The following is a 57,671-nucleotide window of genomic DNA, read 5'->3' on the forward strand; positions in this document are numbered from 1 at the left end:
GATCAATGAATCCGTTAGATTGGGACTTCATAGTTTGATCCACAATCACATTGCCCGCAGTGTCCTCGACATATACATCAAACGTTTGTTCTGTTAATTCCCCTTGGCATCCAGTCAAGCTATGTGTTGCACACGGGTGTGTATTCTTAACATATGGTGCGATGGAAACAAAAAACTCATCTTTGGGTAAGTCATATTTGGTTGATTGATTGTTGCTGTCGGTCACAATAAGCTGCTCTGAAGTGATGGAAGCAGAGAGGTCTTTCATGCTGCTTGAACTATATTCCTGTACTAATTGTTTAACGTTAGATGTATCGGTTGCTGCGGGTGATTTTTTATCATTTCCCCCCACAAATAAAACTGCCCCTAAAGCAACAACAACTACTGCACCAGAAGCCATCCAAATTTTTGTCCTCATTGATATTCATCCCCTTCTCTTCGATTCAATCATTTTCATTACACCAATAGTTCACATATGTTTCCTATTATATCATTATTATTACTTCACGAAACCTTTATCAATGATGTTAAAGATGCATAAAAAAAGGCCCCTTCTGGTTATTCACCGAGAAGAAGCCTTGAATCTTGCTATATTATTTAAGCTTGCAGACTATTTACAAGATCACTGATAACATCCGCTAACGGAGTGACTGGACGATTCAGTACTTTCTCTAGATCGTCACTTTCAATATCCAGCCATCCTTCGCGAATACCACGTTGAATCGCAACAACGAATGGCAGAGCAGCTTCTGGTACACCAACCTCAGCCATGATTTTCGCATAAGCTTCGTCGTCAACTTGCAGCACTTTAATTTCTTTACCTATTACGCCACTTATAATTCCAGTCAATTCTTCTTGTGTTAAAGGCTTGCCAGACAATTCATAGACAGAATTCTCATGTCCTTCCCCAGCTAGAACATTAGCAGCAGCTTCTGCATAATCTCCTCGTGCTGCCCAGCCAACTTTACCACTACCAGCAGAAGTTACCCATGGGGCACCTGCTACGGCGCCTTGGATAGATCCAACCTCGTTCTCCATGTACCAGTTGTTGCGAAGGAAACTGTAAGGAATTCCGGTAGCTCGAATGGCTTCTTCGGTTACACGGTGTACTTCAGCAAGGAACAGCTCACTCTTCTCAGCATGTCCTACGCTTGTATAGGCAATGAATCCAACACCAGCTTTAGCGGCTGAATCAATAGCTGCCTTATGTTGGCGAATCCGAGTCTCGTTATCTCCATCTGAAGATACAATTAGCAGTCGATCCACACCGGCAAACGCTACATCCAATGTTTCCGGCTTATCAAAGTCACCATGACGGACTTCCACACCACGCGCTTTAAGATCACTTGCTTTATCTGGATTCCGGACACTTACTACAAGGTCCCCTGCGGGTACAGTTTTAAGTAGAGACTCTATCACCAATGATCCGAATTGACCTGTTGCTCCTGTTATAGCTATTTTCATTTTAAAATCCTCCTCAAATTAGGATGAATTTCATCCTCTTAATAATCGCTCACCTGTAACTATTGTAGTTACATTCAAAAAAGATGTCAACTCCTTTATTTTTATAGCCTTGACTCATCCTAATAAATACAAACAACCCTCGCGGTATCCGGTTGGAATACAGCGAGGGCTTGAATGAAGATATCAGCTCCATATTAACTTAATAACCGTTCCTTTACCTACGTGACTCTCGACAGTAATCCGGCCCCCCATACATTCGATCAGTCCTTTAGAAATCGCCATGCCGAGCCCAGAACCGTTGGAGGTAGACGCTGTATCCGTTCCTCGATAATATCGTTCAAATAGCCGGATCATTGTTTCTTCATCCATTCCATCGCCGTCATCAGCAAATTGAATGATAAATCCGGTGTCCCTATCTTTATGAATAAGCGAAACGGTCAACTTCGTATCCGGTGGGTTGTGGAGCAGCGCATTCGCAGTTAAATTGTTGACAACCCTTTCTAGCCATGGCGTATACAATTGAGCTCTTACTTCGGTTTGTGCAGGCAGAAATACTATTCGCTGCTTCCCGTAGGCAGGATTGGCAGCAGCTTGTTCGAGAGCTTGTTGCAGCCAAGCGTTCAATTCAACTTCCATCGTCTCAGGTGGTTTAATTCCTGACTTTAGACGATAGGTCATTGCAAGATCACTGATCAGCATGTCCATATGGGCCGATTTATCTAGCATAGTCGTTGTAAACTTACGAACTTCCTCTTTCGACCAATCGTATTTTGGTTCGGCCAGTAAATGAGCATATCCTGTGATTGAGGATAATGGGGTTTTCAAATCATGAGTAACACCGGCGATCCATTCCTCGCGTAAGCTCTCCGTCTCTTCCCGCAGTACTTGATCACTCTTCAAGGTTGCCGATAATTTCTCAATTGAAACCATCACATCAGCAAAAACACGGTATCTTCTCCTCCATTTACCCACGGCTGTTCGACTGCGACGAAGTCCTTTACGATCCGTTGGCTCTGTATAGATGGCATTTCCGATGGAATCGAGCCACACGAGCATATGCAGCATAGGTGCACCGAAACGATGAGCTTGCCATAAAGAGAGCAACACAAACGCGATCAATAAAGCGATAAGCATGGCAAATGAACCGATGATCACGACCTTTACTTCCTCTGGTATCCACACTTTTTTACTTGGATCTGTCCCTTTGATATTGGGTTCTCCCACGATCCAAGTACGACCTGAGTCCTTATCAAAAGAAGAAAGAACATGGTACCCATATCGTTCACTGTACAGGGTGCGAAGTGCAAGCTCTTGAACGGAGTACTGAGTGGGTATCATATTAGGTCTATTATAAGAAACCACTTCATTGCCTGATGAATCTATAAGTTGAACAAAAGCTTGGGCCGATTTAATTTCTTTTTCAAGTTCATCAGGAAGTACTGGGTCCCCTTTCGCAGCAGCGAATGTCCCCTCACTCACTTTCTTTAATAGTGGACCTAATACATTAGGCGCACCATACACCAGTGCGAGCTGTTTACCATCCTTTTCTTGAATCCATAGTGCCAGATTATAAGGAAACGGCTGAGTGCCCGTCCAATAAGCAACTACTTCGCCAGGGCCATATTGAATGGGTACATCTTTAGGTGTATTATAGGCACTCTCAACTTGCCCATCTTCATTTAGACTTTGTAGCCAGCCTTTATTTTTCTTCACTTGCTCCAGTAAACTCGGAGAAAAATGTATGCCATCCTCATCAATCTTAGAAGATTCTACCAATTGTTCAAGACCCACATTGGCAAAATCACGCGAGAGACTAATATCAAGAAACCGCAGCAAAATCCAAGTAAATGTTATGGCAGAAATAGCGAGTACTACCATGCCCGTAATTGCGAGCTGAAGAACAAACTTTAACGTTAACCGGCGCTTAATATTCATGGCGCAGACAACTCTTGACGTTCTACTTTAACCAGTTTGTACCCAAGACCTCTAACATTAACAATAAACTTCGGATCGGATGGGTCTGCTTCTATACGCTCTCTTATACGGTGAATATGCACCATGACCGTATTATCATCACTTAAGGCTTCTTCACCCCAAACCTTTTCATATAATTCACTTTTGCTGAATATTTGATTGGGATGTTTACATAAGAACAGCAGCAATTGGAATACAAGTGCCGGACAAGAGACCGACTCACCCTCAACCAGCAGCTCCCCTGCCGTCTCATCCAGTTTAAATCTCCCGTAATCGTAAACGTTCGCAGATTTGCTGTGAACTGTCGCTGTGATCTTATCAGTATCTGATGGAGCAGGTGAACTTAAGTACCGCCGCAACTGCGCTCTTATTCGAGCGACAACTTCAAGTGGATTAAAGGGTTTAGTGATATAATCATCTCCACCTATAGCAAATCCGGTCAGCTTATCAAAATCAGAGGTTCGAGCCGTAAGAAACAGGATAGGTGCGTCCGTCGTCTGCCGGATAAAAGGACAGATTTCAATTCCACTGCGCCCTGGCAACATCACATCCAATACAATCAAATCATATTTTTTGGCTTCGCAGGCGCTTATCGCTTCTTCACCCGTCACCGCAGTATCAATATTTAAATAACCCTCTTTGCGTAATACAGTCTCCATAATCTCCAAAAGCGATTGTTCATCATCTACAAGTAAAATCGATGCTTCATTCATTGTGAAATTCCCTTTCCAAATAGCCCTTGTTTTTATCATCATAGCATGATTCTTGACGCTATCAATCGCACTTACCTTAACAGAAGCTTAATTCGTATTCGTCTACTACACCAAAAGTTAAGATCGTATTAATACTGTGTTTCAGAAGAGCTAAGACTCATTTGCTATAATTTGACTAATGGGAGGCGATATTCTTGAAAAAAAGCTCTAAAAAAATAATCAGCATACCGGGAATGTCAGCAAAAACAGTTTTGGCAATAGGATCACTTGCCTTACTATTAACAGCTTGTGGAGGAGGAAAAACGGATATGAACAATAATGCGAAAGTGGAGCAAACATCCAATTCAGCTGTAGAATCAAACGAAACAATGTTCCTGCCTGATGATCTGCCAAATTTTCTGCTTAAAGGGAACTATAAAGAAATGTACGCCCACTTTAGTCAGCCTTTGAAAGATGAGGTTAGTGAAACTGAATTAGCTGAGACCGCTAAGGAATTCACTAAGGATATCCAGACACTGAATAAAGCTTCTGATATGCAGCTTAATGGATTTGATCGACGTACTTGGGTGAGTGATGCAGGTAATAAAGGGCTTATCGGAATGTTTGATCCGGATGGAACCATTTCATTAATCCAGATTCAAGAACTGACATCCTCTCCTGAAACCGACTCGAAACTTAGCAAGCAGGAATACGCGTTGCCTTTCGAAGGTGACTGGTTTGTATTTTGGGGCGGAGAGAATATTCTCGTAAATTATCATTATGAAGTAGAGATCCAGCGTTACGCCTATGATTTCATTCAGGCCAAGGAGAACTATTCTTATAAAGGTGATCCGCTAAAAAACAAAAGTTATTATGCCTTTGGGGAAAAAATCTTCGCCCCTGCAGATGGTACAATCGTATCGGTTATGAATGATATTAAAGATAATGAACCTGTCGGTGTTATGAATCCAAACCAGGCAACCGGCAATAACGTGGTCATTGATCACGGTGGTGAATTCAGCCATCTAGCACATCTCAAAAAAGGTTCGATTACAGTTAAGCCAGGCGATAAAGTCAAAAAAGGTGATATCATTGGGCTGACGGGTAACTCGGGCAACTCTAGTGAGCCCCATTTACATTTCCAGATCTCTGACGGAGTGGATTTATTCAACTCTCGTTCTATCCCTGTTAGGTGGGGGAACGGATTGAAGCCGATCCAAGGCGAGACGATCACCGCTGCTGAATAACGATCATTCTGGGTGGGTAAGGTTGTCTCCCTTATGAGATAGACGGACGAGACAACCTAGCCTGCGCTGAAATACATATAATTAGGGCCTTCTACAAATATTAATAGACATGCAGTGACTAAATTTCGGTCTCTTTCTCTGAAGAAAGGAAGCGTTGAACCAGATGACTTTACTCCTAGGGTCACATGTATCCATGACTGGACCAAAAATGCTCCTTCGAGCTAGTGAAGAGGCAGCATCTTATGGAGCGACCACCTTCCTAATATATACCGGAGCTCCTCATAATACACGTCGCAAACCCATTGAAGCTTTGAATGTTGAAGCTGGACAAGCTCACATGAGAGCTAACGGCATTTCAAATATTGTTGTGCATGCTCCGTTTATTGTTAACTTAGGGAATACGCAATCGAATCAAGTCTTTGAACATAGTATTGAGTTTCTTCAATCAGAAATTATAAGAACGGAAGCTTTAGGCTCAACACAAATTGTCCTTCATCCCGGGTCCCATGTTGGTGCGGGTCCACAGGCCGGAATTTCTCGGATCGTAGAAGGTTTAAACGAAGTGTTAGCCAATAAACGAAATGTTCAGGTTTCATTAGAGACCATGGCTGGAAAAGGTAGTGAATGCGGAACTACATTTGAGGAACTTGCGGCTATTATTGATGGAGTGACGCACAATGAGCGCCTGTCTATTTGTATGGACACTTGCCATATCCACGATGCTGGTTATAATGTGAAGGAAGATTTTGATGGCATATTGGATCAATTTGATCACATAATTGGAATAGAGCGCCTAAAGGTCATTCACGTAAATGATTCAAAGAATATCATCGGCTCGCGAAAAGACAGGCACGAAAATATCGGACATGGATATATCGGCCTTCAGGCGCTTCGATATGTAGTCCACCATCCACAGCTAACAACCATTCCCAAGCTCCTGGAGACCCCCTCCATCGGTGAAAAGAAATATGTCAACCCGCCCTATAAGCATGAGATTTCATTGTTACGAGGAGAAACGGATGAGCCGATAAAACAAGCATAAACGCCTTTGGCGTCCTTATAAGGACGGTAAGCGTTTATGCTATAAACTATAATCAATTTATCCTTTTGCAGGATCATTCGTAACAGGTGCGGTTTCGTTCATTTGAAGTTTCTTTAGCGAGTTTTTCTTTGCGGTTAATTCTTTTGACAGATCAGCTTGCATACGATTTAAGGTTTTTATCTCATCATTCAGCTTTTTGATTCGCGACATTTTACTGCTCAAATCTGTGTGAGACTTGCTAAATTTCATATCCTGTTCTAATTGGTTAATTTTGAATTTAGATTTTTCTTTTTTGTTCTGTGTGCTCTTGATTTTGTTTTCGAGCTCGGTAATTTCTTGTTGTAATTTAGTGATCATTGGTTTAGTAAAATTAATTGCCATTCTTACACCTCATATCATATTGTGTTGCTGAGAGATTATTCTACTATAAAAAGAGCAAAAAAGCACACTCATTAGAGTATGCTTCAAAGGTTCACATATTTTAAAAATAATCAGAGAAATAAGGATGCTCTGGTCTAATCAGTCCTTCCAGCAAATGAATCGTGGCATCATCCGTCTGAATACGTCCGATGCGAGCCAGGTAGGTTGGCCGCTTATAGCCCATTAACATGGTTGTTAAGGTAGGAATATCAATCGTGAGTGAAGGATTTAATCCCCCTTTTCGCAAGGTCCCCTTCCCTTCTTTATCTACAGTTAGTGAAAATGTCCCTCGATTCCATTCCAGCATCGGATCGCTTAAGTTAAAAATGAGCTCACAGTCTTTGTCCTGCCGTTTAAAAGGATACTGTTCGATAAATAAACGGACATCTACAATCCGTGCCATAAAGTATGGAGCGATCGTTTCTTTAATATCCCCATCATCTAATATGAATGACAACGGTTCTCCTTTATAAATATCCCCTTTAACCAGCTTAATCATTGAAAAGTGCGCACTAATAAAATTCCACAAGCCCGTTCGAGCCTCTTCAACAATGTATACCATCTCTTTGATATAAAATATTTCTTCGGCGACCCAATACAACAAGTACCCCATGGGTTCATCGTTGTTATTGTAATAAATACCTACCGTCATATCATCTAAATCCCACCGCAAATATTCTTCCCAAGCTAACTCATTACGAATCATCGCCCCATGATGCTGCACGGCAAACTGATCATAAATCACTTTGATATCTGGATGTTCAATGGATACACGTTCCACATTTCCTGGGACATTTCTCATTTTTGGCAACTGTGTATCCGGAACTTCAAATGAGATTTTATCAGTGATGATTTCCCAGCCTTTTCTTCTATAATAAGGGATTGAATACGGATAAAGATAAGATATCGATTGTTTACGATCCCGCATTTTAGTTAAAGCATGAAGCATCAGTTTATTCATTAAACCTAAATTGGCATATTCGGGATAGGTTCCAACACCCGTTAATCCACCCATCTCATAGATATGCCCAAAAATATTAACCTGAAATGGGTATACGGCTAACTGAGAGATGAGCTTGTCTCCATCAAACCAACCTACAACATCAGCATACTTAAGAACTGGCAACTTAGCCTGAGTGATTTCACGATTCTCCCAGCCAAAGATTTGCAGATCACGATTGGTCACTTGAAATACATAACGTAATAGATTATTAAATTGTTCTGCGTGCTTAGTCTCGACATTAGCTAATTTGATTCTATCCTGTAACTTACTGCGACTCACTGTTATTACCTCCGATAAATTGACCACTTTTTAAGCTTAGATCACTAGCTTGATCACATTGACTCAACGCATAGTATTCTTTATATACGTTGAATCAATGCATTAGGTGTCCATTATCTTGAGATTTCTTAATCTTTACCCAATGAGTTCCTTTGTAATCTAGGGATCAACGCGTAAGCAAACGTGATGAATGGACTTAACCATAAGAAAGTTGCATACGGCGCATATTCTATCACGGGTACACCCAGAGTCACTGCGAAGAAGGCACCACTGACACCCCATGGAATCAATGGATTAACGAGAGTGCCGCAATCTTCTAGCGTACGGGACAGTGTCTTCGCTGGAATGCCACGGCGATTATATTCATCTTTGAACATTTGACCTGGCAAAAGAATCGAAAGATACTGTTCACCCGTCATGCCATTTACCGCAATGGATGACGCTCCGCTCATCAGTACAATGCTGCTCTTACGCTTGAGTGGTTGAATGAGTTTACGGAAAAAGGCCTCAATGACACCGCAATGCTGAATCAAACCACCTAAGGATAAGGCAATTAAGATTAGAGATACAGACCACATCATCGATTGCATTCCTCCGCGGTTCACGATAGAAGCAACCATTTCATTCGCGATATTACTGTTATATCCACTCTGCATTACACTAAACCAGACATCGATTTCAGTCTGCTGCTGAATCAAAGCCGTCACAAGAAGACCACTGACAATACCAACAACTAACGTAGGCAGGATCGGTATCCGCTTGATCGAACAAGCGATGACAGCTAGCGGAGATAGCAGCGTTAACCAATGAATATGGAATCCATCTTGTAACGCAAGCTTAATGTCTTTAATCGAGGATAAGTCGATCGAATTCCCCTTTGGAGCGAACAGAAAAAAGAGAGTGGTGATAACAAGCGCCGGCACCGTAGTGTATGCCATATTACGAATATGTGTAAACAAGGATATACCCGCTACTGCAGGTGCAAAATTCGTTGTATCGGAAAGTGGCGACATTTTATCACCAAAACAAGCCCCACTGATAATTGCTCCAGCAGCCAAAGTTGGGGAAATCCCCGTAGTTACTGCAATTCCCATTAAAGCAACGCCGATGGTGCTTACTGTCGTGAAGGAGCTTCCAGTGAACATCGAGACGATGATCGTGACATATAATGCGCTCACCGCAAAATAATTCGGATTAATATAATCCATACCATAATATAAAAGCGACGGTACTGTACCGCTCATCATCCACACAGCGATCAGAATTCCAATCAGCATGAGGATAAGAATTGGCATTATGGCCGTTTGTATCCCTTGAATAATTGCTGATTCGATCTTCTTCCAAGAGAAACCAAACATTCCTAGTAAGACGGCCGTGCCTATTGTAGTTACGAGAAGCGGTAGATGCGGCTCCGCTTTCAATAGAAAGATGGATACAAATAGAAGTGCTAAAATAAAAACGATGATGATCATGCTTTTTGAGAAACTAAGCTGTCGTTCCATGAAAATAATGCTCCTTAACATTGTATTGGGTATAAAAATAATGATCGAACGCTTCCGCACTTTTAAGCTTTTTTGCTTTTTGGCATTGAAGCGCAGAGGTAATCTTAACGAAAAGACTGAGAACAGTCAATGTAAAGAACATACATTGAAGGAATTTCCATAAAAAGTTCATAAGTATAGGCGAGAAATAAAAAAAGTGCTGGCAATTATGCCAACACATTTGACTTGGTTCTTAACCCAGCTCACTACAATTTTAATTGTCAATGTTTTTAGTTGTTCTCGGTTCCGATAAAACGTAATTTAACGGGTAAGACTGACTCCCTAACAACATCCTATGACCCTGAAATTCATCATATAAATTTATACGGAAGCTTCCTCCCCTTAATTTATTGTAAAGGTTACTATTAAATGAAGTTGTGTATGACTTATTTTTGCCCATTGGCAAATCAGTCCCCATTACCAAAGTCTTCTCCATAGATTGTCCGTAAGGGTCAATAAGCTCTAAGACTAACTTATGCTCATAGGCACCTGCTTCAAAATCCTCTTGTTCGGATAAGCTATAATTTACAGCTATATCTAATGTGTCCCTTTCTTCAGTAATGTAACCCACTGCATTTGCAACCGAAAGGTTGTAAGGGAATAGATCAACACTTATTAGATTATTCTGTGAGATTACTGCTTTAGGGGTAAGTGCTAATTTAACACTATTGATAAATCCAGTTGATGTCCCCCCTAGATCTGTAAGCTTACCGTCAGCAACCCCTTCTCCAATATATAGCACAAGCTGAGAGGTATCCACACCTTGGGGAAGCTTACTCCAGATGGTAACCAATTTTTTACCATTTGGGCTAGTTGGCGTTGTCGATTGGCTAACCATCGCGTTGAAAAATTGGTTATCAGGTGTTTTGTAATAAGCTACCAGCTGTGCCTGTTTCGACTGGCGTGGTTCTTCGCTAATCATTTCCAGTTCCGTATAGATCAAATTAGATTTGTTAGAATTATATGTGGTTGTCCGACGCTCACGGACTTCTGCTTTTTTGCCTAACGAATTCATATGATGAGATTCACCTGCAGCAATCGTATGGATCACATTATTTAGCGAGTTTGAATACATGGAGAGAAACTTCGTGACTTCATCTCCAGAGGTATCTTGTAGTACAATTTTCAGCTGATTGAAGCTATAAGAATATGACACTTTCGCTATCACAAATATCTCTTTTGCTTCATTAGGAGCTAGTGACGTTTGCGAATTTGTGGTCACGATCTGGGCTGTACTGCTCAGATCACTCATTCCTGCTTTGACTATAGCTTTTAAAGAAGGTAGCTGTACTGAGGTTAAGCCTGTGTTCCGGATGCTGATATTAGTTACGATTTGATCACCATCATCCCAAGGCAACCGCTGATAGGATCCAAGCTTCACCATGAACTTCCCGTACCTGTTCTCGACCATATACTCTTGTCCCATCAGATTATTATATTCTAGAGCATACGGAATGTTATACAACGCAGTTGGAAAAACAATCTTGTCATCAACAGCGGGTTCCGTCCACTCCAGCTTTAACGTACCTTGATTAAGTGTTAATGGCACATCCGCACTGAGACTGACGATCTTTTCTTCAAGTGGTTTCAATATTACATTCGCAAGTGCTTTTGAATCTACCGGAATACTTAATCCTTCAGCAGCTTTAACCGTAAGCTCATATGCAGGTAGCGTGACAGGTTTATTCCCAAGATTCTTTAGGCGGAATTGAAGATTCCATTTCGCAAAGTCATTTTCCGAATATACGGAAGCACTCTTCAATTGTGTTTCAACCGTGTTATTCTTGATAGAAATCTTTTTCACAGCATAATTAGCCACAGCGAAGTCAGAAGTTGTTACTGAAGGAAGCTTAAAAGATTTAACAGGTAGCATTATTTTCAAAGCTTCATCTTCTTGTGCAAATTGCAAGATCATATGTTCAGTCTTCATATAGGAAGGAACTTCAGTTAAATAATAAATCGTCTTCTTTTCTTGGGACTGTACATCGAAACTGCTGCTAGCATCCTCCTGCTTAAGTTCGAACACCGAACCACCAGCTGATCTCAGGTACGCAATATAAGTAGAATTGCTTAGCACTTTTTTACCCAAATTCGTGTAACTAACGCCAACTCTCATATAGACTTTTCCATTCCTTTTAAGCCTTTGCATACTTTCCGCTTTGATATCAACTTGCAGATTATCCAGCGTGAGCTTCTTGCTCTGGCCTTGAGGAACGACAACTGAGTAACTTGCCGGAATGGCGAATTCGCCTAGCTTTTTCTGATAATCCTGGCTACTGAAATCCCACTTCAATAGGGTCACTTTGGTGCCGTTTAATTTTGTAGACTCTCCAATATTCACGTAGTAAGTTACAATTTGACTACTCATTGAAGGAATATTTTTTTTAGTAACATCTCTCGTGACAGGTTTACCTTGTATGACTGTCCCCCCAGTTGTAGTAACCCTTGAGAAATAATCTACGTGAGCTACACTATTGGTACTACTATTGCTATAACTAAGTGTGTATATAAGTATATTACCGCTCGGTTGCTCTAAAATATCCATATCTATTAGCTTCACGTTGACATTGTTTTTTAAAGCGATCGACCCAAGTTTGTCAAGAGTGAATACCGCTGCAGTTGAAGCACTTGTCGGTGCTGCGTAAATGCTGTTTGCAAGAGGTTGGCTTAACATCATTGCACTGAGCAGAACTACAGCGTATGTCTTTAGTGGTTTGTGCATGAGTCTCCCTCCTTATACAAAATCCTGTTCAATACTTCTATTCGTTTAGAACGGTTGCTACTCGATTCTGGATCAGCTTTGCAACATCTTCCGCAGATTTTTGTCCACTGAAGAATGATGAGGACTCCTCCCCAATAATAGAAAGCACTTTAGTATCCAGTTCCGCATATTGATCTACCGTATGAATGATTTCTTTAAACTTAGTAAATTCTTCATCAGAAACCTTAGCCGCTTTTCCGGTTGGAAGCTTATATGCTCCACTTTCCACCTTTTCCTGAACATCGTTTAAATTCTTATCGTTCACTGATTGGAGCAGAGAGAATCCTTCTCTATCTTGCAAGGACTGTGCTTCTTCAGATAACAAGAAGGTCATAAACTTATAAGCTTCTTCTTTCACCGGAGTATTGGCTTGTATGGCGAGCGATGATGAAGGAATGATTCTCATACCACCAGTCTGACCTGCATGTGGCTTTTGAAGGTACACCGGATTTTCAAAGTAAGAATATGGACCATCGATAAAGTCTGTTGGTGACCATATAACGATGGAGTTAAAAAGCTGATTACCTATCTCCGCTGGCTCCGAAGTCATAACTTGTTCTTTATACATTTTCTTGACTTGTTCCAACAGCTCCACAAAATCAGGCGAGTCGAATTTCGCTTGTTTCGCTTCACTATCAACAAACAAATTATAATTATCAATAGCCATTTCTTGGAGTGTCATTTCCGCTGGGTACTCCGTTAAGGCATAAAGTTTGTTTTTAGCGTCCTTCCCAGCCTGTTGTATAATTTCCTTCGATTGTTCCCCAAACTCTTTCCAAGTCCAATTCTTATCGTCAATCTTCACATTTGAGTTCTTAATCATATTCCCATCACCTATGAACGCTCTAAAAGCGAACCCGGTAGGAATGAAATATAGGCCGTCGTTTACCTTCATTGCGTCCAAAACATTCATTTCTAAATCACTCTTATTTACCGTTTTATCGTGTTCAAATATATCATTCATGTTCACAAGCAACTTTTTACTCACATAATCATTGATTGAAAAGGCGCTTACATCAAAAATATCTGCACCTTTTCCGGAGAGTAGGGCTGTATTCGTTGTTTTTTTATATTCTACATAACCATTCTCCCCCCACTCATTTCCCACTTCTTTATATGCCTTAATTTGTAGGTCGATATCCGGGTATTTCGCTTCAAACTTTTTCTCTAGCGCCTGATAGAATGCACTCGATTCTGCTAGAGATAGAGTCAAGATTGTCTTCCCCTCTTCAGTTGTCGTTTTCCCCTTACTTTCCACTTTCTCATTACCTCCGGAATTACATGCCGTTGTCATTATCAAAGCACCCATTAATAGTACAAAAATAGACCTTTTAAACATTTGATTTCCTCCTACTATTTGCTCGTTTATTTGAATTCTTATTGCAGTCGAACTCGGTTCCCGTCTTCAAGAGGTTCACTACTTTCCAGAATAATTGAATCCTCCTCATAGAGAAAATCCGATTGAATCATTGTTTCTTTCTCGTTTTTTTCACTGGAGTGAATACGAACTTTTTGAGCGACAAAGACATTGCCTAATGCCCCCCGCTGCTCGTCAACTTTATAGACAAACAAACCTTCGCGATCCTCATGAATAGCTTCATTGGATAGGAGTAATCCCTCTTGGAGTGAATGTTTTTCGATTTTGATCTGAGCCTGTTCACCTCCTTTAAGTTCTGGATCAACGACTTTTATTCTCAAATTCTTTTGAGGAATGGTTTGAGTCTTCCCGGACTCATTACTAGAGGGGCTATCAGTACGTGACTCTGAATTCGCAACTTCTTCGATGGAGCCGCTTAGGGTCCGTGCTTCTTGTCCATGATTCATATCAACCTCGACCTCTATCTTTTCTCCAGCAGAAATCCCTAAATTTGACAAATGCACGGAATCCACGATAATATCCAATCTGTAACCCCGACTGCTGTTCGATACAATCACATCCGGTTCTCCCATTGAAATTAACCCTTCGACGGCATTTAATTTTGAAATCAGACCATCGAACGGAGACAGTAGTTGTTTTTCGCTTGTTAGACGATTTTTTAGTCCGCTAATCTTATTCTCCTGAGCTAAGATATCTAACTTCCCTTTTTCGATATCACGTCTTGTATTTCTGATTTTGAATTCATCCTCCTCCAGCGCGGATTGGATGTACTGATCTTGCCTATTCTGTTGATCAATTTTCTGCTTTTCTAAATTTGTTATTTCGTCTTTCAATTCTTGCTCAACAGTTTTGCTCTCATAGATAATAAGTTTTTGTCCCTTCTTTACACGTTGTCCTTCTTTCACAAGAATTTGTTCGACCTTCAGTCCGGAAGTATTCGAAAGTCTAACTTCAGCAAGTGGCTGCAATATCCCACTACCTTCAATCGTAAATAAAAGATTTCCCTTTGTTGGTTTTTCGGTTCTAACTTTCGGCAAGGTCAAAGTTTGTATTGTGTTACTGAACAATGTAAAAAACAACAATAATCCCATAAAAACCATGAAGACGACTTGAATATTTCGTTTACGTCTACGATCAGTCGGCTCTATACCTAACTCCATATCCCGTCATTCTCCTCCAATCAACCTTTGATACCAGACAATTGAACACCTTCAATAAAATACGATTCCGCATACAGAAATAGCATCACCATCGGAGCCATATAAAGTATGGATGCAGCAAAAGCAATGCCTCGCTCGCCTTCATTGATCCTCGATAAAAAGACTGACAATGGCTGCTTAAACGGATCATCAAGAAAAATAAGCGGCTGCTCCACCATATTCCAATAATCAACGAACAATAATATGACGAGTGCTGCCAGGCCAGGTTTAATCATCGGAATAATAATCTTGTAGAAAATCAGAAAATGTCCAGCACCATCCATTTTGCTTGCTTCGATATACGCATACGGTATATCTAGCATGAACTGTCTGAGCATAAACACACCAAAAGCTGCGAAAATTCCAGGCAATATAATTGCATATGAACTATTTAATATTCCTAGCCTATCCGCCATAATATAGTTCGGTACTAGCGTCACTTGGAAAGGCATAAGCATCGTTAGGACATAAATAAGAAACAAAGGATCTCGTCCCCGGAATTTCAGCTTCGAGAATGCATAGGCAGCGAGTGCTGCTACTAATGTTTGTCCTGCAATGATGGGCACAACCATGAATACTGAGTTCCAGAACATCGTCAGATATTTAGGGTTGTCTAGGAGAACCTTAGTATACTGGTCCAAGGACACTTGATCCGGCAGCAATTTTAAATTTACAAAAGGATCTTCTCTCCCTTCAATCACCTCATTCATCTGCCCGATAGGTCCATAATTGATCTCAATTTCTTTCTCTGTCATAAGCGAATTTGTGAATGTGATCACAATCGGGAATAATAACAAGACTGCAATAACAGCCATGACGAGTGTTAATGCCCCTTTTCGCAACACTTTGACAACTGGCACAACCTTTTCACCCCTATTCCATGAATTGTCTATGCCTCCGTTCAAATGCAAACAATCCCAACACAATCAATAAAATACAACCAAACATCAAGGTCGCCGCGGCAGTCAGCTTCTGAACATCGAGCGACATGAACATATTGTTCATATAATGCTGCAGCATGTAAATGCTGTCGTGCGGATAATCACCAGCGATTAAATACGTTTCTCGAAACACTTTGAATGAATTAATAATCGACATGATGATTACAAAAAACATCGAAGAGGTTAGATAGACAAGCGTAATACTGCGAAACTGCCGTAATCGTCCAGCACCTTCAATTTGAGCCGTTTCATAATAATCCTTCGGAATTTGCTGCAATCCCGCCAAGAATAAAATCACGTTATAACCGATGTTCTTCCATAAATAAACAACAATGATTACATTTCTAGCTGCATCCGTCTTCATCCAATCCACACGATCGATACCGAAGTTGTTCAGCCAGGCGTTAAGCGAGCCATTCCAATCGAAGAGCATCTGCCAGATCAGAATGATAGAGGCGACAGGTACGACAAGCGGCAACACGTATCCAGTCCTCAGCCAATTCCGAAGATATGTATTTTTATTCAATAGCATTGCTAATCCTAACGAAAGCACAAGCATTAGTGGAACACTTATCACGCTAAAATAAAATGTATTAGATGCTGCTTTACGGAAAGAATCGCTATCTAGCAGCTCTCGGTAATTATCAAACCCTACAAAGTGGCCCTCTATCGTGCTATCCATAAAAGAATAGAATACTCCCATAACAAACGGTATAAGGTAAAACATCGCGAATCCGATACCGCTTGGTGCCAGGAACATTATTGCCGCTGAGACATCCTTTCGGAGCCATTTCTTCATAATTGGGTTTATCATTCTTTCAGTAACCTCCTTCATGTACTTAGAATAAGTAAAACTTTTTAAAAAGAAGTATGGTATATATTAAGTATTTCTTAAATTTCAAAAAATGAAGATGTGGGGTCACAGAAAAACCGTTGATAGAATTATCAACGGCTAAAAGAGTTAATATAAAATTCAATCTTTTGTTTAATCATTCATTGCTTTCTAATTCTTCGAGTACAACTCCACAGCCTGCGTATCCATAATTGGATTTGTATATTTCTCTAACGTTATCGTTAATGGCTGAGGATAGTTCTTCGCTTCCGCGCCAAAATTATATCCAAACTCGTTCACAGCTGAGCCATCCTTAGAAGTCGTATAGCTGCTGAAGCTGCTTGTGGAAGGTGCTCTATTATATACCTTCCCTTTTGCGTCAGTAAAAGTCTCAGCAAGTCTAGTAGAGCCTTCTAAATATTGAGCATTCTCAATATTACGTCTTAGGAGGATTTCTCCTTCCTCTACGTTATTCTCTGGCGTTGGCGTGACTAACTCAAGTCCAGTTCCGGGCGCTTCAATAAGCTGATATTTGTTAAGATCCACGACAATTTTCATTTGATCCTTTTCGACAGCCGAAATTCCGAATGCTTTCAACGTCACAGAATCCGACTGCTGGCTGCCCTTACTATTCTTGAACACTAACGTGAACATGGAGTTGTCCGTATAGACTTCAGAATTGTCAGAATTGATGATATCGGGGTAATACAACTTCTCAACTGTGTCCCCTTTTTTACTAATCAGTACTGGATTAATTAATTGAAAAATCTGTTTATCATTATTCTGATTATATTCCAGATCCACATAGGTGCTAAGCGGAGTATACTGCACTTGATTCACTCTAATCTTTTGCCCGTCCACTGTCAGTGTTCCGTCTGTATCCAGCATACGTTCCTGTGCTTTAAGCATGTCAGGGTCAAGCTCGAAAGCAACATCTAGACTAGTCCGATACTTATTACTACTGGATAGGAGAGCCTTATCTGAAGTTTCGGTAAGAATTATATTATAGTTGACTTTCTTTGGATATTTAACCGATGGTGAAAGATTAGTGGAGTATATAAAATCCATAGACTGTCCGGGTTGAATTCGGCTCTCACTAGCGAGCATACTTAATGATGCGCCTTTGTGAAGAGGCGACTCCTGTATCCCTTCAAATTGAAGCTCAAAATCTGCGTGTATAACTACTTCGTCCGTATTGTTCTGAACACTGTATAAAACATAAACCTTCCGTCCATCTGTAACTGCACCTGTCACATCTATTCGGTAACCCTTGTTTTCCGCACTTTGACCGACCGGCACAACGAGATTCTGCTCAAGGGCACTGGCTAATGCAGGCTCTAACCTTGAGAACGAGCGATAAGCTTTGAAATTATCCGTGTTTTTAGTGCTTGCTGATTGTACTGAAGGTTGTGCCACTCCCTTATTCGGTAATCCGATTGTTGAGTATGTAAACAGTAACGCAACCACTGCAGCTGCAACCACGCCCATACCTGTAGTATAGATGCGTCGTTTTTCTCGCTTCTTCCCTTCCACAATTCCCTTTTTCATAGCGTTGTAGATTTTCATCTCCTGTATTGTTTCGACATTCTGTTGCACTTCATCGACGTTCTTACGTAGAATACGTTCTTCTTTTTCTGTCATTCCATTCACCTCCAATATCGCTATAGATAACTTCGAAGCTGTTTGAGTCCTTCGCGCAGCCAAGTCTTAATCGTACCTTCTGGCCTTTTTAACACTTTGGCAATTTCGACAGTGGTCATGTCATGGTAGTATTTAAGCGTTACAACATGCCGGTATTTAGGTTTTATCCGATTCATCGCACGCTCCAGATCAATTCGGTCATTACTCTTCATTTCCTGTGCCTCTTCCTCCACCATCTTCTCCGCTACAATCACACGCTTTTTGCGCCGTAGCTCATCCATGCAGCAATTAATCGTTATTCGGATCAGCCAAGGTGTGAAGGACTGTTCATCCTTTAATTTTTTACGTTTCATCCATGCCCTGCATGACGCTTCTTGGATCACTTCCAGCGTGTCTGCCTCTGTTCGCAGATAACTGTAGGCAATAGCGTACATTTTTCGATGCTCCACATACAAACGACTAAAAAAAGCTTCTTCATCCATTTGCGCAAAATCTACCATTCTGACTTCATCCATTGTGTTTTCCACCTTCCACCACCCCCTCTATCTTCTATCAGGAAGATGCATCCACCTCATATATCTATAAGTAAGACGGAGTTGAACGTAAAAACGATTGATTTTTTTCAAATTCATTTCATATGTAGTAAAATAGTAACGTTAAGTACAACCTTTAGAGCATTTTATGAAAAGAGGTGGATCAGTGCTAAAAGCTGACAGACAGGCGTATATCCTAAAAAAAGTAGAGACCGAAGGCCGCGTCGTTGTCCAAGAATTAACACAGGAATTAAATGTAACAGAAGATACCATACGAAAAGATTTACAAAGCTTGTCGAAGCTGGGGCTTCTCAAACGAATTCATGGTGGTGCTCATAGCCTTATTAATGACATGAAAGATTTCAATTCACGTGTAGAATTTAATAGCCAGACCAAAGCTGACTTAGCTAAACGAGCTTGCACGCTTATTGAGAATGCAAAGGTTATTTTTATTGATGGCGGGTCCACAAATTTAAAAGTAGCTGAGAACATCCCTGAGCATTTTGATGGAAGAATTATTACCAATTCCCCCTCAATTGCGTTATCGTTGTGCCGGTTGTCCAAAGCTAGTATAACCTTGTTAGGTGGAGACCTCGATAAAAAGAACCAAGTGTTATTCGGAGCCGCAACGCTTAGAGCGATACAGCAAATCCATTTGGATCTAACAATCCTTGGCGTATCCACGCTGGATTCAAAGGTGGGCATAACTGTTCCCTCTTATGAGGAATCCATCATTAAGAATCAACTTTTTGAACAATCTTCCATGGTTATCGCCATAGCTACGAAAGAAAAGCTGGAGAAAATATCCACTTTTTTTGTAGCCAAGGTATCCGCGTTAGACTATTTAATCACTGAAGGTACAGTAGACAATAAAATTGTTGATACATATAACAAACTCGGCGTTAACGTAATTACAGTATAGATACTTTCTAAATTTGTACAAAAAAAGATGAACACCTTTGAAGCTTGTGCTCATCTTTCATTTAAAAAGTTCTCAATAGCCTCATAAGAATCTTGATTATGTTGCTTATTACTGATCGTTTTCGAAGTAATCTCAATAAATTGAGCGTTTGGGATATATTCTGAGAGTAATCGTCCGTAGGCGTATGGATGAATAGGATCAAGTTGACTAGCAAGGATCAATGTGGGCAGCTTTAAGGTCTTCCAAGCCTCACGATCCTGATTAGGACAATCCATTGGCAGCTTCACAAACTTCATCGAGGTTTCTTTTACATAAGGATATTTAAACTGCCCTAATAGGGATTCACCCGCATAAGTAGATATTGAATTTATGGATTTATAGACCTCTGAATTTTCGTATCTATATTGAGCGGTCAGAGGATCTGTATCCTGCAGTACATCATGAACTTTGGCGTAGGCTTCACGAATCAACACCTCTTGCGGCTTATCCTTCCAGGCTGGACGTGACAAAATAAGCTTCTTAACGCTACCCGGGTACCTCAATGCCAAATGAAGCGACACTCCAGCACCTGTGGAAATCCCTCCAATATTAAATGAACGGATATGAAGGTGTTTCGTTAAAGCCATCACATCTTCGGCGAATTGTTTAAAAGAAAAGTCATCCGCATGTCCAAACGCCACAGTATTTCCATGACCTCTAAAATCTAGTGAGATCCTTCGTATGTGATCTGTTTGCTTCATTAAACCGAAAGTTTGATTAACGTCACCACCCAAACCATGAAGAAAAATAAAAGGCTCTCCATCCCCTCCATCATCTTCATAATAAAATCGAATGTGCTCGTAGGTAAAGTAAGGCATATTCTCCCCTCCTTTACAAAGGACCAGAAACATCACTTAGATAAATCGTATTTCCGGTCTTCACCGATTCTTCAACAGCGAGCATCGCTTTCATCGTAGCAATCCCATCTTCAATCGTTGCACCTACACCTGGCTTATTATGCAGAATTGAATCTGCAAAACCTTCAATCTGCAATCTATAAAAATGACCATCTGCTCCAAGCGGTCTATGGTAGCTGTTATCACTAGCTTTGAAAATTTCTACATCGCTTGATTTTAATGTCCACGGGTTGTATGTCTTTCCTACTACTGATCCGAATTCACCATAAATTTGGAATCCTTCATGCCAATCCATCCGAACCGCAATGGTCAAATCCAATTGAGCTACAAAGCCGCTTTCAAACTCTGCAGTAATAAACCAACAATAGGCACCGAATTTTTGCGTATTCCATGCTTTCAAACTTACAATATTTCCACCTAGATATCTTGCGGTATCGAACAAATGGCTTCCATGACCTAAAATATAATAGCGTTCCTTGTTCGCTTTTGGATCTCCAGCAGGTCTCTTTATATTTTCACCGGATATAATCACTGGCTGAACATTCTCAGTAACGGTATATCGATAGGTAGAATCACAATACCAAGCTTTTAGGCCAATAATCTCACCCATTTCATGATCCACAAACTCTTTAGCTGCTACTATACCGGGGTCAAATCTTTTCATATTCCCCACTTGCACTTTGAGATCGGTACGATCCACAAGCTCTTTTAATTCTTCCACTTCTTCGATGGATACACCTAGAGGCTTTTCTACCAAGACATGTTTACCTGCACGCACGGCTTGTTTAGCTGCCTCCACATGAAATTGATCGGCAATCCCAATAACTACAGCATCTACGCTCGGGTCCGCCAGCATTTGATCATAATCCATATATACCTTGTCAGGTTCATAGATAGCATTCATTCTTCGAAGTAAGTATTCGTCTACATCGCATATTGCGTAAAGGTGAGCATTACGTGAACGCCTTATAGAGTCAAAATGCGCCGCTTGTGAAATCTGACCGCAACCTAATACGCCGATGTTCAACAATTGGTTTTCCTTTTTCATATTCATGTCCTCCTATTCTAGTTAAAGTAATTCAAAGCATGTTCTACATCGCCCTCAGCTAACCCATGCATAATAACAGGACCGTCATAAACCTTACTTAATTCATTTAGATATTCCTTTAAGGGCAAGTTTCCTTTACCCACCGGTGCAAAAGTGATCTTCTCTTCGGTTACAAAAGCATCTTTGCAATGCGCAATGGCAATGTGCTCCTTCAGCGCTGTTAGCGTTTTTGAAATCTTACCTAAGAGGTCCTTATGATCCTGTGGGGTTACTAGATTTGCTGCATCATACAAAACCTTAAGATAGGGTGTGTCTAGATCTTGTAATAGTCTCAAAGCATCTTCTGCCGTACTCACCACATTGGCTTGTTCAGGTTCAAATATTAACGTTACTTGGTTGTCTTCTGCAATTTTCAGCATCCACGCAAGACTTTCATGCAATAGTGACCATGCCCTCACTGTATGATTGTCAGGATGAGAACTCCAGAAATCTTCTTGGTTCAAACTACCCGTAGAAATCGAAACATACGGAACAGCTAATGCAGCTGCAGCCTCAACTACATTTTTAAAACACTGCTGATTTTTAACTTTCTTCTCCTCATTTAGCTCTAACGTATTAAACGTTCCTGAGATCACAGCAATGCTAACTCCACTGTTCATTACTGCTTCTCTGATTTGATGGATGGTCTCCTGACTAATCTCTTTAGGCAAGCTTTCCAGTCCTACATTAGCAAAATTGAATTGAACGCTACTCATGCCTTGCGCTTTGATTTTGTGTAAGGCGCTCTCCAGTTCATAGTTCAAGTATACTTTTGAGAAAATTCCTAACTTCACAAGTTACACCTCCTTTATCTATTTTCAACTTCATCATACACGTATTTTCGATTATAAACAATAAAATTCAATTACAAAAAAAAGAACTAATAATCTGCAAAAAATATAAAAAAGCGCTGGCAATAATGCCAACACTTTAGAATCAATTATCGATTTCGATTAATCATGTAATTCAATAAATGCTTCAGAAAAGCAATATTACGAGGGATCTCCTTTAACGCTTCCATAGCGAGACAGTAGTGTTCCCACATCTCTTTTCTTGCGCCGTCAGCACCAAGGATAGATACAAACGTTGAATTGTTATTCTCCACATCCTGACCTATCGGCTTACCTAGTAAATGATGATCTCCTTCCAAATCGAGCAAATCATCTTTAATCTGAAAGGCAATCCCCGCATGATAGGCAAATTTTTTCAAAGCCAGAACTTCAGTTTTCTTAACCTGAGCCAGAATCGCTGGCATCACTAGTGAAGCTTCAAATGCAATTCCGGTCTTATAAAAGCAAATCATATTTAATTGCTCTAGCGTCAATGCTTTTCCCTTAGAATTCAGATCCATTGCCTGACCCATACATGTATCTTCTGCTTTTTGGGCTGAATATTGCATCAAGGCTAGCACCGCTTTTGCATCAAAAGAATGAAGTGACGCCTGTTCCTCGATCGACTTCTGAATCAGAAATAGTCCGGTTAATTCCGCCGTTGAACTAGTATACATTTCGTGTAGAGTTGCACGACCTCTTCGGGTTGAAGCATTATCCTGGGATGGAAGATCATCGAAGATTAGAGAAGCGGTATGCATATATTCCAAAGATCTTAGAAGCGGCACAATTGCGGATGCATCTAGACCATATTCGTTAACACCCATGACCCAAGTCAATATAGGTCTTATCCGCTTGCCGTCGCCTGCTAGACTATAATTAGCCGCATCAATAAGCAACTCTTTCATTTCTGGCGTCCCGTCTGGCTTGGCTATCAGCAATTGTTTATTGATTTGATCGCGAACCTTTTGGATCGTATCTCGAAATTCCACTTTTTCCTTCTTGCTGTTTTTTAGATTCAAAAGCAACTGATCCCGAAGCAGTTTATCGAAAAAATCCACATCGTCCGCTTTCTGCACCATCTGCTGGACAAGCCGATTAAATGCTGGTTGACCAGAAGCAAAAATCTCCATGATCTCTTTATACTTCTCATTTCCTACACGTTCTTTACATCGCTTGAGTCCATTAATGGCGCGATCTAATATTACTTCACGGGTTTTAGGATCAGAGCGATACACAGTGTGTATTAAATGGGAAATGACCGTCCAGTATAATTCAAAAGGATTGATCAGATCTGTACGTTGACTACGGTATTTTAAATAATAAGTATAGGGGGTTACCGCTCCCGCTTTCATATCGTCAAACATATCCGCAAAATCATCAGCCAGCTGATTATATAACCCATAGAAAAAGGTACGTTGATCAAATCCGTCATCTGCTGGAGCACTAATTACGGATCGGACAATTAAACGGGAAGAAGAGGATTTTAAAATGATGGGTATGAAAAGCTCTTCATTGCTGTATTCAGAGTTAGAAAGATCCTTCATACGATCCAATTCCTGAGAATGGAAAAATACAAAAGACTGCTCGAAAAATGCATCCTGCATTTCTTCCCGCTGATACCCTCTAATATACTCAAAAGCCTCCTTGAGCTCCGAATGTACAAATCGAATGAACGGCATGTTCTCTCCGGACCATTCACCCAATTCCGGTACAACTCTATTAAGGATCGCAGTGCGTATCATATGAGAATACTGTTCTTTCTCTTGGTCGGTTAAGACACTGGAATCAAGGAGATCATCAATGAATGGATAAGTTAGGCCATATGAAAAACCAAGTCTAATGGCTTCACCAATCCTCTTGGATCGCTCCACAGGTGGTACGTCATCGTCCATCTCTTCCATCACATGGAGAATCACCCCAATAATGATCTTGATTAATTTACGCTGTGCTTGCTCGGGATTCATTTCCTTCGGAAGATGTGCTGATACCAGCTTAAGTTTGTCTATCACCCAAATCGTGGCCGTTTCAACGCCTTCCTTCTGAGCCCAACGGTAAATCCCGGTGAAATTCATGAAATCTGACTGATCCTCCGAACTTGTGGAACCTGGAAGAATCATCTGATTTCTAATATCGGCAACCATACGCTTAATCCGGAGCTGTGTATTCGGCGAATCCAAAGCTTGCCCCAGATCTCTCATATAAAGATAGGAAACACTTCGATCCAAATAATCATCCAATTTACCAGTCTGATTCAGCCATCCTAGATATCTATGATAATCCTGAGAATCTGGTTTCCTCTTGCCTCTTGATAAAAAGGACAACCATGAACGGCGATGAATATGGTTCTTCTTCCACAATTGAAAATCTTCAATCAAGGTGGACACATAAGTTTTTTCTTTGAATTGTTCACGAAGAGATGTAAAATACTGAGCTGCCTTCTGCTCAGCGATCGAATATCCTGTATCGGCGTAATCTGTAAATTTTTCATTCATAGGTGATGACCTCAACTTCTCTTTTTGTTAACATGACCCATTAGGGAAGAACCGAATTTCTTCCTGAATGAAATGTTCATCAGTTAATACGGTCAAAACTCTTTTGGGTTACGAAAAAGAAGCTTGACTAATCAAGCTTCTTTCAAAATAACTATACACAAATTATTCTATTTAGATTAATCTGCATTATGCTCCTTTACTTGGATCTTTAGCGAGAGCGTCGATCCTAATTCCTTTTGTATATATGCTAAATCTGTTATCTGCTCGATATGATAAACGCCGCCTGGAAATGAAGAATCATAGAGGAGCTTTGATACTGCTGCTGTCACTTTTGCAGTGATGATGGATTGATTCTTTCCTTGCAATATTAAATCAGCATGCATTGGCTTCCCCTCTCGATTTCTTCCACGAGCCTCAACCTTGATAGCGAACTGGTCGCTCCCAATATGCAGCCGCTCCATAGCACTAACCATCCAGCTGTTCACCCAGCTTGTCTTTAACAAACGAACGGCTCCTGTTTTTTTGGCTATAGCCAGCATTTTAGTAACGAAAACTGAGTCCAGACAAAATCGTGTGGAGATGGACGATGCTTTGAGCGTTCGGGCAAGCGTCTGTTGATCTGAGAATGGGAAACGATAGGCATGGCGATTCCCTAAATCGTCACCAAAGTGATATGACTTTCTATCGGTGAAGCTCTCTACCTCTACCTGACGATTCTTCTGCTTAACTTCAAACTTTTCTCCTAAACTATTCACTGTCCATTCGATCGCCGCCTTACCATGAGAATCACCAAGTCCGAGCATAATCGCGATTTCGATGTCCTCCGTCTGTTCTATCAATCTTTCCGCTTCAAGAGCCATTAGATTGGTTATGCCGGGTGCAAGCCCTACACTAAGAACGGCACTAGATCCATGTCGTGCAGCCTCTGCGTATAACGCCTCAATTTGAGATAAAAACGGACCACTCGCTGATACATCCACATAATACGTACCGCTGCGAAAGCAGGCTTTTACAAAATCCGTATTCGTTTGATCCAAACACATAATGATTAGCTTCACTTGATCTAGTAAATGTGGAGGTATCGGCTTATTAATATCTAACTCTAATGGCTTGATCCTGCCGTGAGTAGATTGACTGAACCTCTCTGCTTTTTCAAGACTTCTCCCTGCAGCAAATACTTTACCTGGATACTTCTTCTCTAATATTTCACATATGGTACGCCCTACATGTCCATAACCACCACCAACAACAATATCTTCTTTTTCCTGCATTATTATCACCGCATCCTATATAATAGAGTTGATTAAGAATCATTCTCAATTATACGGATTTCGCTTCCGTTCACTATCCCACAAATGTGGGAGTTCGATATAATCCATTAAGGACTAGAGGGCTACTCAATGAATACCCATAAACAATTCATTCTAATAAAGAAACAAATCATTAAGCTAGGAATGATTACTGATTCATCTCACAACTACCGTACTTCCTTGCTGTCTCTCTTACGTGAAGCAGTTCCCTTTGATGCTGCCTGCTGTACTCATGTTGATCCACAGACATTGCTTTCGACAGGTGCGGTTACTGAAGACAATGTAGAGTCCATTCATCCCCACTTGTTCCAGATCGAATACGGTGAAGATGATGTTAACACCTATGAGCAAATGGTTAATAGCAAACTCCTCGTCGCTACAATATATGAAGCAACCGAGCAGCAACCCGAGCGGAGTGCCCGATATCGAAAGGTTTTGTCTCCAGCAGGTTTTGGGGATGAACTACGAGCAGTCCTTATTCTTGGAGAATCTTGTTGGGGATATTTGACGCTGTACAGAAATACAGATCAATCGGAATTCTTACAAGAGGAGTGTGATTGGATCACCTCACTCATCCCTTTGATTGCAGCCAGAATGCGGGCTTTCAGTCTTGAGCTTCCGGAGAGAGATGAGACTTGGCTTGAGGATCATTATGGTTCCGGGATTGCAGTACTATCTGATGACTTGGCTCTTCTTTCCTCCAATCCCACAGCGGATCGCTGGTTAGGCAAACTCCGATCATTGGAAATGATCGATGTTCATGTTCTGCCTCGTCCAATCCGTGCTGTAAGCACGCAAGCGTTAAACAGCCCTTCCGAATCTATGGGGATAGCGAAAGCATGCATTCGTATGACTGAGGGACCCTATTTAGTCGTTCGAGCAAGTCGTCTTAAGGCTTCCAACGGTCAGAACCAAATTGCCATTTCATTCGAACCCGCGCGTCCTGCTGACATGCTCCCCATCATTGCTGAAGCGTATGGTTTGACGGAACGTGAGCTGCAGCTATTACATGGTGTAATTCGAGGATTATCCACTAAAGAATTGGCTTCTGCACTATATATTTCTGCATACACCGTCCAAGATCATTTAAAATCTATTTTTAGCAAATCAGGTGTCAGCAGCCGTAGAGAACTTATTTGGTATTTGCATTCACGCTACAATATTATAGAAGCATAAGATGAACGCCATCCATTAATTATCAATAATAAAAACAGACTGAATCTCGTTAAATAGAGAATTCAGTCTGTTTAAACATTGCAACCTTTAATGCGAAGCCGTATACTCTCCCAATTCAGAGGCCGGATCAAACTTTTCCTTACTCATCACAAATGCAGCCAGTAGAGCGATAACAGACGGAATAATTGCCCAAGCAAAAGTGTGAACAAGCGATGAGGATAAACCTTCGGTAATCTTATCCAGAACCTCTGTAGGAATTTTTGCCCGGGTATCCGGAGTCAAAATTGTATTTGGATCGCTTAGATTGACACCTTCGGGTGCCGCACCTCCGCCACTGAACATGGATGCTAATTTATTCGAAAACACATGACTTTGGATAATACCGAATACTGTTATGCCGAGTGTCATTCCCAGCTCCCTTGTAAAACTAAGTGTCGAACTTGCAGAACCCCGCTGTCTTGCACTAAATCCATGAATCGCTGCATTGCTTAGAACAGAGAACGACGAACCTATTCCAAGACCTACTAGAAACATGAAGATGGTGACCATGAACCTTGAAGAATCAGGTGTTAATGTGGTTAGCAAAGAGATACCTAAAACAAGCAGTACTAATGACGATATCATGATGGTACGATAATTGAACTTCGAGAGTAAGAATCCGCCGCCCGCAGCAGTAATTACGGAACCGACCATCATAGGAAGTAGCACAAGCCCCGAATTCGTTGCTGAGCCGCCAATTACCCCTTGAATGTAGATTGGAATGTACACCGAGGCTGTAATGAATGCTGCTCCGCTAAATATAGCCATAACATTACTCATAGAATAGAGACGATTCTTGAACATGCCGAAAGTAATGATGGGTTCTTCTGCACGACGTTCGATAAAAATAAACCCCACGATAAACACTACAAAAGCTAAGAACAATCCCAAAATCATAGCAGAGTCCCAAGCATATTTTTTTCCACCCAGCTCAATCGCAAACATGAGACACAGGATGGAAGCTACAAGTGTAAACGCACCTAGGTAATCGATCTTTTCCTTGGAATGCTCGACAGACTCTTTGTAGAAGAAAGCAATCAAAAAGAAGGCAATAACACCTATAGGTAAGTTGATGTAAAAGACCCAAGACCAATGAATGTAATCCGCTATGTAAGCGCCAATAAGAGGTCCGAAAATACTTGATATACCATAAGCTGCTCCGAATAATCCACCGATCTTCCCCCGTTTTTCCGGAGCAACCACATCGAACATGATGGTGAACGCAATCGGAACGAGTGCCCCTCCACCAATACCCTGAATCGCACGATAAATACTCAGCTGAACTATAGAGTTTGCGGTACCACATAAAGCAGATCCGATCATAAATACAATAATTCCGAAAATAAAGAAACGCTTGCGGCCATACATATCCGATAATTTTCCGAAAATCGGCATACCTGCCATCTCAGCGATCATATAAGCAGAAGTCACCCACATCAGTTTGTCAAAACCCCCAAGATCCCCTACGATTGTTCCCATTGCAGTTGCTAATATAGTGTTATCCATGGATGCCATAAGTGTGGCCAGCAATAGAGCCGCTATAATAATCCCTACATTATTTTTCTTCTCCAAGTTCTTTACCATTCTCTTTTGTTCCCTCCACTTTTCTTTAATTTCGAATTTAATCTTATCGTTATAAGATCGCATACCAGCCTCTCTCTAAACTTCTTGATGCATTACCTTTTGCAAAACTTTAATAATTCCGATAAAATGAATCCAATTAATCGCACGTTCATCGAGTATCTTTATTGTCTTATATCTCGATTATCAAGATATCAATATTTTAAAAGGAGGGCTCTCTTTTGTCAAGAGATCGACACAATCAAGTGAAAAATCAGCAGGAAGACTTCACCTTGCGTATGCGGGGCCTAGGAAGTCGAACGATACTATATCAGCAAAATGTGGCAGCCTCACTTGGGTTATATAATAATGATTATCTATCCATAGATATCCTCCATGAAAGAGGTCCCATCACCGCTGGTGAACTGTCCAAACTAACCGGACTGGCTACAGGCAGTGTTACGGCATTAATTGATCGACTTGAAAATAACGGTTTTGTTCGCAGACAAAATGACCCCAGTGACCGTCGAAAGGTAATTATTGTCCCTTTGTATGAAAATAATGAGGTCGGGAATGCCTACCTTCCCCTGCATGCCGAGATGCTTAAATTAGCTTCCACCTACTCGGATGAAGAGCTTGAACTTATTACACAATTTGTTGGCAAAGCAAGTGCGGTTCTGGAAGAGCAAATTCATCGTCTAAGCTCCGCAACAAACAATAATTCTTCCTTTTAAGCCTTAATTATTCATCAAAAAAGGACGATACCCATTGTCTAATTACAATGGGTATTGTCCTTTTTTTTCTCACATTATTCGAATGTTACTTCGTATCTATGGAAATAGACAGCTTTCCATTGGATTCAATTAAAGAAATTTTGGCATTATCCGTCTGCCATACCCTACGAAAGTTTGTACCTTCGCCTTCTTTTTCTATATCTGCTGTGTTACCTTCACTCTTAGTCGTAAGCTCTCCAAGCTGTTGCGTTATCTCTTGCGTTAATTTTTCCTTGGTAGCTTCTTCAAAATGAACCGTCTCTCCAATCACTTTTCCAGTGTGATCATAGGAGACCTGAAGATTTGCTTCGTGATTCACAATCTTCTCGTTATATTCGCGGGATAAAAGAGTAGAATTCGTACCTTCATTACGATTAGGTGCGCCTTTGCCGAGAGCTTGGACAACTTGAGCATCCTCTTTTCCAATCAAAGTGGCAAGTTCCTCAAGGATAAATCTTTCTTCAGCTCCACTTGGCACAACCGTTGGAGGTGGTAGCTGGGATTTATCTGCTACTGGTCTTGAGCATGCACTAAGTGCAAGGACCGTAAGCAGTAGCAAACAAGTCTGTTTTAATATCTTCATGGGTTTCATTCCCTTCATTGCTAGCTCTTGATGTATTTTTCACAATTTATTGAATGATTATGTATTGCTGGAGCCAAATTCGTCCAAAAAAGACGATATCCCATGAAGTCAAATGACTTTGAGATACCGTCCTACATCATGAATCTTGCAATTAAAGGGAAGCTGAGGATTGGCTGACCCAAGCCACTAATTGAGCCGTATCCACTGTATCCCCTTTTCGTAGTTTCAGTGTTTTTCTCTCCGGAGGGCCCTCGAACATTCCTTCTGGAAACTCAAGCTCATTCGTATTAAAAATAACAAAGCTTACCGCATCTTTTGAAGTTGAAATAGCTGCTGCGTACTTACCATTTTTCAAAAAATGAGGCTTCTTATACTGAATTCGTTCCTGTACATCTGGGATTGCTTGGTGAATAGCCTCTCGAAGATTTGTAGATAACTCCACCTGCCATGGTTCTTTTAATGCTTCAATAAAATCGATGACTTCTTGATTCATATTTTATCTCTCCTTTATGTACGTACCGGTTTAAAATACTATTGATTTAACTACGATGTTCCTAAGTTACACGCTTCCGCCCGATTCAGCAAAAGAATCCTTTCACGTTCATTCTCGGTTAAGGATGCGGCACGTTCAAACTCTGTACGCGCCTCACCATATCGCCCCAGCTTCAGTAGAAGATCACCACGAACGCTGGGCAGCAGATGATATTCCCTCATGGATGGTTCAGTATTCAGCTCATCCACAATTTGCAGTCCAAAGGTTGGGCCAAACGCCATGGATATGGCGACCGCTCGGTTTAATTCGACGATCGGCGAAGGCATGACTCTCGAGAGCGCTTCGTACAGTGCAGAAATACGGATCCAGTCTGTCTCTGCTGCAGTAGACGCCTGTGCATGACAAGCAGAAATCGCAGCCTGAAGCGAGTAAGGTCCGGGCGGACGTCCAAGCTTTCGGCTACGCTCTAATGCAGTCAGGCCACGGCGGATCAGTAATTGATCCCACTTTGCCCGGTTTTGATCCATTAGTAGAATAGGTTCCCCTTTGCTATTAACCCTTGTCCTAAAACGCGAGGATTGAATCTCCATAAGGGCGACCAGTCCATGAACCTCAGGTTCATAAGGGTTAATCTCAGCTAGTACCCGTCCTAATCTCAGCGCCTCCTGGCATAACAGCGGACGGATCCAATCCACTCCAGAGGTTGCAGAATATCCTTCATTAAACATTAGGTATAGGACTTCAAGCACCGTAGACAAACGGTCTTTAAGCTCTTCTTGAACGGGTACCTCAAAAGGAACCTTGTTAGCACTTAGGGTTTTCTTCGCCCGAACAATTCGCTGAGCAATCGTTGATTCGGCGACTAGAAAAGAACGTGCGATTTCATCTGTCGTCAATCCACATAACAGTCGAAGGGTCAGGGCTACTCTGGCATCTTGTGACAACACAGGATGACAGGTCATAAAGATCAGACGAAGGAGATCGTCACTGATCTCCTCATCTAACGCATCATCTATATCTACCTCAGTGTATAAATCCATGCTATGTGCAACCTCTACGTATTTCTGATCTCGAAGCTTGGTCCTGCGAATAAGATCAATCGCACGCCGTTTCGCGGTGGTCATCAGCCAAGCACCTGCATGATCTGGAATCCCCGTCTCTGGCCATCGATTAAGGGCAATTACTAATGCGTCCTGAGCAAGATCTTCTGCGAGACCTACGTCCCGTACCATGCGCGTTAAACCCGCAATGATTTTTGCCGATTCCATTCGCCATATTGTATCAATCGTTCGATGCGTATGGGAGAAACTCACGTTTGCTTCTGCTCCTCAACCTGTTTACGAAGTGCTGCTTCTTTCGCCAATGTTTCGGGATCGTCCATTAATTCCTCCGGCTCGAATACCTGCCTTAACTCAATCTCTCCTTGGCCAAATCCATGAGGGTCCGGCATACGTAAAGCCCATTCAATGGCTTCTTCTCTTGATTTGACCTCAATCAGCGTATATCCAGCGATCATTTCTTTAGCTTCTGTAAACGGACCATCCATAACTTTCGGTTTGCCGCCAGCTTCCGGATATGAAATTCGAATACCACTGGAACTCGGTTGCAATCCATCGCCTGCCAGCAACACACCTGCTTTCACCAATTCCTCATTATACTTCTGCATAGCATCAATCAGTTCTTGACTAGGCATAATTCCCGCCTCTGAATCTGTGGTAGCTTTAACAATCATCATAAATCTCATAGGTGTATCCCTCCTATTTTTAATTTCCCATAAAGAATGCAGTAAGCTCAGTTGAAATGATCCTTGTATTGAGTTTCTTCGTATGACCGAGCCCCTTTTTACTTAACAGTTTCGCATTAGGTAGTACTTTAGCAATTGCCTGAGCACCATGCCGTAAGGCAACAGGACTCTCCGTACCTTCGAGGACCAGCGTTGGAATGATAACTGTGCTCCACAATGTGGCAGGAAGCGGCTTTCCCTCCATATACCCATCCAATAAAACAGCATCATAGGGAAGAGTGTGCGCTACAGCCATTAGGTTAGACCATACACTTGGCATTAAGCGCATCAATTTAACAACAAACGCAGGTGCTCCCATACCTTTAGTCATAAAATACTTAATTGCCTCAGATCGGCGATTTGTAGCAATAAGCTCAGTAACATTCATTACGAAATCTAGAGGCGGCTTGGGATCCGAAGCATTGACAACAAATGGAGGCTCATGCAGAGCTAATTTAGAAATATTTGCTCCATCCGCTGCTGCCTGTAGAGCAAGAACTGCTCCAGAAGACAATCCCCAGACATATGCCGCTCCTCCGGCCGCATTAATTATAGCCTGCAGATCTTCGATCTCACGAGCTATTGCGTATGGCTGAGTGTCTCCGCTATCGCCACGACCTCGTCGATCGTAATTGAAGACTGTGAAATTCTCAGCCAACTGATCAGCTAACTGTACCTGACCTGGGAATTTTCGGTAACTAAATGCACCTGTCACTAATATAAGTGCTGGCCCTTGACCCATTTTGTCATAGGCAATCTTAGTTCCGTCCATTGAAGTTACTAAATGCATTTCATCTCTCCTTCGCTTTAACGTCTGATATCACGACTTCTATTTAAACGACGAACGGAAGATGATGAAATCGACACATTCCTAAAAATTTATTTCTTATGAGATAAATACTATATCCTACCATTTATTTCTTGTTCATCAAGTCAATATCCTTCTCTGAAGTTTTAAATTTTTACTATCCACAATATAAAAAAAGGGAAAATTTCCGAAGAACTCCTCCCTCACACTATCGCTTAATGAATCGTCAGATTAAAACCGCTCTGAATATAATTCAGGTTGGGGTTAGCGATATTCGTAGTCGTCAGGTTGTTAAACGTTGCTGAACCATTACCTGTATAGGTATAGATTGCCGAACCCTGATGTGGCCCTGAGAAACGTGAAGTAGTAATACCATCAAGCCCAGTACCATTAATATTGATGTTGTTAAACACGATATTCTCAAATCCACCACCATAACCGAACTGGATTGCATCGCGTTGTGTATTGATGATATCGATGTTGGTAAAGGTGACGTTCTTGATGGCATCATTCGATGCCTCTAAATCGATGGCTCCACGTTCTCCACCATACAGATCTTTACTGGTACCACTTGTGATAATCGTAGTATCTGAGAAAACAATGCCCGCATTATTCTGGAAATGGTAACCAGGGAAAACGGTGTTCATACGAATACCAGAACCACCTACAGTGTCGATGATGTAGTTGTGATCAGCCTTATGACCGCCGCCTCCAAAGAATGCTATGGCTGCTGCACGCCAGTTATTCTCAATCGTGTTGTAGGAGAATGTGTTATTTACACCCGCCGGAGCACCATTGGTGTTACTAGTCCATACTGCAAGACCATCGTCACCGTTATTTCTTACGTTGGTGTTTCGAACAATCGAATTGCTAGTGCCTTGGGAGTAGTTGATACCATCGGCAAGATTGTTCCGAATCCGGCTGTTTTCAACCACAAGCCCACTGGCATAAATAGCAGGTGTATGAGCATAGTCGCCTACCCACATGCCACATTCAAAATGTTCTACCCAGACATCATGGATAATTGAATTTGTACCAAAGTTATCCATAAATCCTTTGTAAATTGCATTTTGTCCATAACGGGATCGCAAATTCGAATTCATGTAAACATTACTAAAATCTAGCTTGCCGCTAATACGGAGTGAAATACCGCCTCCCGCCGCATTAGGATTAGTAAACTGGAGGTTCGTATGCCAGATTCCAGCACCTGTCACCGTAAAGTTGTTAATCATATTGCTGGCAGAACCAATTTCCCACATGCTGCTAAGATTAAATGTTCCGGCAGGAATATACATGCTCTTACCGCCTGCAACAGCTGCATTCACCGTTGCTTTAAAAGCTGCAAGGTCATCCTGACCATCATTTGCTACAGCACCATAATCTGTCACTGACACGGAGTTCGCCGGACGAGCGACTGCAGTAGGAACGGGTTCGATTTCGAGGAAATCAACACCATACTCCAAGCTATCTCCATTGTTCTTCTGAATACGGATGATATCTCCAGGCTGAAGGGGAGTATCCAATTTCCAGTGGACTTCGTCAAATCGGAAGAGCGGACGCCCAGCACTAGGAGTATCACCAGGCATATCGCCCGAAAAATACTGCCAGCTGTAGTAGGATGTCAACGATACCGTTTTGACTTTTACTCCATTCACATACACGTCAAGTGAACCATTCAGTCCCATACCATCCGAAGAGTCAGGCATAGTAAATCTCATAGTCACACCCGCGCCGCCTTGTCCTTGTCTGACTGTCCATCCCACGTTCGAGCCGTTTGTAGGAAGCGCTACATAACGCTGACCAGATGCTTCTGAAGCAATTAGTGCTTGATCAAACGTAGGTGCTGATTTCAACGTAGCACCACCACCGAGAGTAGCATCTTCGGTATCGTACCGACTATAAGGCATGCTTGCACCACGTAAAGCATAGACCACCAGATTAGTTGTGCTTATATTGTTTGATTGCTTCGCTGTTACCTCATTAGCATCCACTTCAACAGTAGTGGTTACAGTGTAATTACCGTTTACTGCTGTCCATGTCCCTGGAATCGTGACGTTAACGGAAGCTCCAGCAGCAAGGGTCCCGGAATAGGATCCATTAAATGCTTGAATCGTGGTACCCGCTGAGTTTTTAAGAGCTACAGTAACACCATGAGAACCGCTTGCAGAAGCAATGGTTCCTTGATTCTTGAGATTTACGGTAAAAGCTACTGTACTATTAGCCACTGGATTACTTGGTGTCCAGGTAGTCACACCAACTAAGTCAGAGCTGGAGACTGGAGCGATAACAAGAGATGCCCCGTTCGTATAGCTGTTATTCCCTTCGTTCTGCTCGAAAATCACATTGTTCTCATCTACTTTAGCGCTGAGAGCATAGGTCGCAGCGGTTTTGGCTCCAGCGTTTAATGTCATTGAGGCTGTTGTTGATGCGCCTGCAGTTAATAAACCTACTGGAGCAGATCCAACGAGCTCATTGTTTAAGTAAAAGTTGACAGTGGTTGCTGCGGAGCTAGCATTACCGTTGTTCTTAACAACTGCATTTAATGTAATTGCACTTGTCTCGACAGGAGTAGTAGGTGACCAGGACATACCCGTTATCATTAGATCAGGGTTCGCCCCTGGTGTACCGAATACTTGAAACTCCGCGATTTGCCCAGCAGGAGCACCAGAGTTCGAAGTGATATTCAACTGCAGACGTTTAACCGTTGCCGTAACCGGGATGGTTACTGTGTTGCCCGAAGCTGGATTAAACGTATACGATTGAGCTGATACCAAATTACCGAAGGTAGTCGTGTCTTGATTGTGACCGAGCACCTGAATCGTTTGTGTGCGAGTACTCCATGCAGAGGCTGGATTCAGCTTCAAAACGATTGACGTAATATTGTGGTTCGCCCCTAAGTCGAGGGTGAGCGAACTCGGATAGCTGCCACCTTCCCAGTACGTGCTTGTGTCATTATCGTTCGCATTTGTTGCTACGAACGTTTGTGTACTGGAAGAAGCGGTAATCGTCTTGCCGACAGCAATATTACTCCCAGGAGCAGGTGATGGTGTCGGCGTTGCTGTTGGTGTGACCGTCGGTGTTGGTGTGGTTGTTGGCGTTGGTGTTGGCGTTGGTGTTGGTGTTGGTGTTGGTGTTGGTGTTGGTGTTGGTGTTGGTGTTGGTGTTAGTGTTGGTGTGGCTGTCGGTGTCGGAGCAGGTGTTGCAGGTGTTGTTGTTGTCGTCGACGCTACAGTGATTTGGTCAAGGTTAACATTGCCAGAATCACCAGCATCATATTTATATGCGATAGTGTTGTTACCCGCATTTAGATTAAGAACTTCTACTTTAGTGCTCCATGAATCCCAATTTGGTAAGTTAGATAATGAGGTCTGGCCAATTTTAGCACCATTGACGTAGACACTTATTGTCTTTGCACTGCCACTTGCATTGGCGTATTTCAATGTCACCTCACGACTACCTGCTGCTGGCACGTTAACCGTGAATGTCGTTGTTGCACCTTGTGTCAAATATCCATCCACGAAGCCCGCGCCGGAGTAACCGGCATGATCCGTGTTCACTTTAGCTCCTCCAGACAGTGAAGCAGATTCAGCTTCATAAGTGCCGGAAGGCGATGGAGTTGGAGTAGGAATAGGGCCACTAGCGCCGTAAATCTCGAATTCAGAGAGCTGAGCTGCCGGCCAACCTGTGTTGCTCGTTACATTCAGACGAACATAACGCGTACTGGTTGAGGCAAAGTCGATGGTAACACTGTTCCCTGCCACTGATGGATTGAATTCATAATTTGCAGACCCTACAATATTCGTGAATGTCGAACCGTTTGTGCTCCCTTGAACAGCCAATGTTTGCGTCCGCGTCTCCCAACCAGAAGGGAGCTTTAGAACGATTTGATCAATATTCGTATTTGCACCTAAATCGACTTGAATCCATTGCGGGAATGCATTATTTGTACTTTCCCAATACGTGCTTTGATTACTGTCTTTAACATTGTCAGGACTATAAGTTTGTGATTGACCGCTCGCAGTTACATTTTTGCCGAGTGTCAGGTTTGGTCCTCCGGAGGCTGAAACAAAATTAAGTGGGCCCGCAGCCAAGAATAAACTTGAAATCAGCATGGATACTACCAGCGACCATACAACATACTTGTTACGCATTTTAATTTTAATCCTCCTTAAATATGTTAGATTCTCAAAAATTCACGAACCTATCAGAGTGCTCAAATGGTAGCGTTTTCAATAGAGATCATCCAGAGCACATTAAAAAGAACCACACCCTCCCTTCACTTTCAGACACACTCATTATAGATAAATAGTAGCTCAAACTATAAGATGTAATTCTACGGAAAAGGTAAGTGATACCATTATCGCGAAACTATGCGATTTATGGAATCTATGACATCCGTTTAAAAATAAAAAAAGAGCCTGATTTATCAGGCCCGTACTTTGTCTTCACCTTTGGCAGGAGAGTTTAATAATACCACTCCTCCTACTATTAATACTATTCCGGCAAAAGTAAGAATACCAAATGGATCTCCCCACACGACAATACCCACAATTGCAGTTAGAACAGTACCTACACCCGACCAAATCGCATAAGCTAAGCTTAACGGTAATTCTCTAAGGCTTATGGATAAACTATAAAAAGCAATAATAAAACCAATAATAACCCCTATAGAAGGGAGTAATTGCGTGAATCCTTCTGACATTTTCAACATAGTAGTACCTACGACTTCGCTAGCAATCGCTATACTTAGAGCAATATATCCTACATTTCTTTTCATGCTGCAGCCTCCAAATTCTAATGAGCCCCACCTGAGAGCTTCATAATGATTACACCACCAATAATAAGTAGTAGACCTAGTAATTTCTTACGATTAAAATTCTCCTTATAAATAACTACGCCAATTATAGCTGTCAAAGCTGTGCCCACCCCTGACCAAATCGCATAAGCTGTACCTAATGGAATTGTTTTTAACGCTAAAGAAAGACTATAAAATGCTAAGCCCATACCAAGGATCACGCCAATGGATGGGAATACCCTTTTAAACCCGTTAGACACTTTTAGCATTGAACTGCCAAATACCTCACAGATGATCGCTGTTGCAAGTAATACATATGAATTCAAAGATAACCTCTCCTTACTTCGTCATATTTATCAATTCTTGAATGACTTTCGTGCGTAATTCATCATCTAACACACCTAATCCGAACATTTCGGAATACCATAACCCATCTGCTGCCAACCTAATGATAGTGGAGCGTACAGGATCAATGCCATCGTTCTCTATGTTTTGTTGCCACGTTGCATATTGACTTTGAAATTTGTTAAGAATATCTGGATTTGTGAAAAGAGCAGCAAGAAGCGCGGTACCAATCTCTTTGCCCTCTTTAATATCATCATCCATGGCTTTAGTAATAGCACGACTCCACTTCCCTTTTTCAACCGTTTCGCTCATTGCTCTATCTTGAACATTGGTAAAAAAATGGTTCGTTAGATCTTCGACCATCCCTATGATCAAAGCTTCTTTATTTGGAAAATGGTGCAGTAGCCCGCCCTTACTGACCCCGGCTTCTTTAGCCACAGCTTCAAGCGTAAGCTTCTCTACTCCATTATTTTTAACAACTGTGGAAGCAGCCAATAAAATAGTTTTACGTTTAGAATTACTGTTCACATTAATCACCTCTGTTTTTTACTATACCGTCTGGACGGTTTTATTGTCAAATAAAAAATAAGCCTGCTAATCCAGGCTTACTAAACCATAATTAAATTAACTCTTTAATATACCAAGCATCACATGCAAAATGCTCTGAGCCAGCTAAAGGGGCATCTAAAAGTTCGAAGCCGTTTTTCATATAAAAACGGTTAGCTGCATGCATGTTCTGTAATGTCTCCAAATAACATTTATTGTAATAAAGCTCGGCAAAATTCAGCGCCGTATTTAGGAGTTCAGAAGCTATCCCATTACCTCTAACGGACGGAGATAAGTACATTTTTTGCAACTCACATATGTCGCCCTCATTGCCGAAAGGCGCAATGCCACACCCGCCCAATATATTTCCATCTTCTTCCACAACCCAATAAGCCTGATTATCGCTTTGATTGTAGTACTCATATAAATGATGCAGGCTGTCATCTTCCCACGCAAGCCCTGCCCTATTCCCGCCAAACTCAATCAGACAGCTCCTAATAATCTGTTCAATCGCACGATTATCGTTCTTATATATTCTTCTGATGTTCATGATCAATCTGTCCCCTAACTTTTGAATATCAATCTATTGTTATACTATTGTACCACCTCAATGAAAGGATAATTATAAGGGATTTCATACATAATATAGGTGAATTTATAAAAGGAGGGACTTTAATGAAAGTGGCAGCTAAGCAGCTCTGGATTGCAGCATTAGGCGGTGTGAATGAAATTGGTAAGAATATGTATTTCCTGCAATATGCTGATGATATTATTGTCATTGATTGCGGTTCTAAATTTCCGGACGAAAGTCTACTGGGGATTGACCTCATTATTCCTGATGTTACGTATTTATTAAGCAATCTTGATAAGATTCGAGCATTAGTAGTTACACATGGACATGAGGATCATATTGGAGGAATTCCGTATCTACTCAAACAATTAAATCTTCCGATCTACGCATCTCGGTTAACCTTAGGTCTAATTGAAAATAAACTGAGGGAACACGGAATATTACGTCAGACCAAGCTTCATGTCATTGATTCTGAGTCTACTTTACAGCTAGGAGCGATTACTACAACGTTCTTTAATACCAATCATAGTATTCCGGATTGCCTTGGTGTTGTATTCGATACCCCAGAAGGGACCGTAGTTCATACAGGGGACTTCAAATTTGACATGACCCCTGTTAATAAGCAGTATCCCGATATACATAAAATGGCTGACATCGGGAAGAATGGTGTAAAGTTCCTGCTCTCAGAGAGTACCAATGCAGAACGCCCAGGCTTCACCCCCTCTGAAAAACTCGTTGGCGCTCATATAGAAGAAGCATTCATGAAAGCTGACCGTAGAATTTTTATCTCTACCTTTGCTTCAAATGTACACCGTCTACAACAGATCATTGAAGCTGCTCGTTTAACCGATCGTAGATTAACCTTACTTGGCAGAAGTATGGTTAATGTTGTCCGAGTAGCCCAGGAACTCGGGTACTTGAGCATTCCAGATAACATGCTGATCGAGCCTACTGAAGCTGCCAAACTCCCTCCAGAGCAAGTAACTGTATTATGTACAGGCAGTCAAGGAGAGCCCATGGCTGCGTTATCGCGACTGGCTAACGCAAGTCATAGGCAGATGGAAATCCAGGCAGGAGACACCGTTCTGATAGCAGCTAATCCCATTCCCGGGAATGAACGCAATGTATCTAGAATCGTCGATAATTTATACGTGCTTGGCGCTAAAGTCATCTATGGATCACGCAGCGAGCTTCATGTATCTGGGCATGCAAGCCAAGAAGAGCTTAAGTTAATGTTAACCTTGATGAAACCTGAATATTTCATACCGATTCATGGTGAATACCGTATGCTACATCATCACAGCTTGTTAGCCGAGACAGTTGGTGTTAACCCCAATAATATCTTTATTCTAAAAAATGGAGATATCGTCGAGTCATCATCAGGTGTCGTCCGCCAATCTGGCCGAGTGGCAGCTGGACAAACCCTAGTGGATGGCCTTGGGATTGGAGATATTGGGAATGTCGTTCTTCGCGATCGTCGCCAGCTGTCAGCAGACGGTATTTTGATTACAGTGATTACATTAAGCCAAGAAGATGGACGTTTATTAAACGAGCCGGATACCGTATCCAGAGGATTCATCTATGTCCGTAACTCAGAAACTTTAATGGAGGAGATCAACAAGCTTGTAACCTCTACCCTTCAAAAGATGAGTGAGGCTGACCTAGGCGAGTGGAATATCATCAAGCAGACCATCAAGGAGACCCTAAGTAGATTCCTGTACGAAAAAACGAAACGACGTCCAATGATTCTCCCCATCATTATTGAGGTGTAGCAAAAAGGAGCTCCTGTAATAGGGGCTCCCTTTTCATATCTAATGAGAATTAAGAACTATGTTGTCCATAATTTCAATGTCTCTGCTTCTAGCGTCATTTTTTGATGAATAATAATGATTTGCTCTAGCCGATTAACCCGCTCCTGAAGATTAGCGTTTAACAGGTCAGATTGTAGCTGAGCATTCAGAGAAAAGTATTGTGGCACTTCCCAGACACTACGTAAAGCAGTGCTTAAACAATAACCATATCTTGCAAGGGATTCGTCCCCCTGCCATCCGCTAGCCTTTAATCCTTTTATATACGAATGGAATAAAGACTCTTTGAATTCCTTGTAACGATCGATAGGAATCACACCAAGACTCATATTTACGCCAAACATTTTACCAAGATCTTCACCTAAACCTGATATGCTCATAAATTGCCAGTCTATCAAGACTAACTCTCCGTTTTGAGTTAGCAACATATTCATTTGACTGAGGTCCTGATGGGCTAATACTCTTGGCAAGCGATAGAGAGCATTCAAGTTACTGTCTATCCGCTTCGTGAAGTCTTGGAACCAAGCCCAAAGGCTTCGGTCATTGTCTCTATGTAATTGATGAATATATTCTTCAGGGTTAGGTGCATACATTTTACTCGAAGTAGTCCATGATCTAAGCCAGCTTCTACATATCCATTGGTCATTAGGAGTGTTCTTTCCTGAAAGATAAGCTCCATTAAATCTGCCTAACCGTTCAGCGATAATATCAAACTGCTCCTTCGTATGTGCAAATTCTCCTTCAATACGTTCCATCCATAACCATACAGTACCATCTTCTTGCTCCTCAACAAGATAACACTTAGGAGCTTGGATTGAGACCGGAAGCTCATCCAGAATCTTAGATTCAAAGACTAGGGCTTCTCGTCGCCAGTAATTGTGATGTGCTGGATCCTCTTTTTCTGCACTATCAGACTTGATGATTTTTAATATGATTGACCATGGAAGCTGCTCGTGATTAACTATTGCCAGACCATGAATAGAAAAGATGCCTGCTGTAGTAAAGTTAGGCGTTTTATAATTTAAATTTTCACAAGTGAAACTGATTATTTCTATTTCTTGTTCTCCAAAAATTCGTTGAACACTGATGTTAAGCTGATCCATTTTATTCTCTAACACATAGACCCTCCCCACTATCCATAAAAAAGCCTATAAAGCGTAACTGATTCGTTAACACCTCATAGGCTTGTTCAATAAAGATTTGCTTATTAGAATACTTTTGTTGTCCAATCTTCGCAATTCCAGATATCGGTGACAATGTCTTGATAAAAATCTGGTTCGTGAGAGATCATGAGAATGCTTCCCTTATATGCTTTCAGCGCACGTTTCAGTTCATCTTTGGCATCAATATCCAAGTGGTTCGTCGGCTCATCTAATACGAGAATGTTGGTCTCACTGTTAATGAGTTTACATAGACGCACTTTAGCTTTTTCTCCACCACTTAGAACAGCAATCTTACTTTCGATATGTTTCGTGGTCAGTCCACATTTGGCAAGAGCAGCACGTACTTCGAATTGTGACAGGGATGGGAATGTATCCCAGATCTCCTCGATACAAGTCTTGTAATTGCCTTCTTTCATTTCTTGCTCAAAGTATCCAATCTCTTGATGGTATCCACGTTCTACCGAACCGGACAATGCTTGGATTTCGCCTAAGATGCTGCGAAGCAAGGTGGTTTTACCGATCCCGTTCGCACCGACCAACGCGATCTTTTGTCCACGCTCCATTAACAAATTAAGCGGTCTGGACAACGGTGTATCATATCCGATAACCAATTCTTTTGCTTCGAAAATCATCTTGCCCGCAGTTTTACCTTCTTTAAAGTTAAACTGTGGTTTTGGCTTCTCTTTTGCAATCTCGATGATTTCCATCTTGTCGAGCTTCTTCTGTCTGGACATTGCCATGTTACGGGTAGCTACGCTTGCTTTGTTACGTGCAACGAAGTCTTTCAGCTCTGCGATTTCTTGTTTTTGACGGTTATAAGCAGATTCAAGCTGTTGTTTTCTCATTTCGTAGACCTGCTGGAATTGCTCATAATCACCCACATAACGAGTCAGCTTTTGATTTTCCATATGGTAGATCAGGTTGATAACGCTGTTCAAGAAAGGCATATCATGTGAGATCAGAATAAATGCATTATCATACTCTTGAAGATAACGTCTCAGCCATTCAATATGCTGCTCATCCAGATAGTTCGTAGGCTCATCTAGGAGCAAAATATCTGGTTTTTCAAGCAACAGCTTCGCAAGCAAGATTTTGGTACGCTGACCACCACTAAGATCAGCTACGTCACGATCCAATCCAATATCTGTGATTCCTAGACCGCGCGCGGTTTCTTGTATCTTCGCATCGATCATGTAGAAATCTTGATTTGTAAGCGTATCTTGGATCGTACCAACTTCTTCAAGCAGCTTTTCCAACTCTTCAGGCGACACGTCACCCATTCTGCCATACATATCATTCATCTCTTGCTCAAGATCAAAGAGGTATTGAAAAGCGCCTCTGAGTACATCTTGAATGGTCATGCCTTTGGTCAACACTGCATGCTGATCGAGGTAGCCAACACGCACCCGTTTGGACCATTCGACTTTACCTTCATCCGGTTGCAGCTTTCCTGTAACAATATTCATAAAAGTGGATTTACCTTCGCCGTTAGCGCCGAATAATCCGATATGCTCGCCTTTTAGAAGACGGAATGAAACATCCTTGAAGATCGCACGATCTCCAAAACCATGACTTAATCCTTCTACATTTAATATGCTCATTTATGGACACCTTTTTCTTATTTTTCTCGCTATATTATAAGCAGGATTACACAAAAACTCAATGGAGAAGCAAAAAAATATCATATTATGGACCGTAACGCGAAATATCTCAGGTTCTCAAAACCTACGGTAGATGAGGATTTTACGCTGGCGATTACTCATCTTCTTTTATATGATAGTATGCAGAGATACATTATGGAGTTGAATTGAGGTTCTAAGGAGAGACAATGATGAACAAACTTGTATTTTTTCTAGGGCCAGCTGGGGCAGGCAAAACGACATTAGCTAAAGCGATCGCTTCCCGGCGTAAAGTACCCTTCTTTGATATGGATATTCTATTACGTCCAGCGGCAGACGCCATCATGACCTTACACGGATTGGACCCGGCAGACAGAGACTCTGCCGATTACAAAAGATTATGCCGTGATTTGGGCTACCGGATTACGATGGATGCAGCGCTAGACAATATAGGCCTGAATGTAGATGCATTTGTGGTTGGACCATTTACTAAAGAAGCTGCCAACCCTGACTGGATCAGCAGTGAGTTATCTCGAATCGGACGTTCGCTGCAAGATGTTGAGGTTAAAGTTGTCTTGGTCGAACTAGCCAATGAGGAATTGTATCGGACACGAATTCACGATCGACAATCACCATTAGATGAATGGAAGTTCCAGCATTGGGATGAATTTCGCAAATCATTTGGAAACCGCAGTGTGAAGTGGCCGCTTCCAAGTTCTAATGTGAAAGTGATCGATAATTCTGATCCAGACATAACTAAGACTGTGGCTGTGGTGGAGCATTTTATCTACGACTAGGAATTAATTAGCTCTTCAATGATCATTCGTTTACGAAAAAAAAGACCGGCAAAGAGAGAACTCTCTTGCCGGTCTATTAAAATATAATATCAAAAAGTTTGGAGATTCAATTAATTCTTACTTACTTTCCAAGGCTTTCGCAAGAAGTGAGGCGTAACACTTGGAGCCCTCTGGTTTAAGATGCACACCATCTTGGTAGAAATAATCGTCTTTTCCTTCACTTGCAGAGTACCAGTCTACTACGGTCGTATTACTATATTCACTGGAAACTTTTGAAATATTGTGATTCACATTATTCTCCCATTTTCTTGGAACCCGTGTATTGACCAAAAAAATCTGCTCAGCATCACTTAATGAATCCAGTAAATTACGTAATTGCTTTGAACTAAAGGATCCGTTAGTCCCAAGCTCGATTATAACCTTTTTACCCAGCCGGCCTTGAGCTTTAAGCTGATCCACTACCTCCTGAGCTTTAGCCATCTGCCGACCGATCTTTCCCTCGATGACAATGCCAGGTAATTCCTCTGAAAGGTATGGTGCTGCATCCAAAATGACAGAATCTCCAATGGCCGTAACATCCGTTCCAGCTTGACTCTTCTCAGCCACAGGTTTCTTTTCTTCAGGAACAGATTTTTCCACTTCTGATTCAGGCTTTGCTATTTCTGTATTTGTAGTTCCCACCTTAGTATCAGCTTTTTTTACTTCAGGTTCAGTTGTAGCTGTTGCCAAGGCTGGTATTGATGGTTTATCAGTTACATTTTCGTCTATCGCTTTATGATCTGCGGGATCATTCTTTCTTCCCATATCTTGTTGTTCTTGCTGCTGCAGTCGTTGTTCTTGCTGTTGCAGTTGTTGTTGTTCATACTGCAAATCTGCCAATTCGATCGCAGACGTATCCGATCCAGCGTTTAACAAATAACCTTTGCATGCGATTGGGATAAGAATCACAGCAATAATAGCCATTAAGAAGCCTGGACGAAGACCACCCCTTCGCTTTACACTGATGTTCTTCCAAGTTTCTTTAAATGAACCTCGACGAATGGGCTCCTCCACATACTTATATGACAATGCAGCTAGAAGAAAACTTACTGCTACCTGAATGATAATCCGAAGCATGCTGCTTTCTTCAGTACTCACATTCGGACTACTAAGGATAATGACTGGAAAATGCCATATGTACAAGCTATATGATCGCAGCCCGATCCAACGCAAAGGTTTACAGCCTACGATCGATCCCAGACGGCTAGCAGGATGAGCTAGAACGGCAATAACTACAGCTGCAATCAAAGAAATCACTAAAAACCCACCACGGTAAAGTAAATCATCGAACTCATTAACCTTATTAAAAAGTACCAACAATAGAATGAGTCCTAATCCCCCTACAATATCAAGCACACGCCGAGCCGGTTCTGAGACGTTATCATTAAGTTTCTGACTTGGCCAAGCAACTGCAAGTGCTGCTCCAATGAGAAGCGCAAATAAGCGGGTATCCGTTCCATAATATACTCTACTTGGGTCTGTCCCCGGTACGTAGATCAATGCCATGGCTAAAGCCGAGACTGCTGCGCAAGCCATAATCCATGCAATAAGCTTACCTCGCCGACGAGCGATTTTCATCACGATGATGAGAACTATTGGCCATAGAATATAAAACTGTCCTTCAATAGAAAGCGACCATAAATGTCCGATAGGAGATGGTGGGCCAAAGCTTTCAAAATAGGAAACATTATGAAATATTAGCCACCAGTTATTGAAATAAAATAAGGAAGACATAAAGTCACCCTTGAGCCCAAACAATCTTGATGGTTCTATAATTAAAAGCCATATGGCAACCACAAAAAGCATAACGGCCATCGCAGGCAACAGCCTCCGCGCCCTACGAACCCAAAAGTCTACAAGGTTCAGCCTTCGGTGCCGCTCCCACTGGCTAATGATTTGGTCAGTAATGAGATATCCGGAGATTACAAAAAATATTCCAACGCCGAGAAGTCCACCCTCAGCCCAATTCAGATTCAAATGATATGCGATTACAGCGAGTACTGATAAAGCCCTTAGACCATCAATTCCTGGCACATAACGCCTGCCGCCTACAGATTGTATAGAAGACTGGCTCCTCATATTATTTCTGAAAAGCTTCGTGTTGTCTTTCATAATGTTTCAGTCCTTACCGTCGATTTATCGTTCATAAGTAAGACGCTGTAAACGTATGAAAAGTTCTGTAATCAACTGAAAATGTTATAAAATAAAAAAAATGAATCTTTGTTGATCGAAACACTTGTCCATTGTGCTCCCTACATTAACTCAGATGTGTAATAATAATTTTTTCAACTTCTGTGCCCCGTAATTCTACGTAAAACGGCTGCGCATCATCATTTAAACAATACTCTAGCCGCAATCTGAGGTTTTTCCATGTGAGCATATCCATCGCTTGTTCTATTGAAAAAAAACCCACATCCAAGCTTTCGGAACTAGTAGCAGGTTCACCACCGATAGCTTTACCCAGAAATAATGTAGTGCAAATAGATCGATCTACATTTTGAAAAACTCCGCAGAACTTATTAATCTCTATATCAATACCCGATTCTTCTTTGGTTTCCCTGTTCATTGAATTCAACGGTAGCTGCGGAAAGAATATGTTTGTGGGTTGTCATATCGGTTACTCCCACTAATCATTTCTAAGATCTTCTACCTTAGTTAATTCTGAATACAGGTCCTTTGGGTGAGAAAGGTAAGTCATTTCCCTTTGGCAAAATATAAGCATGGTCTCTTTTAATGGTCAGCTTGTCACAATAACCATCTGTAATAATTAGAAGCGGTCCTTTTTTCGGAAAATCCTCAGCTTGTTGAATCAAATCAATAGCTGGTTGTAAGATCGTTCCCCCTCTTCCCTTCACTTGTACTCGATCTGCGATAGCCTCGGGGGGCATGTAACCTGCATCATAAGGACAAGCATCACAAAAGATAATCCGTGCAAAAGGAACATCACGAGCCTGCGCATAACTTGAAATGGCCCCTAATGCTTTGGCCAGAAGCTTTTTATCCATTGAGCCTGAGGTATCTAAAATAACTCCAAAAGTGCGGCCATCATCTGCAGCACCGCTATGAACCCATTGTGGTCGAGGGATATCAGGCGTAGAAGATTGACGTCTGCTAATTCGTGAATAAGATCTGGTCTTCTCAAGCGGTGAAAAATAATGATCAAACCACCGAGCAAGCTTTACATCCCATTTAATAGGTGGCTGGCCCAGCGCTCTAATCTCTTCAACTAGGCCTGACGGCAAAAGACCGCGACTTTGCTCTTCATGATACATAAGTCCTTGTTGCATAGCATTTTTACAGAAATCATCTAGCGTCTGTCCTTCTCTCGCATCCCAAAAACTTGATGAACCGTTATCTAAAATGTCACCAAGTCCATTCCCTCTCAAGGTTGCCAGTTTCTTATAAGTGCGGATATCTCCGACCATACGATCATAAATCGTTTCAGCAGATAAACCTTTAAGCTCAGGATCTAATAAGAGTCCAATTCGCGGATACTCCCCTACACTCATTTCTACTAGCCATAGATTTATTACGTAGTCACAAGCCACATTCCAAAGATAATGATCCCGGCCAAGACATCGCTCGTGATGCTGAAGCCCCGCATGCAGAAGCTCATGCGCCATCACGAAAATACACTCCTCGTCGTTTAGTCCGGCTGCAGGGTTCATAAATATTTTGCGCTCAATAACGTCAATGGCAGCTATGGAAATATCAAATCGCCGACATATCGCTGGATCTTCTATAATCTCAAAGCCGGCGGCAAGCGCACCTAATAAAGGATATCTGTCCATAAACCATCGTTTTGCACGTTGTGGAGCGGTTAATGAAAGTGCAGGGTCACTAATAGTATTAGCATGGCCTCCAGCAACACTTACTGCATTCGTCACAGCATTAGATAACCCATAAGCAAAATAGGCTTCCCAATCCGGTGCTTTTCCCCAGTATCTTTTGGTGGTTTCTCTAACATTCATATCCAGTTTTGAAACACCCGCAGTCCCAAAATATCTGGAGGTGTCCGGAATTCCTTTTATCATAAATTGCTCGTAAAGCTGTTGTTCATCTTTAATTGTAAGATCAATTCGCGACTCCATATCTGCGGGTACTTTCCCAAGCTTCAAGTCATTTAAAAACTTTGCTATGTACACATCACATGCAACGTTCCACGCCACTTGATTCTCTTTAATCTTTAAATGTCCAAGACCTAAATGAAGAAAACAATGTGCCAAAACGTACATCCATTCAGCAACCTCGCCACGCCTTTTAGGATGAGTGTAAATATAACCGTTATTAGTGACAATTGCCCAACCGTCTTCAGGATAGGGACTATTTTCATTATGAATAATCGAAGCTCGAACAGATAACGGTGCAAAAATAGGATGATCCGCGATTAATGAACATGCTTCATTAAAATTTTTCAAAGCGGGATTATCTGGAGTTGTTTTTTTAGCCATATTTACCCCCGCTCTTTTATTGCAAGACGTGGTAAATCACGTACAATTTCAACCATTAACCAATCTGGAATATTATCACTTTGCTCCTGCTTAGCAACTACTAGCTGTGCAATTTCAAAGCTAATGACGGACAGGTCTTTAATCAGCTTTTTAACAGTGTGTGCAAATTGGCGATGTCCATCTCGTACGTTATCTTTAATCGGAGGGAGTTCTTTGATAATCTGGGCACGCAAGGATTGCGCCAGGAAATACAGGAGATCCCGATCTTCTGGAGCCGTTGGAAATGAGGATTTACCATCTATAATTTGATTAAGTTCATATTTTCCAGTTAGATTTTTATAAAAAGCCCTGAATTGTGTGGCGTGAGAAGGTGTCAGTGAACCATTCGCTAAAATCCCCACGGCATCCACATTTATATCATCCCCAAACTCATGTAGTGCATCACTAAGCATATGCCAAGAGCGTGGCGTGGAGAAAGGCTCTTCAGTCTTTGGAGGTGCACTCCACAGATGATCGGGACGCAATTCCAGATATTCAATAACCATAGGATGAATGCTATTCTCATATGCCCAAGAGATCCAATTCTGAAAAGATACATTTAGCTGTATATGGAACATCCGATTGATAAGCGCGGAGGACATAGGTTTAACAATTGCACTATCTTGTGCACGGTTACCAGCTCCTATTACTATAGAGCCCTCAGGTAGGTGATAATCGCCGATGCGGCGTTCGTGGATAAGACTATAAAAAGCTTTTTGCACCTCTTGAGAACAGGCATTAAGCTCGTCTAAGAACAAGCAATACGGTTCGTCCCGAGCAATCATTTTCGGAGGACAAAATTGGCTCTTGCCGTTAACGATTTGAGGTACCCCAATGATGTCTTCCGGTGCTAGTTGAGAACCCAGAAGAGAAACACATGGAAGACCCACCTGATCAGCAAAAGCTTCTACAAGAGAAGACTTTCCAATACCAGGCGCCCCCCAAATAAAAACAGGGCGGATCACAGAAACGTTTAGAAGTACTTGCATAAGTTGAATAGGTGTTACAGGAGTTGCTAGGTTCAAATAAATGCTCCTTTTTTATATGATATATCCTCATTATCTATTCTAAATATATTAAAAACTACTCAAAAGGATTTATTAAAGCTCTAAACAAGCTTTGTCATTTAGGGCATCCTGAATATTACGGGCAAGCCACTCTCTATCCTGCTCACGTTGTGACTCCGAAAACTCTTGAAATAACAAAAGCACTAATTCCAGTCGACGTTTCTCGATAAAGAGTGGGAGCTCTTTTAGCCACTTATTGTCGAGTGAGTACTTTCGATTATATCCCTTCATAAAAGACGTCAGCATGGCTGCCGCAAGACTAGAAGTTCTACTCTGCTCTACCTCCGGTTTTCGCCAATCCCCAAAGATGGTCGAATAATAAACGGCAATGGCAATATCATGCACCATATAGTCGTATCCGCAATCATCAAAATCAAACACGGTGATCTGCCCCTCATACACGAAGAAATTACCCGGATGCAAATCACGGTGACATAGTCCATAGCCTTCTCGATTCCGCGGCAACTGGTTAATCCGATCATTTATTTGAAGCAACTTTTCAAAAAGCTGTTGTTCAACAGTACCAAAGTTAGCAAAGTCAAAATCTAGCTTACCCTGATGTGGTCTTGCCAAAACAGTCTCCGGATTGTATTGCAGAGTTAAAGCATGCATTCTTCCTGTTACCTCACCCCATTGCTCAAAAAGCTCCGTTCCCCAATTGGGATCGGAAGCATTAACATGACCACCTGGTGCTTTCTCCATTACACAGATCATAAATCTTTCCTCATCTTTGAATAGCGTTTGTACCAAGCTGCCATCCTGAAAGGGAATGGGGCGAGCCAGTTGCACGCCATGTTTTGCAAGATGGTCCATAAAGTCAAGTTCAGAGATGACCATCTCCTGCTCCTGATGAGAATGATGAGTTACACGTAAAATATATTCATGATCATCTTTTGGAAAGCTATAGACAACATTTTCAAAACCACCAATATACTTAATCGTTGTCCAATCGACTTGAATCTGTTGTGCAGCTTGTTTAAGCATTTCTTCATCGAATTTCACCTGCCAGTTAGGCATTTCAATCACGCTCCTACCTTCTAAGAAAATATCAATTAAAATGGTATATTTTGTATAGCAGTGCTTTATAAAGATATTTTAACACTTCACTACCAATAAAAGAAGCAATCAAAAAGGTAGGAGCAGCCTAGAACTTTAACAAAGTCCATGACTGTTCCTACCTTGATCATTGTTCATTACTTAAGAGCTTAATTTCTATTGGTTACTTTATTGCTGAAAGCTCATCTTCCGTTACCCATTTATGATTTTTCACTTTATCTCCACCCGTAGTAGGTGTGTAATCAATCATATATACCGTAGTATGTTCAGCTGAGTTAATTTGAGCCGTTGCACCTTTCATATCTTTCATATGGTCAGCTTCCATTACGACTTCTGAGCCTGATTCATAGGGTTTGTCAGCTGCTTTTTTGATTTCTTCATGAATAATCCACTTGTGATTTGTAACTGGAAATCCGCCTGTTGTAGGTCTATAAGAAACGATATACGCTGTGGTGTCAAAAGCTCCAACTATTGTTGCAGTAGCCCCCTTCATACCTTCCATATGATCCGCTTGGATAATCGCTTTACTTCCTATTTTAAAAGTAGGATTCTCTGACACCTTCAAATTTTCGGGTACGTCACTTGAACTAGAGTGTGAGGAATTTTCCATTATCTTATTGCCATAACTATTATCATTACCACATGCGCTTAGAGTGAGTGCGGCTACGATTATGAATAGATACAATTGCTTTTTCATATATAAAACCTCCGAAGTTGATGTGCCTCTGATTATTCATTTACCCATTTCATAGGATCACAAACCTAATGAAGTTTTTTCGAAAATGTAAAATGGATTATTAGATTACCAATAAATGAGTGTTGTCTCAGTTATTGAAGGTTATTTATAATGTTTTCTGAAAGGAGGCTACTACAATGAAGACTAAAATATTCACTTTGTTGCTTCTTTTGGGTCTGGTAAGTATGGCTACTATGATTGGTTCTGCTAGTGCTGCTCCGGTATTAACCGTAGGGAGTTCTTCTGGAGATGTGTGGGATCTTCAGTATCGATTAAAAACTCTGAATTTCTATACTCAGCCTTTAGATGGTGTATATGGAGCACAAACGAAAGCTGCCGTTGCTAAATTTCAAAAGGCCTACGGATTAAGTGCCGATGGAGTTACTGGTACAAAAACTTGGAATGCTCTAAAAAAATACACGCTTAATATTGAGGAAATGGATATTTTGGCGAAAGTAATCTACAGTGAATCGCGCGGTGAGCCTTATAAAGGACAAGTCGCAGTTGGTGCTGTAGTTATGAATCGCATACAATCTAGTCAATTTCCAAACAATATAAAAAACGTTGTATTTCAAAAAGGCGCATTTACAGCCGTATCTGACGGCCAGTATTGGCTTACTCCAAACCGGACTGCCTATTTAGCTGCTCTTGATGCTGTCCGAGGTTGGGACCCAACAAACAATTCGATCTATTATTTCAATCCAGATACAGCTACTAGTGCATGGATCTGGACTCGTCCTCAGAACTTAAAAATTGGTAAGCATATATTTGCGAGTTAACGCTTCAAATAAATGTAATAGCCGGTCAACCATTACGGTTGACCGGCTATTTTTTGCAATAAAAAATATTTCTTCTAAAATGAAAACAAAAAGCCCCCTAGTCCGAAAAGGGACGAGGAGCCGCGGTACCACCCTAAATTAGAACTATTCTGTACAACAAACAGAAATGTTCTCACTTAAATATTTAACGGTTAAAACCGGTACACCTCTACTTGCCAACAATGGTTTCAAGGGACTGCTCCGGAGTGAACTTCGATCAACCCTTTTCTCTAGAAACGCTCTCAATCTCCGGCGTTTCCTCCCTGTAAAGAGGTATTGAACTACTTTTCTCCATCAAAGCATTTGTTTTGATTAGCTTTATCCATTACAAAAATTAAAAATCATCTTTAATTCATCATCAAAAGACTTCTTACATTCTTCTTGAAAGCTGTTACCAGTATATTCTTTTAGTGTCTTTCTCCAAAAATGCTGGGCTCTCCTATTAGTAGCTGTGGGATTGGTTTGTAGCTCCCATTTTCCAATATGAAGATTAAATACCTCCTTAGCCGCACGTTCAGCGATTCCCGTACCTCGGAAGGGCCGCAGGATAAAGAATTCGTTTAAATAAAATTCACAACCTGGTGGTGTATGAGGTGGTGTCGCTACTAATGCAAAACCAGCAGGAATTCCATCCTCTTTTATTATATAAGGATATAAAATCCCCGGCTTCTCCCACCATATGTCGAAGACTTTATTCTGTTCATTCAGCGTCTGTGTTTCATTATCTTCGTATACCCCGTATTGATTAGGAAGGTTCCCCCATATCTCTGATAGATCGTGTAAGTATAGTGGGTAGAGATTGTTAATCTTAAACTTCGTTGTGCTGTCAGTTAATGTTACGGTGGTATTCATTTTGTTCTCCCCCTTCTATCGAATGCTTGAATATATTTTTGGAGATCACTCAGATAACGTTCTGTATAGTTGTCTTTTGTATAATCCTTAAGCACTTTTCGCCAGAAAGCTATGGCAGGTTTATTATTTTCCATTTGAGCTAGTTTCCATTTAGCTTCTTTAAATAGATCAAGTGTTTTTATTGCGGCAGCAGTACCTATTCCATTTCTTCTATATTTCTGTAAAATCATAAAGTCATAGATCACATGAGTTGGATCTGGGTCTGTATCTAAGTTTTCAAAAAGAACAACCACAAATCCAGCTACGTTTCCTGAAACCTCAATCAAATATGGATTCCATCGATGATCCCCTTACCTCTTTATCTTCAAACGTTACTGGAACAAGATTAATTTCCATCATACCTCCACGTTTTTTCTCTAATTTCACTTCCATACTCAGTATAATTACGACCACACACTAGTAATATGCCATGTTCAATTAGAATTAAATTTTATATAACGTCATTATTCTTCTAAAATAAAAAGAGTTCACCTGAGTTTTACACTCAAATGAACTCCAATATAATTAACTGATGATTAAGTTAGATCTACAATAACCTTGATCGTTTCTTTTGCTGCAATTGCTTTATCGAAGGCGGCTTGAATATCCTCTAATTTATAAGTCTGTGTCACCATTGTAGAGATATTCGTTTTCTTGTCGTTTATATGTTCAATTACCTTTACAATATCTTCATGTGTGTATCCACTAGCTCCAACTATGTTAACTTCTTTACTCATCACTTGAGCAAGGTTTATAGGTACTTCATTTTTATAAACGGCAATGATTGCTATTCTTGCTTGTGGCTTTACAATCTGCATCACTTGTTCAAATAAGATTGGAGCGCCCGCTGCGTCCACAAAAGCATCTACATTGGGTACACTCACACCGTATACGTTCACTTCGCCGAAGTGTTTGATTAAACCCTCTGCTAATGTTTCAGTCGACGTATTAACTGTTAATGCGCCTAATTCTTTTGCTTTATCCAAACGCCAGTTGTCAATATCCACTACGCAAACATCTTTAATGCCTTCACCAATTAATCCTGCAGCTGCAGATAAGCCAATAGGACCAGCACCAAGAACTACGATTTTGTCTCCATGTTTGGGCAGTATGCTAAAAGCGCCATGGAAGCCTACGCTCATGGGTTCCATTAATACGGCCTCTGTTGCCGAAACGGAATCATCAAATTCATAAAGGTTATAATTAAGTGCTGCATCTTCAATTAAGACATATTGTGAAAAGGCTCCTACCTCCAACGAATAACGACGACCTGCACGTTTTGCAGTAATTGGATTCACACCTACACGCATGCCAACTGTCAAATCGGTTTCCGCATCAGAACCTAATTCGACGATTTCACCAAACATTTCATGTCCAAACTCTGAGCCGAAACGGATACCCATTTCTGAGCCTGCTTTTACTATATTGATATCTGTACCACAAATTCCACCAGCTAAAATCCGAACCAACGCATCTTTTGCTCCTACTTGAGGCATCGGACGCTCTTCTATCCCCACACAATTTTGACCGTGATAAATGCCGACTTTCATCATTCATTAACACTCCTTATTACTATCTATTACTTTCATGGTAGTAGTTATTAAGGAGCTAAGCAATCTACAATAATACTGAAAGCGTTAATAAAGCAACAGTTGATAAATATGTGTTAATTAAAATTTAAATAGTGAAACAATTCACTATATCTTTTTATTATTTGCAGGTATAAATGGATTTAACTGTATGATTCGTTCTGCTAAATATTTAGGTGTATAAGGCATATCATTGCCTAGCCACATGGAAATTGTACCAATGATAGCCGATGTTCCATACCAAGCTGCAATATCAGATGGAGTATCAACGGTTAAGAAATCCTCTGTTTTTTGAATTGATTGTTGTTCTGTAGTTGTTAATATCAATTCATATAACAGATCCATCAATTTCGGTGTGAAATAAGGAATGTTTTTGGTTACAAGCAACACCTTATACATATGAGAATTCTCTGCAATATGCTCAAGCAATAAAATCAGCGAGGTAAGTTCATCCCCTGGTTTATAGGATTCTTCAAATTTATCTATGAGTATTTTCTTTAAATCTGCTAATAAATCATCCAAGATACTATCAATCAAATCATTAATATCTTTGTAATGTAAATAAAATGTGGCTCGATTGATTTCAGCCTTTAGCGTAATAGCGTTGATCGAGATCTTATTCAGTTCTTTCTCTGCTAATAAATCTATAAAAGCATTCCGGATTGCTTTTCTTGTCTTTCTTATCCGTAAATCTAAGTATGTTTTGTCTGCCATGTATCTTCCACCTCGTAGTTAATGAACATACTGTCAATTATAATACAAAAAGCCACGTCAGAGCTTCCTCTAACGTGGCTTTTTGGGATTATAGCTATTTTTTTGTGTAAACAATCTTCTTAATACTGTCCCTTGATAGGCAATATTCATCCGAAAGCTGGTCAACCGTTGCTCCAACGGCAAACCTTAAACAAATCTCAATATTTCTAGATCTTAAGTATTTTCTGCTCCCTGACTTCTCGCCCCATTTTACATGTGCTTCTTCAGGCTTAGGGATATACACCAAACCACCGTTAATATATTTCTGAATTTCCTCTAATAATTCTTTTGGAAAAATCGTATCTGCATTTACATATTTCATAGTCGCTCTGCTCCTTAAACTTTTTTTGAGTTTGAAGGTAGCAAAGTCTATTCTAAAAACAACCCTGCACAGTGCACTGGCGGTAAATCAATTTTTATTCGCTCTATACAAACAACCGCCGTTGTTTATAGTCTAGACTTTGCATAGAGCTTATCGCTAATTTTCTCACTATTGTCCGCCCTCCTTTATTTAATGTGTAATTACTTGTTCCAAAATGCGTTCCGCTGTCTTCTCTCCATTTGCAATACAATCAGGAATACCCACACCATAATAAGAACATCCAGCAAGGATTACATTCGGATAATGATCTGCAATCTTCTTCTCTAAGGATACTACAATCTCGTGATGGCGTTTGTGGTAATTTGGCATAACATCATGCCATTTGGTCACATCGTGGGTAACTGGATGTCCAGTAATTCCAAGACTGGTCTGTATATCATTCAACGCCACCTTTAATAATTCCTCTTCTGAAAGCTTAATCAAGGACTCATAATGCGGTCCTGAGCTTTTATAAAAGAGTCTGACAAGCAGACGTTGTTGACCAGACGTGTGCTCCCACTTGCG

51 protein-coding genes, 1 pseudogene and 1 other annotated feature (2 of these 53 running past the window's edge) are annotated in these 57,671 nt (G+C 41.2%); of the genes and pseudogenes, 8 read left to right on the forward strand and 44 right to left on the reverse strand.

Features of this window, described 5'->3' with window-relative positions:
• The 4 genes from MKX35_RS19960 to MKX35_RS19975 all read right to left on the reverse strand — a co-directional run.
• Positions 1-418, reverse strand: partial view of a CueP family metal-binding protein gene (locus MKX35_RS19960; RefSeq protein WP_076285749.1) — the 5' portion only. 131 nt of this gene lie to the left of the window's left edge; the window shows 418 of its 549 coding nt (coding positions 1-418); the start codon lies at positions 416-418; its stop codon lies beyond the left edge, outside the window.
• Between the two features lie 179 nt (positions 419-597).
• Positions 598-1,464: an SDR family oxidoreductase gene (locus tag MKX35_RS19965; RefSeq protein WP_076299027.1), complete on the reverse strand. Its 867-nt coding sequence runs from the start codon at positions 1,462-1,464 to the stop codon at positions 598-600.
• Between the two features lie 183 nt (positions 1,465-1,647).
• A complete protein-coding gene (locus MKX35_RS19970; RefSeq protein WP_076299026.1) occupies positions 1,648-3,399 on the reverse strand; it encodes a sensor histidine kinase in 1,752 nt (583 codons plus the stop codon).
• Positions 3,396-4,151 carry a response regulator transcription factor gene (locus MKX35_RS19975; RefSeq protein ID WP_042188104.1) on the reverse strand — a complete coding sequence of 252 codons (756 nt, stop codon included), beginning with the start codon at positions 4,149-4,151 and terminating at the stop codon, positions 3,396-3,398. Before MKX35_RS19975 ends, MKX35_RS19970 begins: the two co-directional genes overlap by 4 nt.
• Before the next feature lie 308 nt (positions 4,152-4,459).
• On the opposite strand from MKX35_RS19975, the gene MKX35_RS19980 reads away from it, so the two are divergent.
• Positions 4,460-5,377 carry a M23 family metallopeptidase gene (locus tag MKX35_RS19980; protein ID WP_143759379.1) on the forward strand — a complete coding sequence of 306 codons (918 nt, stop codon included), beginning with the start codon at positions 4,460-4,462 and terminating at the stop codon, positions 5,375-5,377.
• 163 nt (positions 5,378-5,540) lie between these two features.
• On the forward strand, positions 5,541-6,419 hold the full coding sequence (locus MKX35_RS19985) for a deoxyribonuclease IV (protein ID WP_076299025.1): 879 nt from the start codon (positions 5,541-5,543) through the stop codon (positions 6,417-6,419).
• Positions 6,420-6,476: 57 nt separating this feature from the next.
• Here the strand turns inward: MKX35_RS19985 and MKX35_RS19990 are convergent, their stop codons facing one another.
• The 10 genes from MKX35_RS19990 to MKX35_RS20035 all read right to left on the reverse strand — a co-directional run bounded on the left by MKX35_RS19990 (position 6,477) and on the right by MKX35_RS20035 (position 18,929).
• Complete coding sequence (locus MKX35_RS19990; RefSeq protein WP_076299024.1) at positions 6,477-6,800, reverse strand: hypothetical protein; 324 nt, start codon at positions 6,798-6,800, stop codon at positions 6,477-6,479.
• A 100-nt stretch (positions 6,801-6,900) separates the two neighbouring features.
• Positions 6,901-8,121 carry a GNAT family N-acetyltransferase gene (locus tag MKX35_RS19995; RefSeq protein WP_076299023.1) on the reverse strand — a complete coding sequence of 407 codons (1,221 nt, stop codon included), beginning with the start codon at positions 8,119-8,121 and terminating at the stop codon, positions 6,901-6,903.
• Between the two features lie 128 nt (positions 8,122-8,249).
• Complete coding sequence (nhaC, locus tag MKX35_RS20000) at positions 8,250-9,623, reverse strand: Na+/H+ antiporter NhaC (protein WP_076299022.1); 1,374 nt, start codon at positions 9,621-9,623, stop codon at positions 8,250-8,252.
• Positions 9,624-9,876: 253 nt separating this feature from the next.
• Complete coding sequence (locus MKX35_RS20005; protein WP_076299021.1) at positions 9,877-12,384, reverse strand: hypothetical protein; 2,508 nt, start codon at positions 12,382-12,384, stop codon at positions 9,877-9,879.
• 37 nt (positions 12,385-12,421) lie between these two features.
• Positions 12,422-13,762: an ABC transporter substrate-binding protein gene (locus tag MKX35_RS20010; protein ID WP_076299020.1), complete on the reverse strand. Its 1,341-nt coding sequence runs from the start codon at positions 13,760-13,762 to the stop codon at positions 12,422-12,424.
• Positions 13,763-13,800: 38 nt separating this feature from the next.
• Positions 13,801-14,961 carry an efflux RND transporter periplasmic adaptor subunit gene (locus tag MKX35_RS20015; protein WP_076299019.1) on the reverse strand — a complete coding sequence of 387 codons (1,161 nt, stop codon included), beginning with the start codon at positions 14,959-14,961 and terminating at the stop codon, positions 13,801-13,803.
• 20 nt (positions 14,962-14,981) lie between these two features.
• Complete coding sequence (locus tag MKX35_RS20020) at positions 14,982-15,815, reverse strand: carbohydrate ABC transporter permease (protein ID WP_179086678.1); 834 nt, start codon at positions 15,813-15,815, stop codon at positions 14,982-14,984.
• A 58-nt stretch (positions 15,816-15,873) separates the two neighbouring features.
• A complete protein-coding gene (locus MKX35_RS20025; protein ID WP_076299069.1) occupies positions 15,874-16,740 on the reverse strand; it encodes a carbohydrate ABC transporter permease in 867 nt (288 codons plus the stop codon).
• A gap of 204 nt (positions 16,741-16,944) precedes the next feature.
• The gene (locus tag MKX35_RS20030; RefSeq protein ID WP_076299018.1) at positions 16,945-18,414 is read right to left on the reverse strand and encodes a DUF4179 domain-containing protein; all 1,470 of its coding nucleotides are present in this window, start codon (positions 18,412-18,414) and stop codon (positions 16,945-16,947) included.
• Positions 18,415-18,434: 20 nt separating this feature from the next.
• Entirely contained in the window at positions 18,435-18,929 is a 495-nt protein-coding gene (locus MKX35_RS20035) for an RNA polymerase sigma factor (protein ID WP_076299017.1), read from the reverse strand.
• 184 nt (positions 18,930-19,113) lie between these two features.
• Between MKX35_RS20035 and MKX35_RS20040 the strand changes: the two genes are divergently transcribed.
• A complete protein-coding gene (locus MKX35_RS20040; RefSeq protein WP_076299016.1) occupies positions 19,114-19,869 on the forward strand; it encodes a DeoR/GlpR family DNA-binding transcription regulator in 756 nt (251 codons plus the stop codon).
• A gap of 50 nt (positions 19,870-19,919) precedes the next feature.
• Here the strand turns inward: MKX35_RS20040 and MKX35_RS20045 are convergent, their stop codons facing one another.
• The 5 genes from MKX35_RS20045 to MKX35_RS20065 all read right to left on the reverse strand — a co-directional run bounded on the left by MKX35_RS20045 (position 19,920) and on the right by MKX35_RS20065 (position 26,448).
• Positions 19,920-20,726: an alpha/beta fold hydrolase gene (locus tag MKX35_RS20045; protein WP_076299015.1), complete on the reverse strand. Its 807-nt coding sequence runs from the start codon at positions 20,724-20,726 to the stop codon at positions 19,920-19,922.
• A gap of 13 nt (positions 20,727-20,739) precedes the next feature.
• On the reverse strand, positions 20,740-21,813 hold the full coding sequence (locus tag MKX35_RS20050; protein ID WP_081382806.1) for a Gfo/Idh/MocA family protein: 1,074 nt from the start codon (positions 21,811-21,813) through the stop codon (positions 20,740-20,742).
• A 17-nt stretch (positions 21,814-21,830) separates the two neighbouring features.
• The gene (locus MKX35_RS20055) at positions 21,831-22,646 is read right to left on the reverse strand and encodes a sugar phosphate isomerase/epimerase family protein (protein WP_076299013.1); all 816 of its coding nucleotides are present in this window, start codon (positions 22,644-22,646) and stop codon (positions 21,831-21,833) included.
• Between the two features lie 146 nt (positions 22,647-22,792).
• Complete coding sequence (locus MKX35_RS20060; RefSeq protein ID WP_076299012.1) at positions 22,793-25,177, reverse strand: polyprenyl synthetase family protein; 2,385 nt, start codon at positions 25,175-25,177, stop codon at positions 22,793-22,795.
• Between the two features lie 176 nt (positions 25,178-25,353).
• Positions 25,354-26,448 carry a saccharopine dehydrogenase family protein gene (locus MKX35_RS20065; RefSeq protein ID WP_076299011.1) on the reverse strand — a complete coding sequence of 365 codons (1,095 nt, stop codon included), beginning with the start codon at positions 26,446-26,448 and terminating at the stop codon, positions 25,354-25,356.
• 129 nt (positions 26,449-26,577) lie between these two features.
• Between MKX35_RS20065 and MKX35_RS20070 the strand changes: the two genes are divergently transcribed.
• On the forward strand, positions 26,578-27,663 hold the full coding sequence (locus tag MKX35_RS20070) for a helix-turn-helix transcriptional regulator (RefSeq protein ID WP_076299010.1): 1,086 nt from the start codon (positions 26,578-26,580) through the stop codon (positions 27,661-27,663).
• Between the two features lie 87 nt (positions 27,664-27,750).
• Here the strand turns inward: MKX35_RS20070 and MKX35_RS20075 are convergent, their stop codons facing one another.
• Complete coding sequence (locus MKX35_RS20075; RefSeq protein WP_076299009.1) at positions 27,751-29,286, reverse strand: MDR family MFS transporter; 1,536 nt, start codon at positions 29,284-29,286, stop codon at positions 27,751-27,753.
• A 275-nt stretch (positions 29,287-29,561) separates the two neighbouring features.
• Between MKX35_RS20075 and MKX35_RS20080 the strand changes: the two genes are divergently transcribed.
• Positions 29,562-29,996, forward strand: coding sequence for a MarR family winged helix-turn-helix transcriptional regulator (locus MKX35_RS20080; protein WP_179086677.1), 435 nt, complete (start codon positions 29,562-29,564; stop codon positions 29,994-29,996).
• An 85-nt stretch (positions 29,997-30,081) separates the two neighbouring features.
• Here the strand turns inward: MKX35_RS20080 and MKX35_RS20085 are convergent, their stop codons facing one another.
• From MKX35_RS20085 to MKX35_RS20130, 10 genes are all read right to left on the reverse strand, one after another.
• A complete protein-coding gene (locus MKX35_RS20085) occupies positions 30,082-30,618 on the reverse strand; it encodes a hypothetical protein (RefSeq protein WP_143759375.1) in 537 nt (178 codons plus the stop codon).
• Between the two features lie 151 nt (positions 30,619-30,769).
• Complete coding sequence (locus MKX35_RS20090; protein ID WP_076299006.1) at positions 30,770-31,111, reverse strand: DUF1801 domain-containing protein; 342 nt, start codon at positions 31,109-31,111, stop codon at positions 30,770-30,772.
• Positions 31,112-31,161: 50 nt separating this feature from the next.
• A complete protein-coding gene (locus MKX35_RS20095; protein WP_076299005.1) occupies positions 31,162-32,424 on the reverse strand; it encodes an RNA polymerase sigma factor in 1,263 nt (420 codons plus the stop codon).
• Positions 32,421-32,855, reverse strand: a complete 435-nt coding sequence (locus MKX35_RS20100; protein WP_042188051.1) for a YciI family protein — start codon at positions 32,853-32,855, stop codon at positions 32,421-32,423. Before MKX35_RS20100 ends, MKX35_RS20095 begins: the two co-directional genes overlap by 4 nt.
• Before the next feature lie 19 nt (positions 32,856-32,874).
• Complete coding sequence (locus MKX35_RS20105; protein ID WP_076299004.1) at positions 32,875-33,684, reverse strand: alpha/beta fold hydrolase; 810 nt, start codon at positions 33,682-33,684, stop codon at positions 32,875-32,877.
• Positions 33,685-33,917: 233 nt separating this feature from the next.
• Positions 33,918-37,853, reverse strand: coding sequence for a discoidin domain-containing protein (locus MKX35_RS20110; RefSeq protein WP_076299003.1), 3,936 nt, complete (start codon positions 37,851-37,853; stop codon positions 33,918-33,920).
• Positions 37,854-38,128: 275 nt separating this feature from the next.
• Positions 38,129-38,479 carry a DMT family transporter gene (locus MKX35_RS20115; RefSeq protein ID WP_042188045.1) on the reverse strand — a complete coding sequence of 117 codons (351 nt, stop codon included), beginning with the start codon at positions 38,477-38,479 and terminating at the stop codon, positions 38,129-38,131.
• Between the two features lie 17 nt (positions 38,480-38,496).
• The gene (locus MKX35_RS20120; RefSeq protein WP_042188043.1) at positions 38,497-38,823 is read right to left on the reverse strand and encodes a DMT family transporter; all 327 of its coding nucleotides are present in this window, start codon (positions 38,821-38,823) and stop codon (positions 38,497-38,499) included.
• A gap of 13 nt (positions 38,824-38,836) precedes the next feature.
• The gene (locus MKX35_RS20125; RefSeq protein ID WP_052404282.1) at positions 38,837-39,370 is read right to left on the reverse strand and encodes a TetR/AcrR family transcriptional regulator; all 534 of its coding nucleotides are present in this window, start codon (positions 39,368-39,370) and stop codon (positions 38,837-38,839) included.
• A 91-nt stretch (positions 39,371-39,461) separates the two neighbouring features.
• Positions 39,462-39,938: a GNAT family N-acetyltransferase gene (locus MKX35_RS20130; protein WP_076299002.1), complete on the reverse strand. Its 477-nt coding sequence runs from the start codon at positions 39,936-39,938 to the stop codon at positions 39,462-39,464.
• Between the two features lie 125 nt (positions 39,939-40,063).
• Between MKX35_RS20130 and MKX35_RS20135 the strand changes: the two genes are divergently transcribed.
• Positions 40,064-41,731 carry a ribonuclease J gene (locus MKX35_RS20135; protein ID WP_076299001.1) on the forward strand — a complete coding sequence of 556 codons (1,668 nt, stop codon included), beginning with the start codon at positions 40,064-40,066 and terminating at the stop codon, positions 41,729-41,731.
• Positions 41,732-41,787: 56 nt separating this feature from the next.
• Here the strand turns inward: MKX35_RS20135 and MKX35_RS20140 are convergent, their stop codons facing one another.
• Both MKX35_RS20140 and MKX35_RS20145 read right to left on the reverse strand, forming a co-directional pair.
• Positions 41,788-42,885 (reverse strand): phosphotransferase, encoded by a 1,098-nt coding sequence (locus tag MKX35_RS20140; RefSeq protein WP_076299000.1) that lies wholly within the window; start codon positions 42,883-42,885, stop codon positions 41,788-41,790.
• An 89-nt stretch (positions 42,886-42,974) separates the two neighbouring features.
• Positions 42,975-44,531 (reverse strand): ABC-F family ATP-binding cassette domain-containing protein, encoded by a 1,557-nt coding sequence (locus MKX35_RS20145; protein WP_042188035.1) that lies wholly within the window; start codon positions 44,529-44,531, stop codon positions 42,975-42,977.
• A gap of 230 nt (positions 44,532-44,761) precedes the next feature.
• Here MKX35_RS20145 and MKX35_RS20150 point away from each other — a divergent pair, with 230 nt between their 5' ends.
• Complete coding sequence (locus MKX35_RS20150; protein WP_076298999.1) at positions 44,762-45,346, forward strand: AAA family ATPase; 585 nt, start codon at positions 44,762-44,764, stop codon at positions 45,344-45,346.
• Between the two features lie 117 nt (positions 45,347-45,463).
• On the opposite strand, the gene MKX35_RS20155 is transcribed toward MKX35_RS20150, so the two are convergent.
• The 6 genes and pseudogenes from MKX35_RS20155 to MKX35_RS20180 form a co-directional block, all read right to left on the reverse strand.
• The gene (locus MKX35_RS20155; protein WP_256716265.1) at positions 45,464-47,497 is read right to left on the reverse strand and encodes an acyltransferase family protein; all 2,034 of its coding nucleotides are present in this window, start codon (positions 47,495-47,497) and stop codon (positions 45,464-45,466) included.
• 145 nt (positions 47,498-47,642) lie between these two features.
• Positions 47,643-47,945, reverse strand: a pseudogene (locus MKX35_RS20160) (NUDIX hydrolase); the annotation flags it as partial.
• A gap of 91 nt (positions 47,946-48,036) precedes the next feature.
• Complete coding sequence (locus MKX35_RS20165) at positions 48,037-49,836, reverse strand: vWA domain-containing protein (RefSeq protein WP_076298998.1); 1,800 nt, start codon at positions 49,834-49,836, stop codon at positions 48,037-48,039.
• A 2-nt stretch (positions 49,837-49,838) separates the two neighbouring features.
• Positions 49,839-50,900 (reverse strand): AAA family ATPase, encoded by a 1,062-nt coding sequence (locus tag MKX35_RS20170; RefSeq protein WP_076298997.1) that lies wholly within the window; start codon positions 50,898-50,900, stop codon positions 49,839-49,841.
• A gap of 75 nt (positions 50,901-50,975) precedes the next feature.
• Entirely contained in the window at positions 50,976-51,959 is a 984-nt protein-coding gene (locus MKX35_RS20175; protein WP_076298996.1) for a phosphotransferase enzyme family protein, read from the reverse strand.
• A gap of 202 nt (positions 51,960-52,161) precedes the next feature.
• Complete coding sequence (locus tag MKX35_RS20180) at positions 52,162-52,695, reverse strand: YdhK family protein (protein ID WP_076298995.1); 534 nt, start codon at positions 52,693-52,695, stop codon at positions 52,162-52,164.
• A gap of 176 nt (positions 52,696-52,871) precedes the next feature.
• On the opposite strand from MKX35_RS20180, the gene sleB reads away from it, so the two are divergent.
• The gene (sleB, locus tag MKX35_RS20185) at positions 52,872-53,513 is read left to right on the forward strand and encodes a spore cortex-lytic enzyme (RefSeq protein WP_076298994.1); all 642 of its coding nucleotides are present in this window, start codon (positions 52,872-52,874) and stop codon (positions 53,511-53,513) included.
• A 105-nt stretch (positions 53,514-53,618) separates the two neighbouring features.
• Positions 53,619-53,859: a binding site (T-box leader), on the reverse strand.
• A gap of 11 nt (positions 53,860-53,870) precedes the next feature.
• Here the strand turns inward: sleB and MKX35_RS20190 are convergent.
• The 6 genes from MKX35_RS20190 to MKX35_RS20215 form a co-directional block, all read right to left on the reverse strand.
• Positions 53,871-54,404 carry a GNAT family N-acetyltransferase gene (locus MKX35_RS20190; RefSeq protein ID WP_076298993.1) on the reverse strand — a complete coding sequence of 178 codons (534 nt, stop codon included), beginning with the start codon at positions 54,402-54,404 and terminating at the stop codon, positions 53,871-53,873.
• Entirely contained in the window at positions 54,401-54,730 is a 330-nt protein-coding gene (locus tag MKX35_RS20195; RefSeq protein WP_076298992.1) for a GNAT family N-acetyltransferase, read from the reverse strand. The genes MKX35_RS20190 and MKX35_RS20195 overlap by 4 nt, the downstream gene beginning before the upstream one ends.
• A gap of 249 nt (positions 54,731-54,979) precedes the next feature.
• On the reverse strand, positions 54,980-55,996 hold the full coding sequence (locus MKX35_RS20200) for a zinc-dependent alcohol dehydrogenase (protein WP_256716263.1): 1,017 nt from the start codon (positions 55,994-55,996) through the stop codon (positions 54,980-54,982).
• A gap of 144 nt (positions 55,997-56,140) precedes the next feature.
• Complete coding sequence (locus MKX35_RS20205) at positions 56,141-56,746, reverse strand: TetR/AcrR family transcriptional regulator (RefSeq protein ID WP_042188018.1); 606 nt, start codon at positions 56,744-56,746, stop codon at positions 56,141-56,143.
• Positions 56,747-56,840: 94 nt separating this feature from the next.
• Positions 56,841-57,107, reverse strand: coding sequence for a CD3324 family protein (locus MKX35_RS20210; protein WP_042127555.1), 267 nt, complete (start codon positions 57,105-57,107; stop codon positions 56,841-56,843).
• A gap of 189 nt (positions 57,108-57,296) precedes the next feature.
• On the reverse strand, positions 57,297-57,671 hold the end of the coding sequence (locus MKX35_RS20215; protein ID WP_042188016.1) for a protoporphyrinogen oxidase. 1,020 nt of this gene lie beyond the right edge of the window; only the last 375 of its 1,395 coding nucleotides appear in the window; the start codon falls outside the window, past its right edge — the gene reads right to left on this strand; the stop codon is at positions 57,297-57,299.

Origin of the sequence: Paenibacillus sp. FSL R5-0923, assembly GCF_038009145.1 — a bacterium.
In the GTDB taxonomy this organism is placed as follows: Bacteria; Bacillota; Bacilli; order Paenibacillales; family Paenibacillaceae; genus Paenibacillus_AQ.

What these genes read in the sequence shown, in the direction of transcription:
- MKX35_RS19965 (WP_076299027.1), bottom strand. Translation starts at nt 1,464, where the DNA reads ATGAAAATAGCTATAACAGGAGCAACAGGTCAATTCGGATCATTGGTG.
- MKX35_RS19970 (WP_076299026.1), bottom strand. Translation starts at nt 3,399, where the DNA reads ATGAATATTAAGCGCCGGTTAACGTTAAAGTTTGTTCTTCAGCTCGCA.
- MKX35_RS19975 (WP_042188104.1), bottom strand. Translation starts at nt 4,151, where the DNA reads ATGAATGAAGCATCGATTTTACTTGTAGATGATGAACAATCGCTTTTG.
- MKX35_RS19980 (WP_143759379.1), top strand. Translation starts at nt 4,460, where the DNA reads ATGAACAATAATGCGAAAGTGGAGCAAACATCCAATTCAGCTGTAGAA.
- MKX35_RS19985 (WP_076299025.1), top strand. Translation starts at nt 5,541, where the DNA reads ATGACTTTACTCCTAGGGTCACATGTATCCATGACTGGACCAAAAATG.
- MKX35_RS19990 (WP_076299024.1), bottom strand. Translation starts at nt 6,800, where the DNA reads ATGGCAATTAATTTTACTAAACCAATGATCACTAAATTACAACAAGAA.
- nhaC (WP_076299022.1), bottom strand. Translation starts at nt 9,623, where the DNA reads ATGGAACGACAGCTTAGTTTCTCAAAAAGCATGATCATCATCGTTTTT.
- MKX35_RS20005 (WP_076299021.1), bottom strand. Translation starts at nt 12,384, where the DNA reads ATGCACAAACCACTAAAGACATACGCTGTAGTTCTGCTCAGTGCAATG.
- MKX35_RS20010 (WP_076299020.1), bottom strand. Translation starts at nt 13,762, where the DNA reads ATGTTTAAAAGGTCTATTTTTGTACTATTAATGGGTGCTTTGATAATG.
- MKX35_RS20015 (WP_076299019.1), bottom strand. Translation starts at nt 14,961, where the DNA reads ATGGAGTTAGGTATAGAGCCGACTGATCGTAGACGTAAACGAAATATT.
- MKX35_RS20020 (WP_179086678.1), bottom strand. Translation starts at nt 15,815, where the DNA reads ATGGCTGTTATTGCAGTCTTGTTATTATTCCCGATTGTGATCACATTC.
- MKX35_RS20025 (WP_076299069.1), bottom strand. Translation starts at nt 16,740, where the DNA reads ATGAAGAAATGGCTCCGAAAGGATGTCTCAGCGGCAATAATGTTCCTG.
- MKX35_RS20030 (WP_076299018.1), bottom strand. Translation starts at nt 18,414, where the DNA reads ATGACAGAAAAAGAAGAACGTATTCTACGTAAGAACGTCGATGAAGTG.
- MKX35_RS20035 (WP_076299017.1), bottom strand. Translation starts at nt 18,929, where the DNA reads ATGGATGAAGTCAGAATGGTAGATTTTGCGCAAATGGATGAAGAAGCT.
- MKX35_RS20045 (WP_076299015.1), bottom strand. Translation starts at nt 20,726, where the DNA reads ATGCCTTACTTTACCTACGAGCACATTCGATTTTATTATGAAGATGAT.
- MKX35_RS20050 (WP_081382806.1), bottom strand. Translation starts at nt 21,813, where the DNA reads ATGAAAAAGGAAAACCAATTGTTGAACATCGGCGTATTAGGTTGCGGT.
- MKX35_RS20060 (WP_076299012.1), bottom strand. Translation starts at nt 25,177, where the DNA reads ATGAATGAAAAATTTACAGATTACGCCGATACAGGATATTCGATCGCT.
- MKX35_RS20065 (WP_076299011.1), bottom strand. Translation starts at nt 26,448, where the DNA reads ATGCAGGAAAAAGAAGATATTGTTGTTGGTGGTGGTTATGGACATGTA.
- MKX35_RS20070 (WP_076299010.1), top strand. Translation starts at nt 26,578, where the DNA reads ATGAATACCCATAAACAATTCATTCTAATAAAGAAACAAATCATTAAG.
- MKX35_RS20075 (WP_076299009.1), bottom strand. Translation starts at nt 29,286, where the DNA reads ATGGTAAAGAACTTGGAGAAGAAAAATAATGTAGGGATTATTATAGCG.
- MKX35_RS20080 (WP_179086677.1), top strand. Translation starts at nt 29,562, where the DNA reads ATGCGGGGCCTAGGAAGTCGAACGATACTATATCAGCAAAATGTGGCA.
- MKX35_RS20085 (WP_143759375.1), bottom strand. Translation starts at nt 30,618, where the DNA reads ATGAAGATATTAAAACAGACTTGTTTGCTACTGCTTACGGTCCTTGCA.
- MKX35_RS20090 (WP_076299006.1), bottom strand. Translation starts at nt 31,111, where the DNA reads ATGAATCAAGAAGTCATCGATTTTATTGAAGCATTAAAAGAACCATGG.
- MKX35_RS20100 (WP_042188051.1), bottom strand. Translation starts at nt 32,855, where the DNA reads ATGAGATTTATGATGATTGTTAAAGCTACCACAGATTCAGAGGCGGGA.
- MKX35_RS20105 (WP_076299004.1), bottom strand. Translation starts at nt 33,684, where the DNA reads ATGCATTTAGTAACTTCAATGGACGGAACTAAGATTGCCTATGACAAA.
- MKX35_RS20110 (WP_076299003.1), bottom strand. Translation starts at nt 37,853, where the DNA reads ATGCGTAACAAGTATGTTGTATGGTCGCTGGTAGTATCCATGCTGATT.
- MKX35_RS20115 (WP_042188045.1), bottom strand. Translation starts at nt 38,479, where the DNA reads ATGAAAAGAAATGTAGGATATATTGCTCTAAGTATAGCGATTGCTAGC.
- MKX35_RS20130 (WP_076299002.1), bottom strand. Translation starts at nt 39,938, where the DNA reads ATGAACATCAGAAGAATATATAAGAACGATAATCGTGCGATTGAACAG.
- MKX35_RS20135 (WP_076299001.1), top strand. Translation starts at nt 40,064, where the DNA reads ATGAAAGTGGCAGCTAAGCAGCTCTGGATTGCAGCATTAGGCGGTGTG.
- MKX35_RS20145 (WP_042188035.1), bottom strand. Translation starts at nt 44,531, where the DNA reads ATGAGCATATTAAATGTAGAAGGATTAAGTCATGGTTTTGGAGATCGT.
- MKX35_RS20150 (WP_076298999.1), top strand. Translation starts at nt 44,762, where the DNA reads ATGAACAAACTTGTATTTTTTCTAGGGCCAGCTGGGGCAGGCAAAACG.
- MKX35_RS20155 (WP_256716265.1), bottom strand. Translation starts at nt 47,497, where the DNA reads ATGAAAGACAACACGAAGCTTTTCAGAAATAATATGAGGAGCCAGTCT.
- MKX35_RS20165 (WP_076298998.1), bottom strand. Translation starts at nt 49,836, where the DNA reads ATGGCTAAAAAAACAACTCCAGATAATCCCGCTTTGAAAAATTTTAAT.
- MKX35_RS20175 (WP_076298996.1), bottom strand. Translation starts at nt 51,959, where the DNA reads ATGCCTAACTGGCAGGTGAAATTCGATGAAGAAATGCTTAAACAAGCT.
- MKX35_RS20180 (WP_076298995.1), bottom strand. Translation starts at nt 52,695, where the DNA reads ATGAAAAAGCAATTGTATCTATTCATAATCGTAGCCGCACTCACTCTA.
- sleB (WP_076298994.1), top strand. Translation starts at nt 52,872, where the DNA reads ATGAAGACTAAAATATTCACTTTGTTGCTTCTTTTGGGTCTGGTAAGT.
- MKX35_RS20190 (WP_076298993.1), bottom strand. Translation starts at nt 54,404, where the DNA reads ATGAATACCACCGTAACATTAACTGACAGCACAACGAAGTTTAAGATT.
- MKX35_RS20200 (WP_256716263.1), bottom strand. Translation starts at nt 55,996, where the DNA reads ATGATGAAAGTCGGCATTTATCACGGTCAAAATTGTGTGGGGATAGAA.
- MKX35_RS20205 (WP_042188018.1), bottom strand. Translation starts at nt 56,746, where the DNA reads ATGGCAGACAAAACATACTTAGATTTACGGATAAGAAAGACAAGAAAA.
- MKX35_RS20210 (WP_042127555.1), bottom strand. Translation starts at nt 57,107, where the DNA reads ATGAAATATGTAAATGCAGATACGATTTTTCCAAAAGAATTATTAGAG.